At 49.4% G+C, this 57,671-nt stretch carries 50 protein-coding genes and 1 riboswitch (2 of these 51 running past the window's edge); of the genes, 34 read left to right on the top strand and 16 right to left on the bottom strand.

All coding sequences use genetic code 11. The annotated features are described in order from the left end of the window. From ACXAG2_RS06590 to ACXAG2_RS06540, 11 genes are all read left to right on the top strand, one after another. On the top strand, positions 1 to 213 hold the 3' end of the coding sequence (locus tag ACXAG2_RS06590) for a FecCD family ABC transporter permease (protein WP_474865329.1). The gene continues 798 nt to the left of window position 1, outside the view; the window shows 213 of its 1,011 coding nt (coding positions 799–1,011); the start codon falls outside the window, past its left edge; the stop codon is at positions 211 to 213. A 16-nt stretch (positions 214 to 229) separates the two neighbouring features. Then, the gene (gene cobT / locus ACXAG2_RS06585) at positions 230 to 1,303 is read left to right on the top strand and encodes a nicotinate-nucleotide--dimethylbenzimidazole phosphoribosyltransferase (protein WP_474865327.1); all 1,074 of its coding nucleotides are present in this window, start codon (positions 230 to 232) and stop codon (positions 1,301 to 1,303) included. Beyond that, on the top strand, positions 1,304 to 2,101 hold the full coding sequence (locus tag ACXAG2_RS06580) for an adenosylcobinamide-GDP ribazoletransferase (RefSeq protein ID WP_474865325.1): 798 nt from the start codon (positions 1,304 to 1,306) through the stop codon (positions 2,099 to 2,101). After that, positions 2,098 to 2,631, top strand: coding sequence for a bifunctional adenosylcobinamide kinase/adenosylcobinamide-phosphate guanylyltransferase (gene cobU / locus ACXAG2_RS06575; protein ID WP_474865322.1), 534 nt, complete (start codon positions 2,098 to 2,100; stop codon positions 2,629 to 2,631). Before ACXAG2_RS06580 ends, cobU begins: the two co-directional genes overlap by 4 nt. Then, positions 2,628 to 3,251: a histidine phosphatase family protein gene (locus tag ACXAG2_RS06570; protein ID WP_474865320.1), complete on the top strand. Its 624-nt coding sequence runs from the start codon at positions 2,628 to 2,630 to the stop codon at positions 3,249 to 3,251. Before cobU ends, ACXAG2_RS06570 begins: the two co-directional genes overlap by 4 nt. Positions 3,252 to 3,254: 3 nt before the next feature. After that, entirely contained in the window at positions 3,255 to 4,736 is a 1,482-nt protein-coding gene (locus ACXAG2_RS06565) for a cobyric acid synthase (protein ID WP_474865317.1), read from the top strand. 88 nt (positions 4,737 to 4,824) lie between these two features. Beyond that, positions 4,825 to 5,418 carry a cob(I)yrinic acid a,c-diamide adenosyltransferase gene (gene cobO / locus ACXAG2_RS06560; RefSeq protein WP_474844983.1) on the top strand — a complete coding sequence of 198 codons (594 nt, stop codon included), beginning with the start codon at positions 4,825 to 4,827 and terminating at the stop codon, positions 5,416 to 5,418. Next, entirely contained in the window at positions 5,418 to 6,275 is an 858-nt protein-coding gene (locus ACXAG2_RS06555; protein ID WP_474844985.1) for a cobalamin-binding protein, read from the top strand. Before cobO ends, ACXAG2_RS06555 begins: the two co-directional genes overlap by 1 nt. Next, on the top strand, positions 6,268 to 7,230 hold the full coding sequence (locus tag ACXAG2_RS06550; RefSeq protein ID WP_474865315.1) for a cobalamin biosynthesis protein CobD/CbiB: 963 nt from the start codon (positions 6,268 to 6,270) through the stop codon (positions 7,228 to 7,230). Before ACXAG2_RS06555 ends, ACXAG2_RS06550 begins: the two co-directional genes overlap by 8 nt. Next, the gene (gene cobD, locus ACXAG2_RS06545; protein ID WP_474865312.1) at positions 7,227 to 8,276 is read left to right on the top strand and encodes a threonine-phosphate decarboxylase CobD; all 1,050 of its coding nucleotides are present in this window, start codon (positions 7,227 to 7,229) and stop codon (positions 8,274 to 8,276) included. The genes ACXAG2_RS06550 and cobD overlap by 4 nt, the downstream gene beginning before the upstream one ends. A 53-nt stretch (positions 8,277 to 8,329) precedes the next feature. After that, positions 8,330 to 8,483, top strand: a riboswitch (cobalamin riboswitch). Between the two features lie 165 nt (positions 8,484 to 8,648). After that, complete coding sequence (locus tag ACXAG2_RS06540) at positions 8,649 to 10,487, top strand: TonB-dependent receptor plug domain-containing protein (RefSeq protein WP_474865310.1); 1,839 nt, start codon at positions 8,649 to 8,651, stop codon at positions 10,485 to 10,487. Positions 10,488 to 10,536: 49 nt separating this feature from the next. On the opposite strand, the gene ACXAG2_RS06535 is transcribed toward ACXAG2_RS06540, so the two are convergent. Beyond that, positions 10,537 to 12,534 carry a cache domain-containing protein gene (locus ACXAG2_RS06535; RefSeq protein ID WP_474865307.1) on the bottom strand — a complete coding sequence of 666 codons (1,998 nt, stop codon included), beginning with the start codon at positions 12,532 to 12,534 and terminating at the stop codon, positions 10,537 to 10,539. Positions 12,535 to 12,804: 270 nt separating this feature from the next. Between ACXAG2_RS06535 and ACXAG2_RS06530 the strand changes: the two genes are divergently transcribed. Then, entirely contained in the window at positions 12,805 to 14,493 is a 1,689-nt protein-coding gene (locus ACXAG2_RS06530; RefSeq protein ID WP_474865617.1) for a dipeptidyl-peptidase 3 family protein, read from the top strand. 67 nt (positions 14,494 to 14,560) lie between these two features. Here ACXAG2_RS06530 and ACXAG2_RS06525 read toward each other — a convergent pair whose 3' ends face one another. Genes ACXAG2_RS06525 through folB form a run of 4 tightly spaced genes read right to left on the bottom strand, consistent with a single transcriptional unit; the run spans position 14,561 to position 16,613 of the window. Next, a complete protein-coding gene (locus ACXAG2_RS06525; RefSeq protein ID WP_474865305.1) occupies positions 14,561 to 14,932 on the bottom strand; it encodes a histidine triad nucleotide-binding protein in 372 nt (123 codons plus the stop codon). A gap of 18 nt (positions 14,933 to 14,950) precedes the next feature. Next, entirely contained in the window at positions 14,951 to 15,751 is an 801-nt protein-coding gene (locus ACXAG2_RS06520) for an undecaprenyl-diphosphate phosphatase (RefSeq protein ID WP_303573745.1), read from the bottom strand. Positions 15,752 to 15,753: 2 nt separating this feature from the next. After that, positions 15,754 to 16,248 carry a 2-amino-4-hydroxy-6-hydroxymethyldihydropteridine diphosphokinase gene (gene folK, locus ACXAG2_RS06515; protein ID WP_119500105.1) on the bottom strand — a complete coding sequence of 165 codons (495 nt, stop codon included), beginning with the start codon at positions 16,246 to 16,248 and terminating at the stop codon, positions 15,754 to 15,756. After that, the gene (folB, locus tag ACXAG2_RS06510; protein WP_474845002.1) at positions 16,248 to 16,613 is read right to left on the bottom strand and encodes a dihydroneopterin aldolase; all 366 of its coding nucleotides are present in this window, start codon (positions 16,611 to 16,613) and stop codon (positions 16,248 to 16,250) included. The genes folK and folB overlap by 1 nt, the downstream gene beginning before the upstream one ends. A 144-nt stretch (positions 16,614 to 16,757) precedes the next feature. On the opposite strand from folB, the gene plsY reads away from it, so the two are divergent. Further along, complete coding sequence (plsY, locus tag ACXAG2_RS06505; RefSeq protein WP_119500103.1) at positions 16,758 to 17,357, top strand: glycerol-3-phosphate 1-O-acyltransferase PlsY; 600 nt, start codon at positions 16,758 to 16,760, stop codon at positions 17,355 to 17,357. A gap of 80 nt (positions 17,358 to 17,437) precedes the next feature. Beyond that, positions 17,438 to 18,634 (top strand): MFS transporter, encoded by a 1,197-nt coding sequence (locus tag ACXAG2_RS06500; RefSeq protein WP_474865303.1) that lies wholly within the window; start codon positions 17,438 to 17,440, stop codon positions 18,632 to 18,634. Here ACXAG2_RS06500 and ACXAG2_RS06495 read toward each other — a convergent pair. Both ACXAG2_RS06495 and tsaD read right to left on the bottom strand, forming a co-directional pair. Further along, on the bottom strand, positions 18,609 to 19,832 hold the full coding sequence (locus ACXAG2_RS06495) for an alkaline phosphatase family protein (RefSeq protein WP_474865300.1): 1,224 nt from the start codon (positions 19,830 to 19,832) through the stop codon (positions 18,609 to 18,611). The genes ACXAG2_RS06500 and ACXAG2_RS06495 overlap by 26 nt on opposite strands. Before the next feature lie 82 nt (positions 19,833 to 19,914). Next, a complete protein-coding gene (tsaD, locus tag ACXAG2_RS06490; RefSeq protein ID WP_303573749.1) occupies positions 19,915 to 20,928 on the bottom strand; it encodes a tRNA (adenosine(37)-N6)-threonylcarbamoyltransferase complex transferase subunit TsaD in 1,014 nt (337 codons plus the stop codon). Positions 20,929 to 21,180: 252 nt separating this feature from the next. Between tsaD and rpsU the strand changes: the two genes are divergently transcribed. The 10 genes from rpsU (at position 21,181) to tyrS (ending at position 32,313) form a co-directional block, all read left to right on the top strand. Next, complete coding sequence (rpsU, locus tag ACXAG2_RS06485) at positions 21,181 to 21,396, top strand: 30S ribosomal protein S21 (RefSeq protein ID WP_012517258.1); 216 nt, start codon at positions 21,181 to 21,183, stop codon at positions 21,394 to 21,396. A gap of 123 nt (positions 21,397 to 21,519) precedes the next feature. After that, positions 21,520 to 21,966, top strand: a complete 447-nt coding sequence (locus ACXAG2_RS06480) for a GatB/YqeY domain-containing protein (protein WP_119500099.1) — start codon at positions 21,520 to 21,522, stop codon at positions 21,964 to 21,966. Positions 21,967 to 22,135: 169 nt separating this feature from the next. Further along, positions 22,136 to 23,911: a DNA primase gene (gene dnaG, locus ACXAG2_RS06475; RefSeq protein ID WP_474865296.1), complete on the top strand. Its 1,776-nt coding sequence runs from the start codon at positions 22,136 to 22,138 to the stop codon at positions 23,909 to 23,911. A gap of 294 nt (positions 23,912 to 24,205) precedes the next feature. Then, entirely contained in the window at positions 24,206 to 26,047 is a 1,842-nt protein-coding gene (gene rpoD / locus ACXAG2_RS06470; protein ID WP_474865294.1) for an RNA polymerase sigma factor RpoD, read from the top strand. Between the two features lie 170 nt (positions 26,048 to 26,217). After that, entirely contained in the window at positions 26,218 to 26,943 is a 726-nt protein-coding gene (locus tag ACXAG2_RS06465; RefSeq protein ID WP_349584199.1) for an SHOCT domain-containing protein, read from the top strand. Positions 26,944 to 27,093: 150 nt separating this feature from the next. After that, positions 27,094 to 27,981, top strand: a complete 888-nt coding sequence (locus tag ACXAG2_RS06460) for a LysR family transcriptional regulator (protein ID WP_474865292.1) — start codon at positions 27,094 to 27,096, stop codon at positions 27,979 to 27,981. 114 nt (positions 27,982 to 28,095) lie between these two features. Next, on the top strand, positions 28,096 to 29,091 hold the full coding sequence (gene dgcN, locus ACXAG2_RS06455) for an N-acetyltransferase DgcN (protein WP_474865291.1): 996 nt from the start codon (positions 28,096 to 28,098) through the stop codon (positions 29,089 to 29,091). Continuing rightward, the gene (gene dgcA / locus ACXAG2_RS06450; protein WP_474865288.1) at positions 29,091 to 30,095 is read left to right on the top strand and encodes an N-acetyl-D-Glu racemase DgcA; all 1,005 of its coding nucleotides are present in this window, start codon (positions 29,091 to 29,093) and stop codon (positions 30,093 to 30,095) included. The genes dgcN and dgcA overlap by 1 nt, the downstream gene beginning before the upstream one ends. A 68-nt stretch (positions 30,096 to 30,163) precedes the next feature. After that, positions 30,164 to 30,943 (top strand): response regulator transcription factor, encoded by a 780-nt coding sequence (locus ACXAG2_RS06445; RefSeq protein WP_474865286.1) that lies wholly within the window; start codon positions 30,164 to 30,166, stop codon positions 30,941 to 30,943. A gap of 80 nt (positions 30,944 to 31,023) precedes the next feature. Further along, positions 31,024 to 32,313, top strand: coding sequence for a tyrosine--tRNA ligase (tyrS, locus tag ACXAG2_RS06440; RefSeq protein WP_474865283.1), 1,290 nt, complete (start codon positions 31,024 to 31,026; stop codon positions 32,311 to 32,313). 67 nt (positions 32,314 to 32,380) lie between these two features. Here the strand turns inward: tyrS and ACXAG2_RS06435 are convergent, their stop codons facing one another. From ACXAG2_RS06435 to ACXAG2_RS06420, 4 genes are all read right to left on the bottom strand, one after another. Next, positions 32,381 to 32,674, bottom strand: coding sequence for a putative quinol monooxygenase (locus ACXAG2_RS06435; protein WP_303573757.1), 294 nt, complete (start codon positions 32,672 to 32,674; stop codon positions 32,381 to 32,383). A gap of 21 nt (positions 32,675 to 32,695) precedes the next feature. Continuing rightward, on the bottom strand, positions 32,696 to 33,508 hold the full coding sequence (gene dkgB / locus ACXAG2_RS06430; protein WP_474865281.1) for a 2,5-didehydrogluconate reductase DkgB: 813 nt from the start codon (positions 33,506 to 33,508) through the stop codon (positions 32,696 to 32,698). 238 nt (positions 33,509 to 33,746) lie between these two features. Beyond that, positions 33,747 to 34,793 carry a succinylglutamate desuccinylase/aspartoacylase family protein gene (locus ACXAG2_RS06425; RefSeq protein ID WP_474865279.1) on the bottom strand — a complete coding sequence of 349 codons (1,047 nt, stop codon included), beginning with the start codon at positions 34,791 to 34,793 and terminating at the stop codon, positions 33,747 to 33,749. A gap of 69 nt (positions 34,794 to 34,862) precedes the next feature. Then, on the bottom strand, positions 34,863 to 36,995 hold the full coding sequence (locus ACXAG2_RS06420; protein ID WP_474865277.1) for a TonB-dependent siderophore receptor: 2,133 nt from the start codon (positions 36,993 to 36,995) through the stop codon (positions 34,863 to 34,865). Positions 36,996 to 37,221: 226 nt separating this feature from the next. On the opposite strand from ACXAG2_RS06420, the gene ACXAG2_RS06415 reads away from it, so the two are divergent. The 4 genes from ACXAG2_RS06415 to ACXAG2_RS06400 are packed head-to-tail and all read left to right on the top strand — an operon-like array spanning position 37,222 to position 41,884. Then, the gene (locus ACXAG2_RS06415; protein ID WP_474865275.1) at positions 37,222 to 38,751 is read left to right on the top strand and encodes an ABC transporter substrate-binding protein; all 1,530 of its coding nucleotides are present in this window, start codon (positions 37,222 to 37,224) and stop codon (positions 38,749 to 38,751) included. Next, positions 38,752 to 39,690, top strand: coding sequence for an ABC transporter permease (locus tag ACXAG2_RS06410; RefSeq protein ID WP_474865273.1), 939 nt, complete (start codon positions 38,752 to 38,754; stop codon positions 39,688 to 39,690). It begins immediately after the preceding gene. Beyond that, positions 39,690 to 40,481: an ABC transporter permease gene (locus ACXAG2_RS06405; RefSeq protein ID WP_474865271.1), complete on the top strand. Its 792-nt coding sequence runs from the start codon at positions 39,690 to 39,692 to the stop codon at positions 40,479 to 40,481. Before ACXAG2_RS06410 ends, ACXAG2_RS06405 begins: the two co-directional genes overlap by 1 nt. Beyond that, positions 40,478 to 41,884, top strand: coding sequence for an ABC transporter ATP-binding protein (locus tag ACXAG2_RS06400; RefSeq protein ID WP_474865269.1), 1,407 nt, complete (start codon positions 40,478 to 40,480; stop codon positions 41,882 to 41,884). Before ACXAG2_RS06405 ends, ACXAG2_RS06400 begins: the two co-directional genes overlap by 4 nt. A gap of 3 nt (positions 41,885 to 41,887) precedes the next feature. On the opposite strand, the gene ACXAG2_RS06395 is transcribed toward ACXAG2_RS06400, so the two are convergent. Beyond that, complete coding sequence (locus tag ACXAG2_RS06395) at positions 41,888 to 43,030, bottom strand: MFS transporter (RefSeq protein WP_474865267.1); 1,143 nt, start codon at positions 43,028 to 43,030, stop codon at positions 41,888 to 41,890. 239 nt (positions 43,031 to 43,269) lie between these two features. Between ACXAG2_RS06395 and ACXAG2_RS06390 the strand changes: the two genes are divergently transcribed. Continuing rightward, positions 43,270 to 43,797 carry an NADPH-dependent FMN reductase gene (locus ACXAG2_RS06390; protein WP_474865265.1) on the top strand — a complete coding sequence of 176 codons (528 nt, stop codon included), beginning with the start codon at positions 43,270 to 43,272 and terminating at the stop codon, positions 43,795 to 43,797. A 118-nt stretch (positions 43,798 to 43,915) separates the two neighbouring features. Here ACXAG2_RS06390 and ACXAG2_RS06385 read toward each other — a convergent pair whose 3' ends face one another. Together ACXAG2_RS06385 and ACXAG2_RS06380 are read right to left on the bottom strand one after the other, a co-directional pair. Further along, a complete protein-coding gene (locus tag ACXAG2_RS06385; protein ID WP_474865263.1) occupies positions 43,916 to 46,732 on the bottom strand; it encodes a TonB-dependent receptor in 2,817 nt (938 codons plus the stop codon). A gap of 504 nt (positions 46,733 to 47,236) precedes the next feature. After that, positions 47,237 to 49,000, bottom strand: a complete 1,764-nt coding sequence (locus ACXAG2_RS06380) for a glycoside hydrolase family 2 protein (RefSeq protein ID WP_474865261.1) — start codon at positions 48,998 to 49,000, stop codon at positions 47,237 to 47,239. A gap of 384 nt (positions 49,001 to 49,384) precedes the next feature. Here ACXAG2_RS06380 and ACXAG2_RS06375 point away from each other — a divergent pair, with 384 nt between their 5' ends. Together ACXAG2_RS06375 and tmpT are read left to right on the top strand one after the other, a co-directional pair. Then, on the top strand, positions 49,385 to 50,944 hold the full coding sequence (locus tag ACXAG2_RS06375; protein WP_474865259.1) for a sodium:solute symporter family transporter: 1,560 nt from the start codon (positions 49,385 to 49,387) through the stop codon (positions 50,942 to 50,944). A gap of 30 nt (positions 50,945 to 50,974) precedes the next feature. After that, on the top strand, positions 50,975 to 51,601 hold the full coding sequence (tmpT, locus tag ACXAG2_RS06370; RefSeq protein WP_474845047.1) for a thiopurine S-methyltransferase: 627 nt from the start codon (positions 50,975 to 50,977) through the stop codon (positions 51,599 to 51,601). 59 nt (positions 51,602 to 51,660) lie between these two features. On the opposite strand, the gene ACXAG2_RS06365 is transcribed toward tmpT, so the two are convergent. Both ACXAG2_RS06365 and ACXAG2_RS06360 read right to left on the bottom strand, forming a co-directional pair. Next, entirely contained in the window at positions 51,661 to 54,768 is a 3,108-nt protein-coding gene (locus ACXAG2_RS06365; protein ID WP_474865257.1) for an efflux RND transporter permease subunit, read from the bottom strand. 2 nt (positions 54,769 to 54,770) lie between these two features. Then, positions 54,771 to 55,829 carry an efflux RND transporter periplasmic adaptor subunit gene (locus tag ACXAG2_RS06360; protein WP_474845051.1) on the bottom strand — a complete coding sequence of 353 codons (1,059 nt, stop codon included), beginning with the start codon at positions 55,827 to 55,829 and terminating at the stop codon, positions 54,771 to 54,773. A gap of 335 nt (positions 55,830 to 56,164) precedes the next feature. Between ACXAG2_RS06360 and ACXAG2_RS06355 the strand changes: the two genes are divergently transcribed. From ACXAG2_RS06355 to ACXAG2_RS06345, 3 genes are all read left to right on the top strand, one after another. Further along, complete coding sequence (locus ACXAG2_RS06355) at positions 56,165 to 56,581, top strand: hypothetical protein (protein WP_474865255.1); 417 nt, start codon at positions 56,165 to 56,167, stop codon at positions 56,579 to 56,581. A gap of 120 nt (positions 56,582 to 56,701) precedes the next feature. After that, positions 56,702 to 57,469 (top strand): class II aldolase/adducin family protein, encoded by a 768-nt coding sequence (locus ACXAG2_RS06350; protein WP_474865253.1) that lies wholly within the window; start codon positions 56,702 to 56,704, stop codon positions 57,467 to 57,469. Positions 57,470 to 57,644: 175 nt separating this feature from the next. Then, positions 57,645 to 57,671 carry the 5' portion of a mandelate racemase/muconate lactonizing enzyme family protein gene (locus tag ACXAG2_RS06345; protein ID WP_474852324.1) on the top strand. Its footprint extends 1,158 nt past the window's final position, so only the first 27 of its 1,185 coding nucleotides appear in the window; its start codon is at positions 57,645 to 57,647; its stop codon lies off the right edge, out of view.

Here is a 57,671-nt window from a genome sequence, read left to right as displayed (position 1 = left end):
GGGCTGATGATCCCGCATATTGTCAGGCACTGGCTGGGCGTCACCAGCCGCACCCTGTTCATTGGTTGTGCACTGCTCGGCGGATTTTTCATGGTGTGGGTAGATGTATTCGCCCGCACAGCCTTTACCGGAAGGGAAATACCCATCGGTATTATCACGTCGGCCATCGGCAGTGTTTTCTTTCTGCTGGTCATGCGACAGCGTCAGACCTGAGGACAAGTCATAATTTATGTCGATATTTGAAAGTACATTCTGGTCAGTCCCGCCATTAAACCGCGAACCGGAGCCATTGATCCGCGGGCATATAGATGGCAAAACTAAGCCGCCGGGAGCACTGGGCCAACTTGAGTCACTGGCGTTGCAACTGGCGCTGATGCAATGGCAGGGAACGATTCAACCTGTCTACATTACTCAACCGGCCATGCTGGTGTTCGCTGCCGACCACGGTATTGCTGCCCATAATATCAGTATTGCCCCGCAGACTGTGACTCAGCAGATGGTGCTGAATTTCCTCAATGGTGGCGCAGCCATCAATGCCTTTTGTGCCACCAACGGGCTGGCTCTGAAAGTCATAGATTGCGGGATGATTAAAGCACTGCCGGTATCCCATGAAGATTACATCGTTAAACGGGTTGCTTCCGGTAGTCATGACATCTCCCGTCAACCCGCCATGTCTGACATGGAGGCCGAACTGGCCATCCTGCATGGTGCTGACGTGGCTAAATGCATTACCGGTAAAGGCTGCAATGTGGTGGGCTTTGGCGAAATGGGCATTGGCAACACCAGTGTGGCATCCGCTCTGATCAGCGCGCTCACCGGCGAACCGGTTAAAAATCTGACCGGCAAAGGCACCGGCATTAACGACGCACAGTTAACGGTGAAACAAAACTTACTGGAACAGGCAATGGCCAGAACTGAAACTGCCTGCGGGAAATTACCTGTCAGTCCTGAACAGGCACTGGTTCACACCGGCGGCTTTGAAATCGGGCAGATAGCAGGCGCAATGCTGGCAACCGCACAGGCGGGCAAGCTCATTCTGGTAGACGGATTTATTGTCTCTGCTGCGGCGTTGCTGGCGACAAAAATTGCCCCCGAAGTGCGGGATTACATGGTGTTTTGTCACTGCTCAGCGGAACGGGGGCATAAGTTTGTGCTGGAGCAACTGAATGCCACGCCCTTGCTGGATTTAGGCCTGAGGCTGGGTGAAGGCACCGGCGCGGCGTTGTCATTACCACTGTTAAAAGCTGCTGCGTCCTTCTATAACGACATGGCCTCTTTTGAAAGTGCGAAAGTGGTGCTGTAAATGAGTCATCGTATTTCCGGGTTTAACCGGCATACTGCCAGCTTTCTGCTGGCGTTAAGTTTTTTCACCCGTATCCCTGTGGGCAAATATGTAGCCTACAGCGATGAAGCCATGCACGATGCAGGTAAATACTTTGCGCTTACCGGCTGGCTTGTCGCCCTTATTCTCTATGCTTTTTACAGTGTGCTGTCGTTAGTCTTTGCCCCTGAAATCAGTGTTTTTCTGATGATTGCACTCAGCCTTATGCTCACCGGTGCCTTTCATGAAGACGGTCTTGCCGATACGGCCGATGCCTTCGGCGGCGGCCGCGACAGAGCACACAAACTGACAATCATGAAAGACAGCCTGCTGGGTACCTACGGTGTATGCGCACTCACCGGCGCACTGGTGGGCAAATGGTTACTGCTGTCGGTACTGGCTGCACAGGATGCGCTGCTCCCGGCATTACTGACCGCCTGTCCGCTTTCCCGCGCATTCGCGCTAAGCCACGTGCAGCATCTTCCCTATGCCACCGGCGATCTCAGCGGTAAAGCCAGTAAGAGCATGCCGTTTGCTGTTCCTTACAACACAGCTTCAATGGCATTTCTGTTTATTACCGGCGGTCTGATGTTGCTGTTTATTCCGTTAGCACACAGTCTGCTATTGATTGCGGCCTGCCTGCTGATGCGCAGTGTGCTGAAAAATCGTATGCAAAAACACATTCAGGGCTTTACCGGTGATACCCTCGGCGCAGCGCAACAATGCCAGGAGTTGCTGATTTATCTGTTCTTCGCAGCCGTAGCCGGAGGTAACCTGTGATCCATTTTATTACCGGCGGTGCCCGTTCAGGCAAATCCCGCTACGCACAGACTCTTACAGAACAAGCCGCACTACAGAGTGTGCAACACGTTCACTATATCGCCACAGCGACGCCCCTTGATGAAGAAATGCAGTTACGTATTGCGCGCCACCGCCAGGACCGTCCGTCACACTGGCAAACTGTTGAAGCGCCGCTGTTGCTGGCTGAGGCGCTGTCTGCACTGCCTGCAGACGATATCGTGCTTACCGATTGCCTGACACTGTGGCTCAATAACCAGTTGTATCATTATCCGGATCAGGATTTTACGGCACTGTTCAGCGCACTTACAGATGTACTCAGTACCCGTACCGGCCCTACCTTCGTGGTGGCGAATGAAGTGGGTCTTGGCGTCATTCCTGCTGATGCTGTCAGCCGCAAGTTTGTCGATCTTGCCGGCTGGCTGAATCAGGCGGTGGCTGCAGCGGCTGACAATGTGACTTTTGTGGCTGCCGGCCTGCCCATGTCACTGAAAAAAGGAACCGGACAGTGATCACCACAATCGACTTACTCAGACACGGCGAAGTAGCAGGGAAACCGGCACTTTACGGCGAAACCGATGTGCCTCTCAGTGACAACGGTTTACAGCAGATGATGTCTCAAGTGCCTCATGTCAACGGCGCAGAGCGGCTCATTTCCTCTCCTTTGCAGCGCTGCCGCAAAGGTGCAGTGGCATTAAGTGAAGCCCTGACAGCCCCGCTGTCTTTGATGTCCGGCATCGCAGAATGCCGGTTTGGTGAGGTGGACGGCCTGCCCTTGGATGACGCAGGAGATAAGTGGCCGGCGATGGAAGCATTCTGGCAACAACCGGTTGCCTGTCCGCTGCCGGGAGGAGAACCCCTTGCAGAATTCCATCAGCGTGTGATGGACGCCTGGCATACCCTGCTGCACGATGTAAAAGGGCAACATTGTCTGGTTGTCACCCATGGCGGTGTGATTCGCCAGATCATCGCCCGGTTACTGAATATCGACTGGCAACAGGCCAGCGTATATCAACACCTGACTATCGGCTACGGCAGTCTGACCCGGATAACCATTGGCGATTATGCTGATGCCCTGCCTGCCATTCAGTTCATTGGCGTACCGCCACCGGCTGTAAACGGAGCAGACTGATAAATGGGATATAAAAGTCATACCACGTTAATGGTTCAGGGCACATCTTCCGATGCCGGAAAAAGTATGCTGGTTGCCGCCCTGTGCCGTTGTCTGAAGAACAGACAATACACCGTAGCCCCTTTCAAGCCGCAAAACATGGCCTTAAACAGTGCGGTAACAGCAGAAGGTGGTGAAATTGGCCGTGCGCAGGCAGTGCAGGCACAGGCTGCAGGCATTGCACCGCACACTGATATGAACCCGATTCTGCTGAAGCCATCTTCCGACACAGGCGCACAGGTAATTGTGCATGGTAAGGCCATTGGCAACATGCAGGCTGCGCCCTATCACCAGTACAAAACCATCGCCATGGAAGCTGTCATGGCATCGCACCGCAGACTCACCGCTAAGTATGAACGGGTAATTGTTGAAGGTGCAGGCAGTCCGGCAGAGATTAACCTGCGCGATCGTGACATTGCGAATATGGGCTTTGCCGAGGTTGCGGACTGTCCGGTTATTCTGGTTGCCGATATTGACCGGGGTGGTGTGTTTGCCCAACTGGTGGGCACCCTTGCGCTGCTCTCTGACAGTGAGCGTGAAAGAATATGCGGCATGGTGATCAACAAATTTCGCGGCGATATCAGTCTGCTGGAATCCGGACTGGCATGGCTTGAGAAGGAGACCGGTAAACCGGTTTTAGGAGTACTGCCTTACCTGCACAACCTGCAACTGGCCGCTGAAGATGCGATTCAGGCCTCTCAGTATACAAACCCTGAACAGGCGATTCTGAACGTGGTTGTGCCGGTTTTCAGCCGCATCAGCAACCACACAGATTTCGATATGTTGCGCACCCATCCGCAAATCAATCTGCAGTTTGTGCCGCAGCACAGTCCCTTACCTTCCGCTGATCTCATCATTTTACCGGGCAGCAAAAATGTTCGCGGCGATCTGGCACTGTTACACCAGTGCGGCTGGCACAACGATATTAACCGGCATCTGCGCTACGGGGGAAAAGTACTGGGAATTTGTGGCGGCTATCAAATGCTGGGTACAGACATTCACGACCCGGACGGAATAGAAGATAAAGCCGGCAGCAGTCAGGGACTGGGATATCTGCCTGTCTCCACCTGTCTCGAAAAAGAAAAACAACTGACCCGTGACGAAGGTCAGCTCTGTTTGCATCAGGCGGACAGTATTCCTGTCAGCGGCTATCAAATCCATGCAGGAAGAAGCACCGTTTCCCCGGGGCTGTCGCCCTTTGCCATACTAAAAAATGGCGGACAAGATGGCTGTATAAGCAAAGATAATCAGGTAGCAGGTACTTACTTACACGGAATTTTTGATTCGCCGGAAGCGTTACAGCACATTATTGACTGGGCAGGGTTAAAAACAGATTTAGCCGTGCCTTACGAGGTTCAACAGGAGCGGGAAATCGCGCGGCTTGCCAGTATGTGTGACGAATATCTGGACTGGACGCAACTTAACGCAATCCTGAATTTAACGTAATCCATTGTCAGCCGGTAACCACGCATAGTGCGTGGCGGTCATAAGATCAGTGACAGGCACAGCCCTGAAAACGTAAAAGGTACAAAAAATGAGTGAACAGGATAAACATAAAAAGCGCATGCAGGCGCAAAAAGAGAAAGTAGACGAGCGCATTGCACAGGCCACGGAAGAACGGGGCATATTGATTGTGATCACCGGAAACGGTAAGGGCAAGTCAACGTCAGGTTTCGGCACTGTCGCGCGGGCAGCAGGTCACGGTCTGAAAGCCGCCGTGGTACAGTTTGTCAAAGGCACCTGGCCTTGCGGCGAACGGGATTTGCTGCAACAGGTTGGTGTACCCTTCCACGTGATGGGAACCGGCTTCACCTGGGAAACTCAGGACAAAGACACTGATATTAAAGCCGCCACCAAAGCCTGGGAGCAGGCGAAGATCTGGCTCAACGATCCGTCCATTGATGTGGTCCTGCTGGATGAAATCACTTACATGCTGACCTACAAGTATCTTGACCTCGATGACGTTATTGAGACCCTGCAAAACCGCCCTGTGAACCAGAGCGTGGTCGTGACCGGACGTGCCTGCCACCGCGCAGTTATCGATATCGCAGATACCGTCAGTGAAGTGCAATCCCGCAAACATGCCTTCGACGCCGGCATTAAAGCGCAAAAAGGAATCGACTGGTGATGAGATTGCGCTTTCTGCTGCCTTTTCTCTGTTTATTTCTGTCTGTCGCCGTCCGTGCTGACGATATACAGAAACAACAACTCAGGTTAATCGTCCTGGCGCCGCATCTGGTTGAGTCAATGTATGAAATCGGTGCCGGCGATCAAATCATTGCCACCACCGACCATTCCGATTACCCGCAGGCTGCCTCATCCATTCCGAGAATTGGCAACTACGCCCGCTTACAGATTGAAAAAATTCTCCAGTTACGACCGGATGTTGTGGTTGCCTGGCGAACCGGTAACCCCGCTGAAGATTTACTGCGGCTGGAGAAATACAACATTAATGTGGTGTACACCCAACCGGGCAAACTGGAAGACGTGGCAGAAGAGATCCGCTTGTTAGGGCAAATCACAGGCCGGGACTCCACCGCCAACCGCATTGCAGATGACTATCTTATGCGTCTTGAGAAGTTAAAAAACACGTATAAATCTGCCGCGCCGGTGAGCGTATTTTATGAACTGTGGGCCCGGCCCCTTCGCACAGTAGCCGGCGAAGCCTGGTTGCAGCAACAAATCGCGGTATGTGGCGGAGACAATATCTTTGCCAGTATCGATGACGATTATCCTCAGGTCAGCCTCGAGCAGGTGTTGTCAGCCAGACCACAGGTCATTATTCAGCCTTCAACCCACGGACGGGGACAGCCGGACAAAATGGACTGGCAAAAGTGGCCCGGCATTCCCTCCGTAGAAAATGCATTCATTCTCACACCGGATGCAGACAAAGTTCACCGCATGACCACCCGCATGCTCGGGGAAGTGGAAAGTATGTGTGAAGGCATAGACAAAGCTCGTCAGTTTTACGCCTCTGATGAATGAATGGGTAGTCATCCCGCTGGTGTTGTGGCTGGCCCTGCTCCTTGACAGAGTATTGGGCGAACCAGCACGCTGTCACCCGCTGGTTGGCTTCGGAACCCTTGCCGGCAAGGTTGAGCATCTTCTTAACCGTGCCCCGGCGTCATCACTCAGTGTCGTCACCGGTTCGCTGGCGTTAGTATTACTTACCGCGCCGGCCTTTTGCCTGGTACTTTATTTACAATGGACGTTGAACGGCTGGCTGTACATTGCGTTCAGCGCACTCACGCTTTATTTATGTACCGGCCTGCAGAGCTTGCGTGTTCATGCGCTACAGATTGCCGGGCCGCTGAGCAGAGACGATCTCACCACCGCCAGACACTTTACCGGTTATATGGTTTCAAGGGATACAACCAGCCTGAGCAAAGACGAGATGGCCAGCGCCACGGTTGAATCCGTGCTGGAGAACGGGAATGACGCTGTTATCTCCGGGTTGTTTTATTTCGCAGCCGGAGGACCTGCATTCGCCCTGCTCCACCGGCTGGTGAACACGCTGGATGCCATGTGGGGCTACAAAAATGCCCGTTACTTTTACTTCGGCCGGGCAGCTGCTAAAGCTGACGATCTGATGGCATTGCCCGGCGCCTGGCTTACTGCCACAGGCTACTTATTACAAAAACATCCGGGACATTTGTTTACCAACCTGGCTAAGAGCCGGAAACAATCAGCGACCTATAAAAGCGCCAATGGCGGGCTGGTTATGGCTGCCGGCGCAAATACGCTGGGCGTGACCATAGGTGGCGGGACGCCGGTTTATCACGGCGTATCTGTGCCGGTACCGCTGCTGGGCAGGGGAAGCAAACCAGAGCCGGAGCATATCCGGCAAAGTCTCACTCTGGTAAGTAAAGCTGCGGAGATATTCTGTGTCGTAGCATCTCTCTTTTCCGCCATATTCGCTGCCGGGGCACTTTCATTTTGACGTCATCACCTTTAACTCCATTATCTTCTCCGTCACCGCTTGAGCATGGTGGCCGCCTGCATACAATCGCACAGCAATATAACCGGCCGGTTGCAGACTGGCTGGACATATCCACTGGTATTGCGCCGGAAAGTTATCCGCTACCGGATTTACCGTCTTCAGCCTGGCACCGTCTGCCCGAAATTACCCCTTCGTTTCTTAAGGCAGCCTCAGACTATTATGGCTGTGAAAGCCTTTTGCCGGTTGCTGGGTCACAGAGCGTTATTCAGCACTTACCTGCCATAGTCAGCCGCGCCGGTCGCAAACCACCCCGTGTATGGGTGCCGCACCCCGGTTACAAGGAACATGAAAAAGCCTGGGCAGACATCGGCGTACCGGTTTACCGGTACCGGCATCTCCCTCATCTGACCGCACTTAAAAGCGGCGATATTGTTGTAGTGATAAACCCGAACAACCCGACAGGCATACTTGAAGAGAGAGCCACACTCGCTACCGTTCAGGAACAACTGCATGCGCTGAACGGCCTCCTCATCATTGACGAGGCGTTTATGGACTGCACACCGGAACATTCCATGTTGGAGTCTCTGCACGGGGAAAACTTAATGGTATTGCGCTCGGCAGGGAAGTTCTTTGGTCTTGCCGGCATCCGCGCCGGCTTTTTGTTTGCATCCCGTCAATGGCGGGAGCGTTGCTCAGCGGTACTGGGCCCCTGGCAGATTAACGGGCCGGCATTGCATGTGCTGGAGTCAGCATTTAACGATGTATCATGGCAATCTGCTCAGCGCCGGCAGCTCAACGAGTCTGCAATGTGGCTTGGTAAACTACTGACAACGCACTTCGGCGTTAAATGTATGGGCACGCCGCTCTTTTGCACCATGCCACATCCCCGCGCTCCGGACCTGTTTGCAGCATTCTGTGCAGAGGGGGTTTATCCCCGTCTTACCGATGAGAAAGACGCTCTGCGGTTTGGTATGGTCACTGTTTCGCAAAGACCTCGCCTGGCACAAGTTGTCGCCAGGGTGAGCGGGATCATGGAAAGGCCGTAAATTTAGTAGCAAACCGCCTGTTCACATTGACTTTAGCTTCTCCTGTTTGTAAGGTTGCGCCCGCTGTTTCAGGTGCTTACCGGTACACACCGATGTGTATTTGGGTAAGGTAAACGGGAAGTGTGGTTCTAATCCACCGCTGCCCCCGCAACGGTACAATGCAGTTAATGCATTCAGCCCGACACCGGCCTGTCAGACAGTTTTTTACGAATGAAGCGGAGGGCTTCATCGGATTGCATTGTTCGTGACTACCTTATGCATTTCATTCCTGCATGTAACACCATGCCGGATGTTCAGGCTAAACTGACTTTACGTTTCCGCACTCCCTTTCCCTCCTTCAATCGTTGACACCAATAAGATTGAGGAACACACATGAAAACCAGCAAACTGGCCCTGGCCGTTGCTATGAGCTGCGCTGCTACATCTGTGATGGCGGCAGACGCAGGCAGTACAGAAGACACTATTGAACACGTTGTCGTTTCAAGCCGTATTGCCACGCCACTGCGGCAACTGGCAACCTCCGTATCTGTTGTTACGCAGGAAGAAATCGAACTTCGCGGTTATGCCAACCTGGCAGAAGTACTGCGCATTCAGCCATCCATTCATGTGACTGACAGCGGCGGTATCGGTTCGACTTCGGCACTGCGGATCCGTGGTGAAGAAGGTTACCGTACGCTTATCCGTATTGACGGCGTGGACATCTCTGATCCTACCGGCACACAGGTTCAACCTCATGTTGGTCAGTTACAGAGCGCCAATGTGTCGCGGGTAGAGATCCTCCGTGGTACACAAGGCCTGGTATACGGCGCAGATGCCGGTGGTGTTATCAACATCCAGACCGGCCGTGTTGAACAAGGTACATTTGGCAGCGTGTCCGCCTCTGCCGGCGCGTATAACACCAATAACATTGCCGGTGAAGTGGGTGCAGGTACAGAACGGGTTGATGGGTATTTGTCAGTATCTGATTACTCAACGGATGGCTTTAACGCACGTCTGGACGACACCACCCTGCAGGATGATGACGGTTATGAAAATACCACCGTGCACGCCCGCGTGAATGTTCGTCCGGTTGAAGATTTATCTCTGGGTTTTGTTGTCCGTAATAACGACGGTGAAGGTGAGTATGACCATTGCTACAGCGATGGTTACGTAGACGACTGTCAGAGCAATTTCAAACAGACCAACTTTCGCGTAAATGCTAACTACGAAACAGATTCAGGTAACCAGCAACTGGCGTACTCGAGAAGCCTGGTAGAGCGTGAAAACCTGACTCTCGGCGAGCAAAGCTACTTCACGAAAGGGAATATCGAGCGGGTCGAATATCTGGGTAATACGCAGTTAAATGCTGAGAACAACGTAGTTTACGGTATCGACTGGGAGGAAGAGAGCATTACATCTTCCGGAGAAAGCCGTACACAGACCGGTTACTATGCCGAACTACAAAGCGAATTCACTGAAAACTTATTTACCACCGCCGGCGTTCGCTACGATGATAACGAAGATTTTGGCGAACATGTCAGCTTCCGTCTCAGTTCTGCATACATCTGGGCGCTGGAACAGGGTGATTTGAAATTACGTGGAGCATACGGAACGGGTTTCCGCGCGCCGAGCCTGTACGAAATTCAGTATAACCGTGATTTCGGTTATGCCCCTGCTTCAGACATCGATTTGAAAGAAGAAACCTCCGAAGGTTACGAGATCGGCCTGCAATTTACCCCGTCTGAAGGCACATCTGTTGAGGTGGTTTACTTCGATCAAAAAATCGAAGACGCCATTTCTTTTGATCTCGCCACTTACTCCGGCTATCTGCAGGAATCCGGCACGTCGTATTCTGACGGTGTCGAGCTGATTGGTCAGTGGGCGGTAACAGACGCCTGGTTACTGAAAGCTAACTATACCTATAACGATACCGAAGATGCCACCGGCGCTCAGCGAAGCCGCCGGCCGCGGCAACTGGGTTCACTAGGGGTTATGTATCAGTACGAAGCACTGACCGCAGAAGCTAACGTCCGTCTGGTCGCTGATGCTGTCGACAGTGGCGTCAAGCTGAAAGACTATGCACTGGTAGATGTAAGCGCACGTTACAGTGTTAATGAGCACCTGGACGTATTTGGTCGCGTTGAAAACGCGCTGGATGAAGATTACCAGGGCGCATCAGCATTCCGTTCACGTGGACGGGCAGCCCACGTAGGTCTGACTTACGCATTCTGATAGTTGTGCATTAATACAGACAAAAATGGCTGCCCCGGGCAGCCATTTTTTATTGCTGTGATTTTACCGGTTGATTTGGCTCACCGATAATAGCGATAACATCATTATGATAACCGTCTGACGTTTTATATTCCCTGTAGCCTTTTGATACAGCAAAAGCCAGAATATATTCCTCGCCGTTAATCTCATGAATACCTGCACCTTTGTGCCCGTCACCACCTTTACTGATGATATCCGGCAACGTGATTCTGTCACCGGTTCGCCAGTTTGCATTGTCAGTGGTACTGATCACATGCCCGTTCCTGTCGGTGTACAGACCAAATATACCGTCATTTTCCCCGCCGGTGACATCCTCCAGCATTTGTTTAAACTCGGGTCCGCTGTCGAAGACCAGTCCAATCCCACCATTTACCTGACCGTCTGCGGTAATCGCTGCGTTGTAAATGTAGGTTTGCTTACCCTCATAGTAATGACAGGGCACGAATTCTGATACACAAAACTGCTGCGAGCTTTTCAGGTTAAACACCTGTCCGGCCCCAGTATCAGCATGAACCGTGGTTCCTTCCAGCGCTTTCATTGCCGGACGGGAAACAGCAACGATTTTTCCATCCCGGTCATAAATATACAGGCCGGTATAAACAGTATAGAGATCGTTAATATAGCCAAGCACGCCGGCCATTGCCGCAGCATCATCAGGGGAACTCCGGCGCTTGTTAAGTACACTCTGAAACAACCCTGTGAGTGCCCACCAGCGGCAATCGTTCGCCCGCTCATAAAGATTTCTGTCCATGATATCGATGGCAAGAGCAGCCTGAAAAATCAGTCCGTCGTAATGCGTGTTCAGCGCAGTATTCATCAACTGATTTACTGAGTCGGTAAAAATTGACTGCATTTGCCGGCCAATTTGCCGGATCTCTTCCAGAATGGGAATAAACTCGTCAGCATCACTGCGGGCAGCAGCTATCCGTCCGTTAAGCACAACGAGATCCAAATCCTCAGTCACAATTTTCGCCTTGTGACGTATGTTACTCAATGCCGGTGAAAAGCCGCGCCAGCGCTGAACATCGTCACTGTTTCCTTCACTGTTCTCAGGATGTGCCGACATGCTGGCAAACGGCAGCAAAACACATCCTTGCCAGCCAAGCCCCGCATAGCCCTGATAGCCACGCGTGCGGGCTACGGTGCAGTAGTACTCATGCTTACCCAGAGTAATGATCTGATTACTGCGACTGACATTCAGCGCCGTCCCCCGTGGTAGCACAGTTTCGTCAGCCGACACCAGTGTATTTCCCTGCTTATCGAGCAATGCCATGATCGCACCGGACCCGTCATCCAGATCGGCAAACAAACTGCGCATCTCACCTTCCAGTTTGAAACTCATGCATAAAACGCCGGTAACACATTGGGTTTCAGGATCTTTCACAGGCGCAAGGAAAAGGGAGGACAGGGGAAAGGCTGGCCTCAGAGGAGAATAGCGACAAATTTCCAGATATTCATGTTCGCCGGTCAGTACTTCTGCAATCACCGGATCATCGCCGGAAATATCTGCGCCTGTATCCATCTGTGCTTTTAACTGTCCGGTCTCATCAAACAACATAATGTCATCATAGACAGAATACTTGGCAGCATATTCAGTCAGGCGTTTCACAATGGCATACGTATCCGGCCCGTGATCTGTGCTATCACTAAGGAATGCCAGTATGTCAGCATCTGTTGCCAGAAATCCAACGTCTGCAGTGCGTTCAAACAGATTTCGGACTGGTATATCAATCAGCGTTTGCGCAACAGCCTGATTTTTTACTCCGCATTGCTGCGTGTTTTCAGACAGCAGATTGTCTATGAGAATTTCCTGCAGTTCGCTGAATTCGGCTTTTGTTTCAAGCATATTGCTGAGCAAACTCTGGGGTACATTCAGAGAATTGATTTTGCCGACCAGTGCCACCTTATCCCACCAGCTGTTGAGACTGACCAGATTCGATTTATGACCGGATACTGTTGTAAAAATATCGAGGAACTGACTTTTATTATTTTTGAGTAGCGCTTCCACTGTGACACCTTATACTTTAGTATAAATTATTGTTTTTTATCAGCATTTTTAAATTACCCTAGCAGATATTAAAACGCCGGTTTGTATAAATTTTGTTAAACATGGCTTTTTTTTAAACTTTTTTATGCGTCCTGCCAGTGCAAGTTGTTAAAAGGACTTCCCCTTAACAGACGGATATTCAGCGCAAGTGACCGCAGCAGATGTTGGACATGCACAATGTTTTGTGTATCAATCGGTGGGACAAACTTGTTTGGAAAAATAACGATGATAATGAATACCCGTAAAGCCCGTTTGAGTATTGCCGTTGCTGCTGCCGTTTTTGCGCTGTCAGCCTGCTCAAAAGCACCGGAAACGACAACCCCCCATACACCTGAAGCGCAATCTGCTTCTGAAAAGTCCGGCCAGTTGCTGGTCGACCCTGCCCGACTATCTATTTATAAGCCTGTCGAATTAACGACTGATCTGTCACGTTTTTCTGATGATCAGAAGGCCATGCTTTCGCTGCTCATCGATGCCTCTGTCATCATGGACAGACTTTTCTGGAAGCAGGCGTTCAGTGGCGATAAAGATACGTTCCTGAAGTCTTTCAGTAACGAAGACGTTGCCCGTTTTGCAGATATTAATTATGGCCCCTGGGATCGCCTGAACGGTGACGCCGCTTTTCTTAAAAACACAGACAGCAAGCCTGCCGGCGCAGAATTCTATCCTCACGACATGACTAAAGAGGAGTTCGCTGCAGCAGACTTTGCAGATAAGGACGGCCTTTATTCGCTGGTAAAACGCAAGGACGACGGCTCCCTTCATAGCGTACCTTACTCAGACGCATACAAACCTGAGCTTACCGAAGCGGCGGCGCTGCTGAGAAAAGCCGCAAAACTGGCCGGCAATGAAGAATTTGCGAATTACCTGAATTTGCGGGCAGACGCCCTGTTAAGCAACGATTATTACGCGTCTGATATGGCCTGGATGGACATGAAAACCAATCCTGTTGAACTGGTGATTGGCCCCATTGAAACCTACGAAGATCAGCTTTTTGGTTACCGTGCCGCCTTTGAAGCTTATGTTCTGATAAAAGACCTGGCCTGGAGTGACAAACTGTCTAAGTACGCGCAGTTTTTGCCGGAGTTGCAAAAAGGCTTACCGGTACCGGATGCCTATAAAGCAGAAATGCCCGGCTCCGATGCTGATTTAAACGCCTATGATGTCATCTACTATGCAGGCCACTCCAATGCAGGCAGTAAAACCATAGCGATTAATCTGCCTAATGATGAACGGGTACAACTGGCGAAAGGAACACGTCGTTTGCAGCTTAAAAACGCCATGCGCGCCAAGTTCGACGAAATCCTCATGCCCATTGCAGATGAACTTATCAACCCTGAACAGCGCAATCACATCACCTTCGACGCATTTTTTGCCAATACTATGTTCCATGAAGTTGCTCATGGTCTGGGTATCAAAAACACGCTGGACGGCAGCAGCACCGTCCGTGCCGCACTGAAAGAACATGCATCAGCCCTTGAAGAAGGGAAAGCTGACATTCTCGGTTTATACATGGTGCAGAGCCTGCTGGAAAAAGGCGAGATCACAGAAGGTGTGCTTGAAGATTATTACGTAACTTTTCTTGCAGGGATTTTCCGCTCCGTGCGTTTCGGTGCCAGCTCTGCCCACGGTAAAGCCAATATGATCCGGTTTAACTTCTTTGCTCAACAAGGTGCGTTTACCAAAGATGAAGACGGCTACTACAGCGTAAACATGGAAAAAATGGGCAGCGCGGTAGAGGCATTAAGCCGGTTGATTTTAACTTATCAGGGTGACGGCGATTACGACGGTGTTGCAAAACTGGTGGACGAAATGGGGGTCATAAAACCTGAATTAGCGTCTGACCTGGCGAAGCTCGAAGCCGCTAATATTCCTGTCGATATTACCTTTAAACAAGGTAAAGACGTTCTGGGTTTGTAGAAATTAAAAAGCCCTGCATGTTATTGCAGGGCCTGGCGGGAGGTCACAATTCTCTGTGACTTCCTGCTTATTCCAGTGCAGTTTTCAGCTTTTCAGTGTACGGAGGCCAGCCCAGCGGCTTACCGGCCAGTACGTGCAGATGAATGTGATAGACCGTCTGACCACCGAACTCATTGCAGTTCATTACCGTACGATAGCCCTGCTCTGCGAAGCCCTGTTCTGCGGCTACTTTCGCAGCCACATAACTTAAGTGCCCGACCACGGCACGGTCCTCTTCTGCAATGTCGTTAATGGTTGCGATGGGCTTTTTCGGGATCACCAGAAAGTGCACCGGCGCCTGCGGATTAATGTCTTTGAATGCCAGCGCCAGATCATCTTCATAAATGATATCAGCGGGAATTTCTTTGTTGATGATTTTCGTAAAAATAGTCTCTGACATTCTAATTCTCCATGCAGGTTAAGCGAACACGAACCAAAGCAACACCGCGCCTAAAATCATGCGGTAGATAACAAACGGCAGCATGCCGATGCGGGAAATCCAGCTCAGGAACAGGAAAATACATAAATAGGCACTGATGAACGAGAATGCCGCACCGTACAGCAACGCGCTCCAGTCTACTGCTGTCGTCGCCTGAACTAAATCAAAGGTTTTCAACGTACCTGCTCCCAGAATGACCGGAATAGACAGTAAGAAAGAAAACCGTGCACAACTCTCGCGGTCCAGACCTAACATCAATCCGGCCGTCATCGTAATGCCAGAGCGTGATGTGCCCGGGATCAGCGCCATCACCTGAGCGATACCAATGATGATCGCCTGTTTCATGGTGATGTTTTCCAGCGACTGTGTGTGTGTCGCTTTAACGTCGGCATACCACAGTAAGAGTCCAAAAATAATGGTTGTGGCCGCTATCACCAGCGCTGTTCTGGCATTCATTTCAATCCAGTCATCCAGTGCCAGGCCCACAAGCACTGCGGGAATGGTCGCCAGAATGACATACCAGGCAAGCTTGCTGTCGGTATTCTGGTTCTTTGTGAATCCCCGGGTCAGCCAGGCCACTGTCATTTGCGCGATCTCCTGACGGAAGTACAGCATAACAGCCAGTAAACTGCCCACGTGAACAGCCACATCAAAGGCCAGCCCCTGACTGTCCCAGCCAAGCAGTTCCGCCGGCAACAACAAATGTCCCGAACTGCTGATTGGCAAAAATTCAGTTATTCCCTGGATCAGGGCAAGAATAATAATTTCAAAAAGCGTCATCCCTAAGAATCACTCCATGTAAAATCGATTGGCCATAGCCGTTGGGAAGTTTGATCGTATTCCTGCCACAACTGCCGGTAGGTTTTTCCTGTTACGGGGTGCACGTGGTCAGGCAACAGTTCTGCAAGGGGTTGCAGTACAAATGCATTGTGCAAAATTTCTGCCCTCGGCAACGCAACAGGGTGCGTTGTCACTACGTTGTCGTAGGTTAATAGATCTAAATCCAGAGTGCGAGCACAATACTTTTTTTCACTGTGAGTCCGGCCATTTTCACGCTCAATCGCTTTCAGCGTGGCATTCACATCACCGGGACTTAAAGTCGTTTCAGCACTGATCACACAGTTATAAAACGGTGAACCATCAAAGCCAACCGCTTCACTTTCAAACATTCTGGAACACGTTACCGCAGAAAAGTGACGTTTTAAATAAACGTACCCTTGTCTGGCGTACCAGGTACGCTGAACATTTGTGCCCAGACTGATGGTAATAAGGTGCATCAGTCACCACGACTCTGTTCAAAGACAACTGTCACTGTATTTACATCCGGCAGAATATCCGGCTTGGTTATCGCCAGCTTAATGTGCGCTACAGGAAAGCCTTTCAAGACAGCGTTAATCACGTGGCCGCCCAGGGCTTCAAGCAACTCAAAGGTCTGATCGGCGGCGGCATCCTGAATGGCTTTTGCCAGCAATGCATAATCAATGGTGTCTTTTACATCATCGCTTTGCATTGCCGCAGACAGATCGGCCTGCACGGTCACGTCAAACAGTAGTGTGGTTTTGCGGGTCCGCTCCCAGTCATACACCCCGATCAGGGTATCAACTTTAAGACCGGACAGAATAATGTGTTGCGTTTGTGGCATAGGTTACAGCGCCTGCGGCTCGCCTTACAGTGGTGGCCGCCACTTTACCACAACTGCCCCTGCGGTCACTAAACCTTGCTGGTATTTTACCTGCGATTCCTGTTAGTCTGCGTGCATGTAACGTATTGATAGTGTCTGCAACAAATGATCGCCCTGGTAATTCTTATGGTCTGTATCGCTTACCTGATGGGTTCGCTTTCCAGCGCCGTTGTGGTTTGCCGGTTATACCAGCTTCCTGATCCCCGTGCCGCCGGTTCAAATAACCCCGGGGCCACCAATGTATTCAGACTCGGCGGCCGCGTTCCGGCAGCGCTGGTATTGTTCATGGACGTGTTTAAAGGCACGGTGCCGGTGTATTGCAGCTACTGGATGGGCATTGAACCTGTTGCTCTGGGTTTTATTGGCGTTGCGGCCTGTCTGGGACACATTTTTCCGCTGTACTTCGGCTTCAAAGGTGGCAAAGCAGTGGCTACCGCTTTTGGTGTTCTGTTACCACTGGGCCCGGAACTGGCAGGCTTGCTGATCCTGACCTGGCTGCTGGTCATGTTTGTCTGGGGCTATGCCTCTCTGGCAGCCATTATTGCGGTAAGTCTGGCGCCTTTATTTACCTGGTTTATCAAACCTATGTACACCGTTCCAGTGATCATGTTGTCGGTGCTCATTATCTTTCGGCACAAAGACAATATTCAACGCCTGCTCAAAGGTGAAGAAAGTAAAGTGTGGGATAAAGTACGTTTAAAATAAAACCGCACACTGCCAGAATAACGGATGTGACCGGTTTACCGGCAAACTCTTCATTTCTTTCTGTAATCTGAGAAAACATCATGCATTTTCAGGCGCAAACCCGCTTGCAGTTCATCATTTTCATGCTGGTCTGTGCCGCGTTTACCAACATCTATATTACTCAACCGGTACTTCCTGTACTCCGTCAGGAGTTTAATACTGACCTGGTCATGGTGTCTTTCACGGTATCGGCAGTGGTGTTGGGCATAGCGCTGGCAAACCTGCCTTTCGGATTAATATCAGATAAATTTCCGGTTCGCCCCGTCATCGCAACAGGCGGAACCGCCATTGTTCTGTGCGGACTGATTTGTGCGGCCACAGACAACCTGAATGTACTGATTGCCGCAAGATTCGTACAGGGTATCTTCGTTCCGTCACTGACAACCTGTATCGTTGCCTGGCTTTCCCGCTCACTGCCCCCTGAAAAATTGAATGTTGTGATGGGTGCTTACGTGTCAGCCACCGTTGCCGGCGGTCTAGGCGGCCGGTTACTGGGTGGTTGGGCGTTTTCTCCGGAGCACTGGCGTTATGCATTTGTTGCAACCAGTCTGTTCACGCTCATTGCCTTTTCGCTGGCTCTGTACGGTCTTCCACGTGATAAGCGCGAAAAGTCTGACCCGAAAGCGCCCGCAGTCCGTTACATTCAACTTGTCAGGCAGTGGCCGCTTTTACGACTGTACCTGTGTGCGCTGAGCGGATTCGGCATCTTCTCATCAGTATTTAATTTTCTGCCTTTTCACCTTACTCAGCCGCCTTTTGCATTCACCACTGAAGACACCACCCTGCTTTATCTGGTGTATCTTACCGGCGTGATGATTGGTCCGGTGACAGGCAAGCTCAGTAACCGCATTGGCAGCGGCAACACCTTACTGACAGGTGCTGCTGTGCTGTGTGTTTCCCTGTTGATGTTGTTGCTTCCCTCGGTGCTGGCTGTCACTGCCGGGCTGATTTTACTGTGCGCAGGTTTTTTCACCATTCATGCCGCTGCTGTAGGTGCACTGAACAGTAAACTTACCGGCGGACAAGGCCGTGCTAATGCTCTGTACACACTATTTTACTATGTAGGAGGCTGGGCCGGTATCACCCTGTCCAGCCTTTTGTACAAGCATTTCGGATGGAATACGCTAGTAGGTGTACTGCTGGTTCTTCTGATCATTCCGGTAACCGCTGGGTGCTTCGAGCGACGCTTCAGCCCCCGCGGTGCGGGTCAGATTACTGCTCAGCCAGACCAAGATTAAAGGTGTCGCTGCCACTGTCTGTTTCAGGCACATATTCCAGCTTCATCAGCTTTGCCAGACCAGGATAAATTTCCAGGTTTTTCATCGGCGGTATGGTCGCCCCCTGTCTGAAATCAGGGCCTGCAGCAATAAAGGTGGCAGCCATGTCTTCCAGTGATGCATCAAAACCGTGAGCGCCTTTACCGTCGTGGGTGCTGTCGCTGACAAAGTAGCCCGGAGGCCGGATTTCCAGCATGATGTCGCCGGTACGCTGATCCCGTTCCATATGAACGCTGGCTCTGCGTGAATCGGACATCACCGAATAACGCCCTTTAGCAGCATCTTCTAAAGACGCCTTCAGCGTACTGATTTCCTGCTCCGTTGTGCCTTTTTTACCATAGATAAGTACCTGTGAACCGCGGGTCTCAACAGCAAACTTGTCGCTGATCCCAAGCTCAGCCTCTACCACCTTGCTTTCCTGGCGGATAGCCGTCATACCGTGATCAGACACCAGCACCAGGTTAACCGGGATATCCAGCTGTTTGATTCTGCCATAAAGCTGGCCAATCAGACCGTCTATGAGCTGAACAGCGTCGTAGGTTTCTTTAGCATCAGGCCCGAAATCGTGCCCTTGCGTATCCACCAGTGAAAAGTAGCCCGCAATGAAATGCGGACGCGATACTTCAGGTAAAGACAACCATTCGGTTATCTGATCAATTCTTCCCTGATAATCCGCATATTTAGAGTAGTGATAGTGATAAGACGGCAGATTGCCGTTAATTCTGGCATCAGATTCCGGCCAGAAATACGTAGCCGCCTTCAAACCGTTAAACTCCACCAGATTCCAGAAAGGCATACCAGATAACCAGGTCGAATCGCCGTGACCTTTTCCCATAGAATATCGGGCATAACTGTCTTTTACAGGGCGGGATTTGTCGTAAAAAGCGTTATTTACGATACCGTGGTGAACGGGCAATAAACCGGTGATTATAGAAATATGATTGGGAAATGTGCTGGACGGGTACACCGGAATCATCTTCTCTGCCCGTACCCCGTCTTTCGCAATTTGTGCAATATTGGCCGCGTTGTGTTTTTCCACATAATCGTGGCGAAAACCATCTATGGATATCATCACCACATAAGGCGTGTCATCCTTCGCCTGCACGCCGGTTGTCAGTACAGCCAGCAAAAGTGTTGCCCACAGTCCTTTTCGTTTCATTGTTTTTTCCGTCTTTTAATACTTGGCACAGTATAAAAGTGGACTATGACAACAACAATTCACTGACCGCAAAGTTCGCGACTTACACCGCGGGCAGAGAATCCAGTGGCCAGCGGGGTTTGGCGGCGGCGGATAAATCACAGAATTGTCCGGCCTTTAAGCGCTGCATGCCGGCATAGGCAATCATGGCGCCGTTATCGGTGCAAAAAGCAAGTCCCGGATAGAACACCTCGCCACGGAGTTCTTTCATCAGCGATTCCATGGACTCACGCAAATACGTATTGGCACTGACACCACCGGCAATGACCAGCCGCTTCAGACCGGTTTGTTTAAGCGCGCGCTTGCACTTAATGATAAGGGTATCAACAACAGCTTCCTGAAAGGCGAACGCAATATTCGCTTTGGTTTGTTCCGAGCCGTCGGCATCGCGGATGGTGTTAGCGGCAAAGGTTTTTAATCCGCTGAAGCTGAAATCCAGACCGGGGCGATCTGTCATCGGACGGGGAAATTTATAGTGTCCACCCTCACCTTTTTCTGCCAGCTTTGCCAGCAGCGGACCGCCAGGGTAATCCAGACCCAGTAACTTGGCGGTTTTATCGAAAGCTTCACCTGCAGCATCGTCGATGGACTCACCCAGCACTTCGTACTGACCAATCCCCTGCACATTCACCAGCATCGAGTGACCACCTGATACCAGCAGCGCTACAAAAGGAAACGCGGGAGCATTTTCTTCCAGCATAGGAGCCAGCAAATGCCCTTCCATGTGGTGTACACCCACGGCCGGTATATTCCATGCATAAGACAGTGCGCGACCTACGGATGAGCCTACTAATAATGCACCAACAAGGCCCGGTCCCTGAGTAAATGCGATGCCGTCCAGGTCTTCACCTTCAGTAGCCGCGTCTTTCAATGCTTTGCGGATCAGTGGTATGATCTTACGCACATGATCGCGGGATGCCAGTTCGGGAACCACACCACCATAGTCGGCGTGCAGTTTAACCTGACTGTATAATTCGTGGGACAACAATCCTTTTTCGTCATCATAAACCGCGATGCCCGTTTCGTCGCAGGATGTTTCGATACCCAGAATACGCATTGATAAACCTCTTTATGGTGGTGCAGGGCGGGCAAGTTTACCGTTATTCGTTCACCCTGAAAACGGTAAATGCGAGGATCGCGAATCAGATTCAGCTAAAAATCTGCGATCGCTGGTTAATTTATTAACACTACCGGCTTTACTTTCCCTTCAGAAAAGAATAGAATTTCGCACCATTTTTAACCCGGGTGTCGATTTATCGCACACTTTCACGCCCGGCTACAGTCTTGAAAATTTTGAGGTGAGAATTTAATGCCTATCGTTAAAGTTAGAGAAAACGAGCCGTTTGATGTCGCTCTTCGTCGTTTTAAACGCTCTTGTGAAAAAGCAGGTGTTTTGTCAGAAGTTCGTCGTCGTGAGTTCTTCGAAAAGCCTACTTGGGAACGTAAGCGTAAAAAAGCGGCTGCTAAAAAGCGTCATCTGAAAAAGCTGGCTCGCGAAAACGCACGTCGCGTAAAACTCTACTAAGATAGTGTTGGCTTAACAAAGGTGCCTTAAGGCACCTTTGCTGTCTCAGGACCACTGAAAAAGTGATTCCCGTCCTGCCCGCCCTGTCCTTCTGATAAGCCCGACATCAGGAAAGAAAATACTATGGCTTTAATTGACGATTTAAAAAACGCACAAAAAGATGCCATGCGCGCTAAGGAAAAATTGAAACTTGGCACAATTCGTATGGCACTGGCCGCCATCAAGCAAAAAGAAATTGATGAGCAAATCACTGTAGATGATACCGCCATTCTGGCTATCTTAACCAAAATGGTTAAGCAGCGTGCCGACGCGGCCGCCCAGTATGATCAGGCAAATCGTGATGATCTGGCCAGCACAGAACGTGCGGAAATCGTAATTTTAGAATCTTTCCTGCCACAACCGCTTACTGATGAAGAAGTGGCTGCTCTGATTGACGAAGCTATGGCTGCAACCGGTGCCACCGGCATGCAGGATATGGGTAAAGTCATGGGTGCATTGAAGCCAAAAGTTCAGGGTCGTACAGACATGGGCGCACTGAGTGGAAAAATCAAAGCGCGTCTGAACGCGTAACCCCCTGAGTCAGTTCAGATAGCCGTTTAAAAAGATCAGGCGCAATACGAAAAGGTTGCGCCTTCTTCTCTCCCTGATAAAGTAACCCACGTTTGCTGACCCTTCTGACGCTCAGGCACTGATCAGCTGTTACTGTTTCTGTTATATACCCGTAGGTTACATATACTGCATGTCCGGAAGAATTCCCCGCGATTTTATTGATGATCTGTTAGCCCGTACCGATGTTGTCGACATTGTGGACAGCCGTGTGAAACTGAAAAAAGCGGGTAAGAATTATCAGGCCTGTTGTCCGTTTCATAATGAAAAAACCCCGTCTTTTACCGTCAGTCAGGACAAGCAGTTCTATCACTGTTTTGGCTGTGGCGCTCACGGCAATGCAATCTCCTTTATCATGGAATTTGACCGGCTGGAGTTTGTAGAGGCGATTGAAGAGCTGGCACGGCTACACGGGTTAGAGATCCCGCGGGAACAGAGCAGCCGGCCTGCAATGACAGAAGAGAAGCGTCAGCAGCAACAGGATGACTATGCGCTGATGGAATCTGTCACCCGCTATTTTCAGCAGCAGTTAAGACAGCATGCCAACAGCCCCAAAGCAATTGACTACCTGAAAGGTCGCGGCTTATCCGGTGATATTGTGAAGCACTGGGAAATCGGCTACGCCCCGTCAGAATGGGATGGCGTACTGAAAACCTTCGGCACAGATCCCCAACGGGTTCAGCAGTTGCTGGATCTGAAACTGGTAAACAAAAATGATCGCGGCAAGACGTATGATTTCTTCCGTGACCGGATCATGTTTCCTATCCGCGATCGCCGTGGCAGAGTGATCGGCTTTGGCGGCCGGGTGCTGGATGACGGCGGCCCGAAATACCTTAACTCTCCGGAAACACGGATTTTCCACAAAGGCTACGAATTGTTTGGTTTTTATCAGGCGAAACAAAGCCAGCGCCATCTTGATAAAGTGGTGATAGTGGAAGGCTACATGGATGTGGTAGCGCTGAGCCAGTTCGATATCCATATTGCCACGGCAGCACTGGGCACGGCGACAACGCCGGAGCACCTCAGTATGCTGATGCGCACCACTTCCCACATTGTGTGCTGTTACGACGGTGACCGTGCCGGGCGTGAAGCTGCCTGGCGGGCACTTGAAAATGCATTACCCGCATTAAAAGATGGAGTGAAACTGACATTCCTTTTTCTTCCCGACGGTGAAGATCCGGATACCATGGTTCGCCAGACGGGCAAAGATACTTTTATGACATTACTCGATGACGCCATGCCCTTATCGCGGTTCTTCTTTGAGTCACTACTGAAACAACATGAAGTCGGCACGCCGGAAGGAAAAGTGGCGTTGAAAGCCGCTGCGCAGCCTTTGATAGACCAGGTACTGGGTGACAGTCAGAAAGCCATGTTGCAGGAAGAGCTGGCGAAACATGTGGGTGAATATGACCGCTTTCGTTTGCAGCAGGATATGCAACAGGCAAAGCAAAAGTCGTCAAAACCAAAGGACTCCCACTACACCCAACAAAAGACCCAAATATCGCCGGTCCGCACGATGGTGCGGTTACTGCTGGATAACCCGGCACTGGCTGCCAGACACACCCACTGCTCGCCGCAGGTACTGGCACAAAGTGGTGTTGCCGGTATCCACGTACTCATCGACATTCACGGGTATTGTTTAAATAATCCACAATCCACCACCGCCCAGGTCCTTGAAAACTTCCGTGACCATCCCCATTCTTCTGTCATCGCGAAGTTGCTGTTACAGGAACACCTGATTAAGGAAGATGACGCAGATACCGTGTATTGCGACAGTTTTGCAAAGCTGCTCGACTGGCATTTCGACAGCAGAATTGAGACGCTGATTTCACGGTCGCGTATGCAGCCGCTTTCTCAGGAAGAGAAAACAGAATTGACCTTATTGATGAAAGAACGTCAGAAGTCGTAGCTTACGAGGCCGCCGGATAAAGTTCTGGCGAAAAATCATGCTGAACGTCTGGTCAAAAATGGTGTCTTTCTGTTATACTGACTAATTCGCTGCAAGCAGACTTTATAGAAAACATCGGGCTTACCTTGATGCAATCTTGAGACGTATAAGATGCATAATTCAGGCCGAAATTACAATAGCCGATGTTCTGACAGGTGCGGTAACAAACGATAGCAAGCATGGACAAGACGGGATTTTTCCGGCTCTTGAACGTGCTTTTTTGCTTATTAATTCAATGTGAGAAGTGTAGGTTATATGGCTCAAAGCAAGCAGTCTCAGATTAAACTCCTGATTGCAAAAGGTAAAGAACAAGGTTACTTAACTTTTGCAGAAGTAAACGACCACCTGCCACAAGATATCGTCGATTCAGATCAGATCGAAGACATCATTAGTATGATCAACGATATGGGTATTCAGGTTTCAGAGTCCGCACCGGATTCCGATGAATTACTCATGCAAGAAACCACCGCTGATGAAGATGCCGCTGAAGCTGCAGCTCAGGCGCTGGCAACCGTAGAAAGTGAAATTGGCCGTACAACCGACCCTGTCCGCATGTACATGCGTGAAATGGGTACCGTTGAACTGTTGACCCGTGAAGGCGAAATCGAAATCGCCAAGCGTATCGAAGACGGTATCAACCAGGTACAGTGTTCTGTTGCAGAATACCCTGAAGCCATCACTTACCTGCTGGAACAGTGGGATTTATTTGAAGCGGAAGAAATTCGTCTTGGCGATATTATTTCCGGTTTCGTTGATCCTAACGAAGAGCAGGATCTTGCACCTACCGCTACCCACATCGGTTCTGAATTGTCAGCTGAAGAGTTAGACGACGAAGATGATGACGATGATGACGACGATGATGATGACAGCGACGAGGACGATAGCGGCGTTGATCCGGAAGTTGCCCGTGAAAAGTTCGGCAAGCTTCGTGAACAATACCTGAAAACCCGTGCTGTTATTGAAAAGCATGGCCGTTCAGACAAGAAATCCCGCGAAGAAATTGCCGTACTCAGCGAAGTGTTCAAAGAATTCCGCTTAGTACCTAAGCAGTTCGACCGCATGGTTAAAAACATGCGCGACATGATGGACAAAGTACGTATCCAGGAACGCCTGGTCATGAAGTACTGCGTTGTAAATGCAAAGATGCCTAAGAAAGATTTCATTAAGGCATTTGCTGGCAACGAAACCACTACAGACTGGTTAGAAGCTACGTTATCTTCAGGCGCGCCTTACACCGGCATGCTGCAAAACTACAAAGAAGATATCGAGCGTTCTGTCTCCAAGATGAACAGCGTAGAACAGGAAACTGGTCTGGTTATCGCTGACATTAAAGACATCAACCGTCGCATGTCTATCGGTGAAGCGAAAGCCCGCCGTGCGAAGAAAGAAATGGTTGAGGCGAACTTACGTCTGGTTATTTCAATCGCGAAGAAGTATACCAACCGTGGCCTTCAATTCCTGGATCTGATTCAGGAAGGTAACATCGGTCTGATGAAAGCGGTTGATAAGTTCGAATACCGTCGTGGTTATAAGTTCTCAACCTATGCAACATGGTGGATTCGTCAGGCGATCACCCGTTCAATCGCTGACCAGGCACGGACTATCCGTATTCCGGTTCACATGATTGAAACCATTAACAAACTGAACCGTATCTCCCGTCAGATGCTGCAGGAAATGGGTCGTGAGCCAACGCCGGAAGAATTGTCAGAACGTATGGCAATGCCGGAAGACAAAATCCGTAAAGTGCTTAAGATTGCGAAAGAGCCCATCTCCATGGAAACCCCCATCGGTGATGATGAAGATTCGCATCTGGGTGACTTTATCGAGGACAGCACAATTATTCAGCCCCTCGATTCAGCGACCGGCGGCAGCCTGAAAGACGCGACCCAGGAAGTACTGGCCGGTCTGACAGCCCGTGAAGCAAAAGTGCTGCGTATGCGTTTCGGTATCGACATGAACACTGACCACACGCTGGAAGAAGTAGGTAAGCAGTTCGATGTTACCCGTGAGCGTATCCGTCAGATTGAAGCGAAAGCATTGCGTAAACTTCGCCACCCAAGCCGTTCAGAGCAGCTGCGCAGCTTCCTGGACGAGTAAGACTTGCTGATAAGTTATCGTTAAAACAGCCACCTTCGGGTGGCTGTTTTGTTTCCGGCTTACTATACCCGGGTATGAAAGAACGTTAGCAAGTTCCCGCCCGCTTCCTTGTCAGTTTTGTATACTTGTTCCATATTTAATCAATTGTATTACTGAATAAGGAAGTGTCCGTGAACAAATTTTTATCGGCCTGTCTGGTCCTTGCAGGTTTATCTCTGGGGGGTTGCGCCACGTGGAATCCGCCCTCGCCTATGCTGGAAACAGAGGTATTTAAGAAGCTCGTCAGTATAAAGCCTGTGGAGCCGCAGGAAAAAATTTACCGGCAGTACGTGAGTGACGGTATTTACCTCCAATTCGAGCGCATGGACGAAAATAATATTATTTACGGCTGGTATACCTGTACCAACTGTAACTGGACCCGTTCTAAATTTCTCGCGCTGTATGACGGCAGCTACCTGTATATGACATACGGGCATCATGAGGAGTTTTTCCTCGAATCTCCTAAAGATGTCCGCCACCATCCGGAAAATTCACACTGGTCATGGAGTGTGATTGAAAAGTATCAGCTTGAAGGCCGGAACCTGATAAAGCTGGGTCAAATTCGTAAATGTGCGTCTGACAGCCCTCAGATCAAAGAATGGTCTAACGTGCCATGGGCCTACGATGGTGAAACAGATTGTCAGTTTGAAGCGAACGGCAGATACAGCAAAATTTTTGTCGCAACTATCGATGAAACCTTAACGGGTAAACGCAGTTCTATCGTGGGTGAGGCAGCAGACACGATTTCAACCGAAGTTCGTGCCAAACTCGCTACACTTAAAGAGCTTTTCGAAGAAGGGCTTATCAGTGACGCGGATTACGAAGAGAAACGTAAGGCACTTTTAGACCAGCTTTGAGTCATCCCTTATACTAACCTGCCGCACAATAGCACTTCCTTGCTGTTGCGCGGCCTCCCCTCCTGAGTTTTTTGTCTTCGTGACCTTGTCATCCCGCTGCGAATTTCATTAAATGGTTTGTCAGGCCTTTGCTGAACCAGGGAAAGTGATATGCGTTTGCGCCATATTGAAGTATTTCATGCCATTTATACCACCGGCTCCATTACCGGCGCTGCTAACTTACTGTATGTGTCTCAGCCATCGGTGTCTAAAGTACTGGCCCATGCAGAGCAACAGCTTGGCTTCGACCTTTTTCACCGCAACAAAGGCAAGTTAACGCCCACAGCGGAAGCAGAAATGATGTTTCCGGAAATCAGCAAAATTTATAAGCAACTGAATACGGTTAAGCAGCTTGCCAATAATATTCAACGGGGACGCAGTGGCATCATCAATATTGCTGTTACTCCTGCGCTGGGTTTCGACGTGCTTCCCCAAACCATGGCAATGTTCCGCCGGCAACATCCGGATGTTGCCCTGAATATTAAAACCGTACACAACCAGGAAGCGCTGCAAACCCTGCTGGCGCACAAATGTGATGCCGCCGTACTGTTTTCATCTCCCGAATTGCCCGGTGTGGCAGAACGTCAGCTATGTGAACAGGAAATGGTAGTGATGTATCCCAGACAAGCTTTCAACGAAGCGCCGGAAACACTGACCATCAGTGATTTACAAAACCTGGACATTATCGGGATCTGGGAAAGCGGACCGTTAGGAGAAATGGCCTGGCGTCACATAGAACAGTCCGGCCTGGATATTAAAACGCAAATCCAGGTGGATACCTATTACATCGCCGCGCGGCTGGTTGATGCAGGTCTGGGATGCTGTATTGTTGACAGACTGACCGCTGAGGGTAATCAGACAGAAAAAACCGGTATTGCCCGGTTCGCCCCTTCATTAACGTTCACCGTAAAAGCGCTTTCTCTGGACAGCCGTCCGGTATCCAAACTGTGTGAAAGTTTCCTCGGTACACTGTCCGACACTATCGTGCGGATAACCTGACGTTATACCCTTGCCAAAAGTTACTACTTATCACCGGCTCTCCGGCCTTTTACACTGCCTGAAATAACACACTGACCTTACAGTGATTTCTTCTCAGAATTTTCAGGATGCACTATGGTACTTACTCCTCCTTATTTGCTTTTCATTGGCAACGCCACCGATCCGCTCAGTATAAAAATGGCAAAGAGCGTGGCAGACTGGAATCCTGAAGCCTGCATCGGTGAATACCGCTTGCCGGGTTGCGAGGTCACCACCGGCTGCCCGTCAATGACTATTGATGAGGCGGTCGATGCCGGCGCCAACACTTTTGTGCTGGGCTTTGCAAACAGCGGCGGTTTTATTGATGAAGCGTGGGTTCCTACAATCGTAGAAGCCATTGAAGCCGGCATGCATGTTGTCAGCGGCCTGCACGATAAACTTACCAGTATCCCCGCCGTGGTGGAAGCCGCGCAGCGTTGTGACCGCCAGCTCATTGATATCCGTCATCCCACAGCCCGCTTCAAGACAGGCAAAGGTATCAAACGTACAGGTAAGCGTCTGCTTACAGTTGGTACCGACTGCTCTGTGGGCAAAATGTACACTTCACTGTGTCTGACCAGAGCGCTGGAAAAAGCCGGTCAGAAAGCGACTTTCCGTGCTACCGGGCAAAGCGGCATTCTGGTTGCCGGTGAAGGCGTCGCTATCGACTGTGTGGTAGCAGATTTCATATCCGGTGCTGTGGAAACACTCAGCCCTGACAACGACGAAGACCACTGGGATATTATCGAGGGACAAGGCTCCCTGTCCCATCCGGCCTTTGCCGGTGTCAGTTTAGGGTTGTTGCACGGCTCCCAACCTGATGCACTGGTGATCTGCCATGCGCTGAACCGTTCACACATGCGGGGGTTACCTCACTATCCCCAACCAACGCTGGAAGCCGTCATTGAAATGACTGTAAATGCTGCCAGATTAACGAATCCTGACGTGAAAGTTGTTGGCATTGCAGTGAACACATCCAGTGTCAGTGCAGCTGAAGCAAAGGCGTACTGTGAAGAAACGGCTTCAAAACTCGGCTTACCGTGTACCGACCCGGTACGTTTTGGTGTCAGTGATATTATCGGGAACCTCTGATGGCATTAACTATTACAATTCAACACGAACGTTTTCCGCTGGCGCAGGTGTTTCGCATTTCCCGGGGAGCCAAAACAGCAGCCGATGTGATACACGTGTCAGTGAGTGACGGCGAGCATACCGGATTTGGCGAATCCGTGCCCTATGGCAGGTATGGCGAGTCCATCGAATCGGTTACGGCCCAGTTAGAACAGGTCAGGGCCAGCATTGACAGCCTTGAAGATCATGCAGCACTACCGGAATTGCTGCCAGCCGGCTCTGCCCGCAATGCGCTGGATTGTGCCCTGTGGGACTTAACCGCAAAAGTAACCGGCAAACCGGTGTCGGAACTACTTGATTTACCCGTTACGCCACATTGCTTTACCGCACAAACTATCAGTGTGGATACTGTCGAAAATATGCAGGCGTCTGCGCGTAAACTCAAAGGCGCGCCAATAATCAAAGTGAAGCTGGACCCCGATGCCGTTGTTGACAAGATCCGCGCTATTCACGAAGTCACGCCGGAAAGCCGGCTGATTGTAGATGCTAACGAAGGCTGGACCATCGAAGACTTGAAAGCCGTGGCTGAGCCGCTGAAAGCCTGCAATGTTGTACTCATTGAGCAACCCATACCGGCAGAGAACGATGACGTGCTTGAGTATTATGAATGCCCAATTCCACTTTGCGCCGACGAGTCCTGCCATACGTCAGCCGGGCTGGACGTATTGCGCAAACGCTATCAGAGCATCAACATCAAGTTAGATAAAACCGGCGGTCTCACCGAAGCTGCCGCTCTGTACAAAGCCGCAAGAGCAATGGATTTCTCTGTCATGGTAGGTTGTATGGTAGGCACGTCGCTGGCAATGGCGCCGGCTTATTTGCTGTGTGACGGCGCTGACTTTGTCGATCTCGACGGCCCTATCCTCATTGCACAGGACAGAGAAAACGGCTTCTGTTTCGACAACGGCAAAATGTGGCAACCCGATACGTTTTTGTGGGGCGGAGTGAATAGTCAGGAAGCCTAGCAAACGTTGCGAAAAATCTCCTGTAGTCATACACTTCCGGCATGCGGGATTTATCATTTAACTCACTAATGGCAGAGACAATCTCTGCCATTCATTCAGTCAACTTCGCTGCAACGTTAACAACGTTGCTTGACGCAATGCTGGAATTCGACTCTGTTGTGATTCTGGGCTGCCGGAACGACAAACACCCGGTTTATCTTCACGACTCCCTTAAAGATAACCGCGACCTTCTGTTCGAACTTTATCTCAAATCCTCTTTCAATAAAGACCCGTTTTTCAGGTACTTCAGCAAGCGGAAAAAAAGTGGCGTTTTTATGCTTAGCGATTTGAATATAGATCGCACGGACTACAACTCTTATTGCAGACATTTTTATCATCAGACTGGCTGGAAGGATGAGCTTGGCATGATGATTAATGTTTCTGACAGTAAGTCAGTTCTGTTTTGTTTTGGCTCAATCAGGAAGGCTACCCGTTTTACCCGTCAGAACACAGAGTTACTTACACGACACTTCACCGTTATCGAGGCTATTTGTCAGAAGCACTGGGGACAAACAGAGTTCATTTTTTCAGAAAGCGTCTATAACCCGACTCAACAAACGGACAATATGCGTCAGTTAATCTCATCCGCGCTGGCAACTTTCGGACAGTCAATACTCACTCCCAGGGAACAGGAAATCTCCATGTTGATTGCAAAAGGTTGTGATTCTAAGGAAATCGCTGTTGCTACCGGTATTTCTGAGGGAACAGTAAAAAATCACCGGAAACGAATCTATAAGCAGTTAAACGTCAAATCTCTGAGTGAGTTTTTCCAGCTGTTTCTTAATCACCTCATTACGCACGCTAAATAACGTTCTGTCCCTTTAGGGATATTCTGTAGATAAGTCCATTCCAGTACGCTCGCCTTATTAAATTGAAAGGCAGGTTATCAATGATGAATATCTTCAATGATCTAAATGACAGAGGATTGATATCCCAGACAAGCGATGTTGCAGAACTGCAAAACCTATTCGAGTCGCCGCAGACGATTTACTGTGGTTTTGACCCTACTGCAGGCAGTTTACACATAGGTCATCTGGTACCGCTTATTATGCTCAAACGTTTGCAGAAAGCTGGTCATAAAGTGATAGCGCTGATCGGCGGAGCCACAGGAATGATAGGCGACCCGAGCTTTAAAGACAGTGAGCGTACTTTAAATTCTGCAGAGCAAGTCGGTGAATGGGTTGAAAGGCTTGGTATTCAGATTAAAGAACTGGTGGGGGAGCCTATCCTGATTGAAAACAATGCTGAGTGGTTTAGATCAATCAATATCATTGACTTCTTTCGGGACACTGGCAAGCACTTTTCGGTTAACGCTATGCTGAAACGTGACTCAGTAAAAAAGCGTTTACAACGTGCTGAACAAGGAATATCGTTCACAGAGTTCAGCTATGCGTTGTTACAAGCGCATGACTTTGCAGAACTAAACCGTCGCCACCAGTGCAAGCTGCAGATTGGTGGAAACGATCAGTGGGGAAATATTTTAGACGGTATTGATCTGACCCGCAGGCTCAATCAATGCAGAGTTTCCGGAATGACACTGCCTCTGATCACAAAAGCTGACGGCACGAAGTTCGGTAAAACGGAATCTGGCACGATTTGGCTTGACCCGGACAAAACCTCTGCTTACCGCTTCTTCCAGTTTTGGCTCTCAGTAGATGACAAAGACGTTTATAACCTGCTTCGCTATTACACATTTCTGAGCACAGAGGATATTGCAGCCATTGAGCTCGCAGACAAAACGCGAGGCAATAAACCTGAAGCACAGCAAATTCTGGCGAAAGAAGTGACAGCATTAGTACACGGCCAGGCGTCTCTTGAAAGCGCTATAAGAATTACTTCAGCTTTGTTTTCCGGAGAGGTAAATAAGCTGTCACTATCAGAAATCAGACAGCTGGAAATGGACGGCCTGCCACTCGTGAAAACTCTGCAGCAAGAGCTTGTACTATTACTCACCCTGACCGGACTTGCGTCTTCCCGGCGTGAGGCCAGGGAACTTATTGCCTGCAATGCCGTTAGTGTGAACGGGAAAAAAGCGTCATCTGATACCAGCTCTGTTGGTCAGCCACTCTTCAACACATACTGGATTTTACAAAAAGGTAAAAAGCAATTTTGTTTAATCAAAAGAGAGAGCGAGGACAGCACAGAAAGAATGATGCGTGTCGCCAGCCCCGCACAATAAACAGAGCGTCACTACTGACGAAACTCCGGATATAAAGGCCTGTCTAGCAAGCCAGGCCTTCAAAGTTTTATGAATGCAGCGTATATACGTGCATAGTGACGTCTTTAATAAGGCCTTCCGACACTTCCTGAAACGCAGTGAAATGAGGCAATGTCATATGGTCATCAAGTGCCGCCTGAGACGTCCACTGCTCCATCACCAGCACTTCCACTTCTTCGTCAACTTCACGTAACCCAAGATCATACTGAATACAGCCTTCTTCCTTTCGTGAGTGTTCCTGCAACGTTTCAAACAACGCGGTCACTTTCGCTGCATCACTCAGCGATGTCCTTGCGGTGGCAATTACACATACAGTCATCATCAGTTCCTTTTTTGTCAGGGATTAATCCCACTCAGGTGAAAAGTCCGGCGTCGCTTCACGTTCATTGCGGTTTAATTTGTCGATGGCATCCATGTCTTCGATAGCAAGAGTCAGCGATGCCCCTTTAAGGTTTGTCGCCAGATTTTCCCGCTTAGTCGATGACGGGATGGTCGCCAGACCGTGCCCCAGTTCCCATGCAATCACTACTTCGGCGGGTGACACTTCATACTTCTCAGCAATTTGTATCACCGTTTCGTCTTTCAACACTTTGCCCACAGCAAACGGCATATATCCTGTGATATGAATATCATTTACCGTACAGTATGCACGCAGCTTGTCGTTAGTTAAATGCGGGTGTACCTCTACCTGATTGGTAAAAATTTCCCCTTTTCCTAAAATCTGCTGCGCTTCTTCCAGGTGGGCAATCGTAAAGTTAGATACCCCGATATGTCTGGTCAGGCCCTGCGCTTTCGCTTTCGCCAGTTCACCCAGATACTCCTCCATGGACTCGCCGTTCTCAGGGGAAGGCCAGTGGATCAGCAGCAGATCAACATAACTAAGCTGTAATTTCTCCAGACTTTTCTTCACACTGGGCAGAAAGTCCTTGCTGTTCAGCTTGTTATTCCACACTTTGGTAGTGACAAATAATTCGTCTCTGTTAATACCACTGTCTTTCAACGCACGGCCTACCGCTTCTTCATTTTCATAAATTTGCGCGGTGTCGATATGACGATAACCGACCTCCAGTGCATCTTTCACACTGTTGTATGCCACGTCGTCTTTTAACCGGAAAGTACCCGCGCCTAACTGAGGCATGGATGAATGGGATTCCATAAATTGCTCCTTCATGTGCTATGAAATGAGTATTGGGATGAAAATACTCAATCTTTACGATTTACGACTGAATTCAGATTAAGCAGGTTCAGTCGCAGAAAAATGAAGCGCAGTGTGGGGGATATTTTAATTAACAAAAAGAGTAATAGTGACAAAATACCTTTGTCTGAAATGATAGAGATATCATACCTGCTACTGTTTCTGTTACTGTCATTTTTGTCAGGAAAGGGTTTGTCTCTTATTGCAGAATACCAATCGTCACGGCTGATTGCCCCTCTTTGATAGCCGGCATCTCATTAATCATCATCACGGTACCCGATACTGGCGAGGAAATGGTTTCTACCACATTTCCGAAGTAGTCCGTGACCTTGCCCAACGACGTGCCTTTTTCAACCTTTGCACCAATTTTTACGCCAGGCAGAAAGAAGCCGGTATGATGACTTTTCGCCGAAGTCAGTGTTTCATAAATTACAGGCTCTGCATGCGGACCCGGCTCCCCCGGTAACATCTCTAAGAAATACAGCGCATTCCGTGATACCTGAACAGCATACCCGACCGATTCTTCCGTGTACTGACCCAAGTGTCCGATTTCAGTGGTAAGTCCGGGCACGCCTCTTGTCATTGCCGTATTGGGAAATGAAATAGAATTGTCAGGGTCGCGGGGTCTGTCGCCATACATCACGATGTGTTGCATACCGGTGGCTTTAGCAAATTCAAAAGTTAGATCATCAAGTACTTTGTTACCCACAAATGGCGAATAGACATGATCCAGTAATTGTTGATTAGCGCTGCCTGAATGCATATCAATGAAGTAGTCCGCTTTTACAACAAATTCTTTGGTTAAGAAGTCTGCGATTTGCTCAGTCGGCGTGCCACCGGCGCTACCCGGAAATTCACGATTGAGGTTTTTATTGTCCTTAGGGTTTAAGGCTATGCGATTGGCATGAAAGCCATCAATGTTCGAAAGATGAAGCAGAACCAACGTACCGGAAAGCTCACCGGGCCTGACCTCTTCACGTAATTTTTGCAACGCAAACATAGACGGAAATTCATCACCATGCGTGCCGGCGGCCAGAAGTAATACAGGCCCCTCTTTCTTACCGTTAATGACTGTGACCGGCAGAGCGATATCTTCCCTTGTCGCCATGAAGGACTTTTTTTCACCGGCCTGAGTTGTTATTCCGGCAAGTTCAAAACCGTCTTTAGCCAGAACGCCAGCGCTAATGAAATAAGAAAAAAAGAATAACACTGTCGCAATGCCAGTACGCAATGTAGTTAAGTGCATGAAAATACTCTGAAGTAGTTGAATAACAGAAAAAGGGGCATCAGCCCCTTTTAAAACGAATAGTAATGGTCAGAATTGATAGCGGGCACTTACATTAACCGTTCGCGGTGTGCCTGGCTGAGTCCATAAAGCAGAATATGAATTATCGAAATACACTTCATCCAACAAGTTGTCGACAAACACCTTCACCTGCAAGGATTCGTTAATGTCTACATGCCCGGCAATACTCACCAGAGTATAGGACGGCAATACATATGACTGGTTAATCAGCTCTCCGGGACGCTCACCAACGTATTGGAATGACCCCAGCACCGCTGCGTCTTTACCGGAAACGGTAAACTCCCGTTGCGCGGTAAGCACAAACCGGTTCTCAGGAATGTTCAGCAACCTGGTCCCTGCCGGGATCTCAACACCCCAGTCGGAATTCGTTACTGTATTAGAAGTCGCTGCGTCCGTATAAGCATAAGACAAGCTCAGAGAGGTTTGCTCAGAAATATACGCTTTTACATCCAGTTCAAGCCCTTTACTTTCCGCTTCACCCAGCGCGGCTGTGAACCCGGAATTCACCGGGTCAGAAGCCAGTATATTCGACTTTTCGGCATTAAATAACGCCAGTGTACCGGTGATCCCGTCACCTTCAGTAGAGAATTTAACCCCCAGCTCGTAAGACTCACTTTCTTCAGGTTCAAAAGAATTACCATCTACGTCGGCTCCGCTATTCGGACGGAACCCTTCAGAATAACTGGTGTAAAAGGTGAAATTACTATTCGCCTCAAACACAAAACCCACCCGCGGGCTGGTTGCCGTGCGATCCTGACTGGTCACCGATCCGTTCATGAAATTCTCAATATCCTGGGAAAAGTCATCGAAGCGGAAACCAACTAACAGCTTAAACTGCTCCGACAAATCGACCTGATCCTGAATGTAGATACCTTGCGCACTTTGATTTTCTTCACGGTCCGTGAGTGGCGCAACCTCCGGCTGAACCTGGCCATATTCCGGATTTATTTTACTCACTGAATAAGTAGTATCGCCGGCTCCCCACGCCGTTCTCCAGCGCTGCATTTCCTGTTCAAAGGTGTAATCATATGCATCCACCCCGAGCAAAATGTGATGAGTCATTTCACCGGTTTGTACCCGGCCACTCAGTTCTGCCCGCGCAGAAAGGTCCTTAGTATCGTAGTCTCTGTAACGACGCTGACGTGAGACAACAGGATTATCTTCGCTCAGCAGCTGGCGACCGGAAGACAACTCAACCTCTGTTGAGTAACCTTCGAATGAAGAATCACGGTAACTTAGACCGGCATTTACGTCCCAGTTTTCGTTCAAAGATGTTTGTAGTGACAATTGATGTCCTACAGCTTCAATATTCATGTCGCCGTCGGCCGGTTCGCCATAGAAGGTTTCACGGGGTACGCCGGTAAAGTTGTCACCCACAACCACAATGCCTCTGTCGAATGGGGCCTGCTGGTCGATTATCTCCAGTTCGTAAACCAGGTTTGTAGTGTCATTGAGCCGGTAAACCACTGAAGGGGTGAAAATGAGCTTATTGCTTTCAACAGTGTCACGGAAACTACCCGCGTCTTCATAAGCACCATTAACCCGGAATGCCAGATCCGACGTGACTGCGTTGGTGTAATCACCTTCCAGACGATATAAATCGTAACTACCTGCCGTTGCTTCAATGTAGCCTTCCTGATCAAACTCAGGCTTTTTGGTAATAATATTGATGGTGCCGCCGGGTTCACCACGACCATACAGCGCTGATCCCGGACCTTTGAGAATTTCTATCGCTTCAATATTTGAGGCATCACGACGGCCACTGAATCCACGGCCAACGTTAAAGCCGTTGACCAGATAACCCGAAGGTGAATTCTCATCACCTGCAAATCCCCGCACTGCAAAGCTGTCCCAGAGGCCACCAAAGTTATTCTGGCTGGCAACACTTCCTGAAAGGGACAAGGCTGTTTGCAAATCGGTAACCCCAAAGGAATCCAGGGTTTCATCTGACAAGACTGTCACCGCTTGCGGTAAGGACTTTAGTGGCACATTGCCGCGATAAGCCTGGCGCAGGGAGGTCACTTCAACGATTTCTATACTGTCGTCTTCTGCTTCAATATTTTGTGAAAAAGATTGAAAACTGGTACCGATAAGTATGGCGAGAGAGGTGAGCCTGGTCACCCGGGTTACTGAGAGTTTCACTGTGCAAGTTCCATTCTAAAAGATAATGATAATTATTAGACCAATTTAATTTGATACATTATCACATATCATTGCAGTTTACTCTACTAAACTAATAATCAGAGCGTTCCGCTAAACGCCTTTTGGATGTCAACTAACGTAAAAAAAAGCCACTTTTTTACGCGAGATAAGTATACTTAGCGGGTAACCATTCCATCCGCTAAATATCAATTTGATAAGGTATGTCGTGATCTCCCGCGTTTTTTTTCTTTGCTTGCTCACATTCTTCATGCAATCCTGCTCGCCTGCGCCGAAAGACACGACTTTACATATCAGCGGCCCCTTTGAGCCGGTCAACCTGGACCCGGCTTCCGCAGGTTATATGTTTACCCGGATGCAAATTATAGAAACACTGGTAGACGTGGATAATGATGGAAATCTGATACCGGGCCTGGCAACTTCCTGGAAAAGCAATGCAGATTTGACCCGCTGGACATTTAATCTCAGACCCGGCGTAACATTCCACGACGGCACATTGATGGACGCAGAGTCAGTGCGAAAGAGCCTTGCCGTAGCGCTCGGAAAACCGGCTCCCTTTCCGGTCGATATCGTCACCAACATTGAAATCGTTGACCCGCTGACGGTCAGTTTTACACTCAAAGCGCCTTACCGGCCATTTCCGTCCCTGCTTTCCAACTACACGACAGCAATCTTATCGCCCGCATCATTTGGTAAATTTAACCGGATGAAGGCACTGATTGGTACGGGTCCTTATGAAATTACTGAATTCATACCGCCCCATAACATTAAAGCTAAGCGTTTTGAAAAGTACCGCAATGGCCCTGCTACCATTGAATCCGTTGATTATGTAACCGGACACCGGTCAGAAACCCGTGCACTCATGGTAAGAACGGGCCAAGCAGATATTGTTTTTAATCTCGATCCGCCGGCAACAGAGATGCTGAAGCAGGATCCGGATGTAAATGTGCACACCCGTTATATCCCCAGAACAACTCTGGTCAAGCTTAACAGTGGGAACGAAAAACTCAGCGATGTGCGGGTAAGGCAGGCGCTGAGTCTGGCCATTGACCGTCAGGCCATCGCAGAAGGTATTCTTCATGTTAAAGGTGCTGAAGCTAATCAGCTGTTCGGGCCATCTATGGGCACCTGGCACGATGCTTCTTTACCACCACTTGCTACAAATATTGAAAAAGCAAAAACGTTGCTTGATGAAGCAGGCTGGAAACTTCGTGATGACGGTATCCGCTACCGTGACGGTAAGCCGCTGTCCTTATCAATGATTACCTACGCAAACCGGCCGGAACTTATCACTATTGCCACGGCGATTCAGGCTCAGTGGCGGGAAGCTGGTGTTGAGCTTGCAGTGCATATGGAGAATGCCAGCGCCATACCTTCAGGTCACAGCGACGGCACACTGGAAACGGCTTTGCTGGCGCGCAACTTTGCCAACATTCCGGACCCTCTGGGCATCTTACTGGCAGATTTCACCTCGGTTGAAGGCGGAGAATGGGGCCCTATGAACTGGAGCAATGACCGGGTATTTTCCATCGTTAGTCAGTTGGCGTCCGGTAAGCCGGATGACAACTACTATGTGTTGCAAAAAGAACTTATCAGCACGCTGAACGAAGATATGCCGCTTATTCCGGTGGCATTTTATGTTCAGCAATCAGCCACATCTTCTCAGGTCAGAAATTTCAGTTTCGACCCCTATGAGCGTTCGTTCAGAATCGACCAGATGCGCTTTCAGAGTAAATAAATGCTGAAAATACTACTCTCCAGACTTGGTCAGTGCTTTTTGATGGCGTGGAGCGTGGGCACACTGACGTTCATCCTTACCCGCCTGCTGCCGGGGGATATGGCCTATAAAATTGCAACCGGACGCTATGGCGATGATGCAGTCAGCACCGCTGCAGCCAATGCGGTGAACGCCGAACTAGGACTTGACCGGCCTGCTTTTCAGCAATATCTGGTGTGGCTGGGAGATTTGATTACCGGAGACCTGGGTACAAGCCTGGTGACCGGCGCGCCGGTTGTCCATGAGTTGCAAAACCAGATGAGCTTTACTCTGGTGCTGGCGTTTTGGGCTATTCTTGCAGCAGCGCTCATTGCCTTTCCTGTGGGGCTGTTGTGTGGTGCAAAAGCCGAAACAGTGCCAGACAAGGCTTCACTCATCACATCAACATTTATCCGCTCCCAGCCGGTATTTTGTCTGGGGCTGTTACTCATTTTTATTTTTGCCATGGAGCTGAACTGGTTCCCTGTGGCCGGATTAGGCAGCGCTGAGTACGCTGTACTTCCGGTACTTACTTTAGCACTCAGTCTGGCAGCAGTATCTAACCGGGTAGTCCGCAACAGTACCCGCCAGGCCGTTAACAGTGCTTACTTTCATTTTGCCCGCACCAAGGGACTGAGCTATGCACAAGCCTTCACCCGCCATGTAATACCAAACGTCATAGTACCCGGCCTGGCTTTTATGGGTATTCAGCTCATCGGCCTGATTGAAGGGGTTATCATGGTGGAAAGTCTGTTTGCATGGCCGGGTATAGGCCATGGTTTGTCGCACGCTGTTTTTGCCAGAGACATACCCATGTTACAAGGTACAGCGCTGGTCATGGGTATGTTGTTTGTGGCGATTAACACCCTTGTGGATATCAGCCAGCACTACCTTGACCCAAGAACGAGGCTGGAAAATTGATGTCTATTTTTCACAGGCTGACCATGCAGCAACGGGCTGGCATGATAATCATGTTATGCCTCGCTGTATTTGCCTTTTGTGCACCGCTTGCCGGCACCGATCCTGATACTCAGGATTTGCGTCATGCTTTCGCCGCGCCGGGCGCAGAGCACCTGCTTGGTACTGATCATTTTGGCCGCGACATGCTTGCCCGTCTGTCCGGGGGAATGCGGATTTCATTTGCGCTGGCGATAATCTGCGTATTCAGCGCAGCAGTAAGCGGTGTAGCCTGCGGTCTGGCCGCTGCCTGGTACCGGCGCTGGCTGGATACAGGTCTGAATTTTCTGGCCAACACGATTCTGGCACTGCCCGGGCTGGTTCTGATCCTCGTTTTTGCTGCAATTGTGCCAGGTTCATTTTTGATGATCTACATCGCCATATCGCTGGTGCTGTGGGTAGAGTTTTTCAGGCTCGTCAGAGCCATTACCCTGCCGGTTGTACAGGGAGAAGAACTGGAGTCTTCAGCATTGCACGGCTTCGGAAAGTGGTATCTGTTCAAACGTCATATCTGGCCTGCCATTGCACCCGATGTGTATTCTCTTTCCGCCTTCGGTGCAGCGACAACGGTCATTGCTATGTCATCAACAGGATTTGTGTACGTCGGCCTCAAGCCTCCCACGCCGGAACTCGGCCTGATGATTGTGGAACTATTTCCGTATTACTATAAAGCGCCCTGGCTGTTACTCGAGCCCATTGCAGCACTGTTTTTAATGGTCTTTGCTTTCCAGCTTCTGGCGGGTAAACAGTCATGAATTCTGTGCTTCAAATAGAAAATCTGACCATCGTTTCTTCAGAAGGCACACTGGTAGACAACCTGAGTTTCACCGTCAGCCTCGGCGAGCCGGTAACGGTTATCGGAGAAACCGGCTCAGGAAAAAGTTTGCTGGCTCACACCATCATGGGAGACTTACCCAGGAATCTTCAGGCCACCGGTAAAGTGCTCACCGCCGGACATGACATGTTGCAGGCGCATGCGACGCAGTCACCGTCTTCACTGTGGGGACGAACCATTGTCATGTTGCCACAGGAACCGGTGAAAGCCTTGAGCCCCCTGATGAAACTCCGGCAGCAGGTTGGCGAAGTATTCAGATTTATCAGAAATCTCAGCGGCGACAATGCTCAGACATCGGTTGATGGTGCACTCGGGCGCACCGGACTGACTCAGGCTGCAGATAAAATACCGTCGCAACTATCAGGCGGTATGGCGCAGCGGGCCGCTTATACCTGTGTTGCGGCAACGTCTGCCGGAATCATGATTGCCGATGAGCCGACGAAAGGACTGGATAGTCATCACAAAGCAGTTCTCGGGGAAGAGCTTCGTCAGTTCGCTAAAACGGGTACCCTGCTCACAATCACCCATGATATGAGCCTTGCAAAGCTGCTTGGCGGTAAAGTCATCATAATGCAGAAAGGTAAGGTTTTGGAAACCGGTGCAGCGGGCCGCGTGCTGAATACTCCGCGCTCCCCATACGGGCAAGCCCTGCTTAACGCCTTACCTGAAAACTGGACTCCACAGAGCACTAAGAAAAGGAGTTTTGCTCCACTGATCACGTTGCAGGACTGCGCAATAAGACGTGGCACCGACGTTATATTTGACAATATCAGTCTGGCATTAGGGAAAGGAGAAGTTGTCGGCTTGACCGGTGACAGTGGTAGCGGAAAATCCACCTTGGGGAATGTACTTCTGGGATTACTTCCGGCAGACGGTAAGCGACACATTGCAGAGCCACTGGCCCGTCACAAAATGCTAAAAATCTATCAGGACCCGCCCAATGCTTTCGCTAAAAACGTGCCTGTTATTCAGCTTCTGGACGATGTCATCCGCCTTCATCAGCTGGACGACAGTGAACTAGACCCGCTGATCAATGAACTCGGGCTTTCCCGCCAGTTACTGCAACGGCACGCAGGCATGATCAGCGGAGGCGAATTACAGCGGGTCGCCCTTTTGCGGGCGCTGCTATTGAAACCGGCTTTCCTGGTCGCCGATGAACCCGCTTCCCGGTTGGACCCCATAACCAGTGAAGTGGTCTCACGGTTACTGGTATCAAGCTGCCGTGAGCGGCAGTGTACACTGCTCTTTATCAGCCACGACAGGCAACAACTGGAAAAGCTTTGTGACCGGGTGATCGATACAAACAGCCTCAGGCAGCAGTAACACCTATACCCTGACTCTTCCGGCCAAGGCAGTAGCGACACAAAGTAACACAGCAATCACACCCAATGCCGCAGGCAGGCTGTAAACCTGTGCCCCGAAGCCGACCAGTGCAGGCCCGGCCAGAACACCCACATAGCCCAGTGTTGATACGGCTGTTACCGCAGACGCTTCGCTCATAATTTTTTGCTTACCCGTGGCCGAAAACATGATGGGCACAATATTGGAACACCCGAGACCAATCAGGACATATCCGGTAAGCGCTGCCACAGGAAGCGGCACCAGAAGTGATAATGCAAAACCTGTAATTGCAATGCCGCCGCCTCCCAGTACCATCATTTTTGGTCCCAGTATGCTGGTGATCTTATCCCCGGCCAGACGTCCTAACGTCATGGCAACAGAAAAACAGGCGACACCCAACCCGGCGTTCTCAGGATTAACGTCACGGTATTCAGTCAGATAAATGCCGCTCCAGTCTAGCACAGTACCTTCGGCCAGAAACACAATGGAACACACGATACCAATCAGTACTACCACACCTTTTGGCAGGGCAAAAAATGCCGCCGGCTCCTGTGACTTGCCGGTTCTAAATCCGTTTATGCCAGTCAGCAAAAAGGCCACTGACATTACCGCACCGGCTGCACTGGCCAACTCCACCGGTACACCGGAAGATAAAATCGCTGTCATTAAAATTGCGCCACTCATGCCTCCCAGACTGTAAAAGCCATGAAACCCCGACATCAGCGGCTTATCCGCTTCTTTTTCTACTGCAACGCCCTGAATATTCATCGCACAATCGGTGGTTCCAACGCACAAGCCGAAGAGCACCAGAAAAACAGCCAGCAGGGTAACAGAGTCCAGCCAGATCAATGCCGGATAAAGCAGTGAGAAGCATGCCATAGAAGCCACCAGCACAGGTTTGCAGCCAAGCTGAGATGAGAATTTACCGGCGAGAGGCATGCCAACCAGCGCTCCGGCGCCGAGACATAACAACATCAGCCCCATGGTACCGTCACCAATGGCGAGGTTTATCTTAATAAATGGAATGATGGCCGCCCAGGCTGCAGTAATGAATCCTGCGCTGAAAAAAGCAATCCGGGTGGCACGTTTTTGCGCAGGTATTAGAGGACCTGCTGGCACTGAAGACATTCACTATCCTACATGTAGTTGACGACGCTGGTAATATTCAGACTCTGCTGGCAGCGCACTCAGCATCATACAATATCCGGACTGAATTTAAATTCCGTTGGCACAATATGCAACAAGCTATTTCAGCTAAACACGTTCATTTCATAAAATCGAACGAACCATTTTGTATTTAGCACTTATCCATTTACGATAAAAAACGTACTGTATTGATAACGAAAAACTCAAAAAGGATTCAATTCATGAAAGTTGTTGCATTTGGTGCAAGTACGAGCAAAAACTCAATTAATAAGGCGTTAGCAACCTACACGGCAAAGCAGGTAGAAGGTGCTGATGTTACCGTTCTGGACATCAACGATTATGATGTTCCTATGTTCAGTGAAGATAAAGAAAAAGAGATTGGTCAGGCTGAAGGCGCTCAGAAGTTTTTAGATGACATCGCCGGCGCTGACGCCCTGGTTATCTCATTTGCTGAGCACAATGGTCACTACCCGGCGGCGTTTAAAAACCTGTTCGACTGGGCAACCCGTATCAACCGCGCGGTATATGGCGACAAACCAGCCGTTTACCTTTCATCTTCACCTGGTCCCGGCGGCGCAAAGTCTGTACTGGCAGCGGCAACCGGTTCTGCAGGTTTCTTCGGCGGAAACGTAAAAGCATCGGTTTCTGTGGCTAACTTCTACGATGTTTTCGACATGGAAGCTGGTGAAATAAAAGACGATACTGTCGCGACTGAATTAAAAGCGGCAGCGGCTAAGCTGACGGCTTAAGAGATAAATAGCAGGTCATTCTTGTTTATATTAATGCCAGTGAGGTCATACTCACTGGCATTCTTCTTTTGCAGACTGAGAAAATGCTCAGACTCCGTTCAAATGAAGTTATCCTTTATCAATATGAGCCTCGAATACCGATAAGCAAATTCCTGCCACTGTAATACGCTGCGTTCTTGCGGGATTTTCCGTCGCCATATAATCCTGCCGGATTCGGATAGTATTGATACTCAAGCGTATCCAGCAAATTAGCACCTTCAAGGCGAATCTCAAAATTATCAGTTAATTGATATCCGATACTGGCGTCAAGAAACCCAATCCCTGCCTGAACCCGGTTGAGATCATTGCCGCGGTTGAGTGGATCCGTGTATTTTTCACTTTTGTAGGCATAGGAAACCCGTGCGGCAACCGGACCGTTTTCATAAAAAGCAGACACGGTGTAACCATATTCAGGTACTGTCGGAATGTTATAAACATCGCCATTATTAGCCACCCAGTTGGCAGATTTTGTATCCACATTGGTATAGCTCGCAGTCATCCCCAAATGATTAAAAGGTTCCGGCAGGAAAGTGAAGTTCTGCTGATAAGAGACCTCCAGACCACTTAACTCCTGCGACGCTCCGTTAACATAACTGCTCAGGTTAATTTCAAGTTCATCCGGTACATTGCCAGATTCATCATAATAGATAGCACCTAACGAAGTGTCGGGTAGTTCCAGTGATGAAAAACGGACAAACGAACTGACGGCTACAGGCTGGTCGCTGATATCTTTCCAGAATGCCCCCACAGAAAGTAACCCTCCCTCATTGAAATACCACTCCAGGGCAATGTCTTTTGAACTCGATTTTTCCGGCTCAAGGTTCGGGTTCCCGGCTGAAGCTTCCAGCTTAAACGGGTCTGCAATAATGACATTACCGGCTATTAAATTCAGTCCGGACCGGGTAATCGTTTTTCCCATCGACGCCCGAAAGAGCAGCTCCTCAGTCAATTCATAAGAAAGATTGAAAGATGACAGCGTTGTGCTGTACTCCCCCTCGTTCACATTGGGTACGTAGGCACCATCCGTAAGCGTGTAGTTGTCAGCTGTCACGTTTGTCCGCGAGTACCGGACACCACCGTTGATGCGTAGTAAACGGTCCAGTACATAACCTTCGATGTCCGTTTGAATGTAGACCGAACGCACTTTCTCTTCTGCTTCAAAACTCGCGTTATAGTCTATTTCAGATGCGTCAAAGGCAGAGTAAGGCATAAAATAGTTTAAAATGGTGTCCCGTGAATACGTCGACCAGTTTTTGGGAAAATCATCCCCGGCTCCCTTCGCATAAGGCGAAATGGGCATAGATGTGTCCATTAATGCGAGAATTTCAGACGCCGGCATCTCCTCAAAAGATTGTCCGCCGGGTAAAGTCTGTGATTTCCCCCGCGCTATAGCATTTTTCCTGCTGCTGGTTTTTGTGGAAACATTCTGAGCTATGCCTAGCTTGACGTTTCCATACCACTCAGAGACGTCGTAGTTATATTTAACCTCCACAAGCAACATCTGATCCTCATCAACTTCCCTGTTCTGCGCAAAAGATAAATCGGCACCCAGATTCCAACTCTGCGGATTTGTAAAATCGCGATCATAAGTCAGCGTCGGATATACCGTACTTTTACTTGCGTCTATTACCGAGGTCACCCCATCTACCTGAGTATAGATATTGGAGCCTGAGAATACCGCTTCACTTTTTGAACTGGTCAGTTGCCCTCTGAGTGTAAAGTCATCATTCAGGTAATATTTGGCTCTCAGGTTAATGCTGTGAAAGTCGGTTTCAGTATCATAGAGATAGTTAGTGTTGAAGTAAGAGGTATTTCCAAACTCACCGAACAGATTGTTATTATCGTCAACATAAACATCTATAGGTACGATACCTTGCATACCATTGGTACCTGAATTACGAATTGCGATACCAAATGTATATTCATCCCTCTCGTCCTGTAAGTTAGCAATCAGGCCGTCCAGGCTAACATCAAGGTCGTCGGTTTTATACTGGAGAGAAACAACCGAGCTTAGGCGCTCGCGGTCGTTTGCAGATGCATAGGCGCGATGGAATCGCGGCAAGAAAGCATTGTCCACTTCTTCCCTGGTAAACGAACCCGTATTTGCCCTTGGATCCTCATAGTCCATGATGAACCGGAAAGGCCCCTGGCCATTCATCCCGAATGCGTGCGAATTATATTGCCCGGTTGTCTCATATCCCGAGCGGACGATTTCAGAACCGGCATAAGCCAGACCGGCAAGCACTCCCCAGTTTCCCCATGTATTCCCGTACATGAATGAACCTTTGGGGTTAGTCGACTCCGAAGCATCGTTATAGCTGCCATTCAAGGTGTAGCGGACAAACTCTTCCCCGCCACCATCAAAAGGTCTCGGAGTCTGAAGATCCACGGTGCCGCCGATGCCTCCTTCAGTTAATTCTGCGCGGGCGCTCTTATAGACATTTACCTGCCCGAAAAGCTCAGAAGGAAATACATCATAATTAAAGTCACGGGTCGCAGTACCAATATTCATTCCCGATGTCGTATGCACCGGAGCACCGTTTATGGTGGTCACCGCGTAAGACGAATCCAGTCCCCGGATCGTGATACGGTTTCCTTCGTTACTGCCATTTCCTCTTTCCAGATAAACGCCGGGAATTCGTTGCAATGATTCGGCTATGTTTGCATCAGGAAATTTACCGATATCTTCAGCCACCACTGCATCCACCATGCCGGCACTCTCGCGTTTTATTGATATAGATTTAGCAAGACTTTTCCGGATCCCTCTGACAGCAATAACTTCAACATTGTCCTCACTGTCAAGTGCAGCATTGTCTTCATCCTGTGCATACAGAGGATGGCTTATACCGGCATTGATTGCTGCTATGACAGATAAATGTATAAAACATTTTTTCATTTTAGTTCCTCAGGTTTCATACTTTTGCTCTTATCCAATTGAGATGTCATCGGCACGGGCAGATTTACACCTGAAACTGGTAAGGCAGATTTAACGTAAACTGAAGATCTTAAAAATCACATTAAATGTAAAGATTATTGGTAAGGCCAAAAAATCTTTTAACAAAAGATTTAAAATATAAAACTTTTAGTTGGCGAACTGTCAGAAAGATAAACTTTCCGGAGTAGTTAAATTCCGTTCAAAAACCATATAAACATCCGATTTTGAAAGAGAAAAATAGTTTTAGCAAAAAAGGGAGCGACATAGGAATTTTCTGGCTACGACTTTTACTCGTACTTATCTTGCATCAGGTGGATAGGAATAGGCAGGTTATTTCGAAGAAAGATGCAACTAAACCGGACATACCAGATTACCAATCAACAATGAATAATATCCTGATAAAAAATAAGTCACGTCGTCACTTTGAAAAGAAAAAGGGGCAACAGTGATGCCCCTTACAAATCGTTAGTTTGCTTTTTCTGCATACCACTCTTTCATTAAATACCAGACGTCCTTTTTGATTCCTTGCTCGCTCATCAGACCTTTTCTGTTCCAGTAATCCTGTACGCCGGAAAGCGGCCTTCTGGGCGATCTGAAGTCTTTGAGTAACCAGGGAGAAACGCCCCGCAAGTTATCCATATTTTCCAGCATTATCAGATTATTCCGGAATACTCTGGATTGATATTCCTCGGTAAAAAATTCACTGTCACTACCATGATTTCCCTGTAAAGCACCGGCTCCGAATTCACTGACGATTATGGGTTTATCAAACTTAGATTCCCAGGTGAATTCTGCACACTCTTCGGGAGTATCATCTTCGTACCAGCCGCAATAAGTGTTAATACCAATCACATCGACAACATTCGCAAAATCTTCATCGATTTTTCTTCCTTCACCGGTGACGCTTTGCGTATTTATTGCTGCGGTGATCAGACGGGTCGGGTCCGTAGTACGTACACTGTCGGCTAACTTTGTCAGAAACCGTGTTCGCACTGGCGTATTGGGGGTCTCATTGGCAATAGACCAGAGAATGACGGAAGCGCGATTCTTATCCCGATCCAGCATTTCGCTGAATTGCCGGATCGCTTTATTTAACACAACATCATTTTCAAACTGAATATCCCAATAGACAGGAATTTCCGCCCAGACAAGCAGCCCCAACTCATCCGCTACCCGCAGCATGTTTTCATTGTGGGGATAGTGAGCCAGCCGGACATAGTTAGTCCCCAGCTCCTTAGCCCAGCCTAATAAAACACGGGCTTCTTCCTCACTCCACGCACGTCCGTCTCCGCCTGGCTTCTCCTCATGAATTGCAATTCCCCGTAAAAATACAGGTTTGCCATTGAGCAGGATATCGTTGCCGTCTACAGAAATAGTTCTGAATCCGACTTTGTCTTCAATATCAGTACCATTGAGCGAAATCTTCACCTTATATAAATACGGAGACTCCGGCGTCCAGAGTGACGGCTCAGCAGAAAAAGCTGCTTTTATTTTTCCGTCATTTCCAGCTCGAAAAGTTTTATTTATATTCAGCTCAGGAATACTAAGTTTCACACTGGCATCAGCTTTGTCTGGCCCGTCAACTTCAACGCTTACATCTATTTCTCCACCCTTCCACGTGAGCGCATAATCTTTTACATACGTCTTTTCTAATTCGAGTAAACGTACCGGGCGGGTTATACCTCCATAATTCCACCAGTCAGTGCTCATTGTAGGTATGTAGTCTGGCTCCCTGCGATTATTCACTTTTACCACCACAGAATTTTTTCCTTGCTGCAGAAACCCGGTTACGTCGAATTCAAACGGTGTAAATCCGCCTTCGTGCACTCCGGCTTTTTTACCATTTACATATACATGTGAGAGGTAATTAACAGCATCAAAATGAAGAATGTAACGTTTACTTTTGTCGATATCGAGGGACAGAAACTTTTGATACCAGACACTTCCTTCATAAAAAAACAATTCCTCAGCCTGTGTATTCCAGTCGCCGGGAACCTGTAATTTCATAGCAGCATCGAAATCAAATTCGGAGAGTTTAGTTTTACTCACCGGTTCCTGATATGCCTGAAATTTTCTTTTATCACCCACATCATATGGATCGACAATAACATTCCATTGCCCGTTAAGAGATATCTGATTACGTGATGAGACGTTTTGGATCAGATCGCTGGCTAAAGCCAGCTGTGTTGTAAACGCAATTACAAAAAAAATTGAAAGTGACTTACCCATAAATACAAATAGCCATTAATTAAACCGGTAAGACCATACTAACCACACAAAATATTGCCCCAAAGCGGTATTACCAAATTAATTCAAATCTGAAATAAATAGCCAGTAAAGGCGCATTAATGTTAACAGGAGGATAACAATCAAAAAGCCACCTTACCAATTAACCATTTTAGAAGTACCCGCGATCGTAGGCGGCGCGTTGATAACGCCTCTACTTCATTCCCGACCGTCTGAACGTTTCCTTTCTCTTATCTGTATATATTCTGCACTTAACTCTTTCTGACAGTGTGATATGGTTGAATTATCATCAACACTCTGCCCCCTTTATATTCAACGTGTTACCTCATTACGCGCAGGCAGCGGAAGCAAATTCAGGAGAAAGGAATGACGTGGCTGGACTATTCCATTGTAGGTATTTATTTACTGGGATTATTGTTTTTAGGACTCAGGTTCAGGCATCAGCATTCCGGACAGGAATACTTTCTCGGCGGGCGCTCACTGGCCTGGCCCGCACTGACACTCTCTGTCATGGCAACCCAGCTTTCCGCTATCAGCTTCATTTCCGCACCGGCATTTGTGGGACTCCGTGAAGGTGGCGGTCTCATCTGGCTGAGCTACGAACTGGCTTTGCCGCTGGCAGTAATTATTATGCTCTGGCGTTTGCTGCCCACCTTACATAACGCCGGTGTGGTAAGTGTCTATGACTATCTTGAGCAGCGTTTCTCCCGCTCTACCCGCTTGCTGATCAGCTTCGTCTTTCAGATAAGCCGATCTTTCGCCACTGCCATTATGATTTACGCTATCAGCCTGATATTACAGGGCACCATGGGACTGAACCAGTTCCACGCTATTTTGGTTATCGGGGTGATCACACTGATTTACTCAGCAATGGGCGGTATGAAAGCGGTGGTTTACGGTGATGCTATTCAGATGATCCTCATCGTTGCCGGCGCAGCTTTATGTCTGTGGGCAGGTCTGGACGCTGCCGGTGGCTGGGACAAAGTATTTGAAATCATTCCGCCGGAACGTCTGCAGGCCGCCAATACCAGCACAGCCGGATTAAATGGCAGCGATTTCGGTTTACTGCCCATGCTGTTTGGCGGTCTTGTGCTGTATGCCTCGTATTACGGGTGCGATCAGTCTGAAGCCCAGCGGGCGCTGTCCAGCCACAGCATAAAAGACTTAAAGAAAATGATGCTGACCGTAGCTTTTCTGCGTTTTCCTGTCACTTTACTGTATTGTGCTGCGGGCCTGGTGATCGGGGCCCTTGTGATAGCAACGCCGGAATTGCAGGCGCAAATCCCGGAAGGCGAACCCGACTGGATGATGCCCGTCTTTATTATTAACTATCTTCCTGCAGGCATTGTCGGCATTCTGGTAGTCGCCATTCTGGCTGCGGCCATGTCGTCGCTCAGTTCTGCCATTAACAGTCTGGCTGCGGTGACCACCGAAGACATTTGCCGTATCACCGGTGCCAAACCCGATGATGAGACCTATCTGAAACGGGCTCGCCTTGCCGGTATAGTGTGGGGACTGATTACTCTGGTGCTGTCGTTGTATGCCGGCAACATTGCTCCCACGGTGATTGAGGCTATTAATAAAATCGGTTCAGTTTTTTACGGTCCGGTGCTGGCCACATTCCTGGCGGGTATTCACAGCCGCAAAGTGTCCCCTGCTGCCGCTAATGCGGGATTGCTGGCCGGTGTAGCGGTAAACGTGTTTTTATGGCTGAGCGGTAACCCGTTATTCTGGTTCTGGTGGAACCTGATTGGTTTTGTTATCACCTTGTCTTCAGCCTTTGTTTTATCCCGCTTTTTACCTAACGATGCGGCACATAAGCTGCCTTCGGTGCGGGGTATCAGTTATCGCGCTGCCGCCATCCTGGCCGCCTGGTCAGGTATTTTAGTACTGACTGTGATTTACCTGCCGGACTGGTTAGGATAATCTGCTTTTTTATCTTCTTTAGGGGAATGTATGGATCCGCAATTCTGGATGTTAAAGTGGCAAAACAATGAAACCGGATTTCATGAGCCTGAAGCGAACCCGAACCTGACTGCCAATATTGACCAGCTATCGCTGGCTCCGGGCAGTCGTATCTTTGTGCCTTTATGCGGCAAAACACTGGATATTCCCTGGCTCTTGTCGAAGGGTTATGAGGTGGTAGCAGCAGAATTAAGCCATCTGGCGATCATTCAGTTATTCGATCAGTTAAACATTATTCCTGATTCAGAAAAGCTGAATGGCGTAACCCGCTACGACGTTCCCAATTTCACCCTTTTCGGCGGCGACATTTTTGATCTTACCGCTGACATGCTAGGCAAAGTAGACGCCATCTACGACCGTGCCGCACTGGTAGCCTTACCATTTGAAATGCGTGTCCGCTATGCTGCACATCTTCGTGAAATTACCAGGACGGCTCCCCAGTTACTGGTGACCTTTGACTATGACCAGCAAAAGCTTGATGGCCCGCCGTTCTCAGTGATCAGCAACGAAGTAGAACAACATTACATCGACCACTACAGCTTAACCTTGCTGCAGGGTAAAGAAATCAACCTGAAAGGCAAAGTGCCGGCACAGGAAAATGTCTGGTTGCTGAAATAGTCTCCTGCGGTTAAAAAAATGGCCTGCGTCAGGCAGGCCATTTGTCGTTTACTCACCGGTTATTCCAACTCGCCTTTGCGGTATGGTATTGCCGCATCCTGCTCTGTCAGTGCTTTTTCCCGGGCTTCCGGTGACCCGGTATTGCGGGCAAATGCAGCATAGGCTGTGGGCACGATGAACAGGGTCATAAAGGCCGATACGATTACGCCGGCAAATATCACCATACCAATCACCATCCGGCTTTCAGATCCCGGGCCTGTTGCCAGTACCAGCGGCAGCGAACTGAATACAGTAGTGAAGCCCGTCATCACAATCGGGCGCAAGCGCTGGGCCGCAGCACGTTTCAGTGCCTCTTCAAATTCAACACCGGCATCACGTAACTGATTAGCAAACTCAACAATAAGAATACCGTTCTTCGCCGCAAGACCAATCAACATCACCAGCCCGATCTGGCTGTAGATATTCATGGTCATGCCTGCCACATACAAGCCGATAAACGCCCCGACCAGTGCCAGAGGAACGGTAAGCATGATAACCAGCGGATGCACCCAGCTTTCAAACTGGGCTGCAAGAATGAGGTAGGTCACCGCCAGTGCCAGAATGAAGACGAAGATAAATGAGTTACCGGCTTCATGATAAAGCTGAGACTCACCTTTATAGTCAATGGACACAGCATCAGGCAGTTCTGTCGCAACGATGTTTTCCAGATACGCCAGTGCTTCCCCGAGGGTATAACCTTCTGCCAGGTTCGCTTCAATAGTAATAGCACGCATGCGGTTGTAACGGTTCAGCAGTGCCGAAGTCGCCTGCTCATCCACTTTCAGCAGGTTATCCATGGGAATAAGCTGACCAGTGCGTTGTGAACGGACATACAGATTATCAATGCTGCTGGGGCTGCGGTAATCCGATTCTATCCCTTCCATGATGACGTAGTATTCTTCGCCTCTGTCCAGGTAAGTAGATACACGGCGTTGTCCCAGCATCACTTCCAGAGTGCGGCCGATATCAGAAATCGACACCCCTAAATCGGCTGCGCGGTCGCGGTCGATATTCACCAGTAACTGCGGAGAGGTATCTTTGTAATCGGAATCCAGGCGTACCAGTCCCGGATTGTCTCTGGCTTTATCCATGACGATGTCACGCCAGGCCACCAGGTTTTCGTAGGTGTCGCCCTGCAACACAAACTGGACCGGACGCCCTGTGCCGCCACTGATGCCGCTTCGCATTACGCCAAACGCAGTAACATCCGGAATCACTTCCAGCTTTTTAGTCACCTCTTCCATCAACTCAAAAGACGTGAATTCGCGCTGATCCCATGGGATCACGCCTACCACAGCCAGCCCGGCCATGGTGCCCCGGCCCGGCGCACGTACCAGCAGGCGATCGAAGGTTCCTTCTTCACGGTAAGGCATCAGAATCGATTCCACTTTTCTCATACTTTCCGCTGTATTTTCAAAAGATGCACCTTCCTGACCTTTTACCATTATATAAAAAGTCCCCCGGTCTTCTTTCGGGGTGAACTCACCGGGGATTTTCCCGAACAGCTGCCAGATGAGAACAAGTGTAATGATGAACAGCACGGCCATCAGCCACGGCTGGTGAATGGTGGTACCCAGACTGCTTTCGTAACGGTTCTCGATAGCCTTGAAGCGCTTATCCAGCCAGCTGCCGAAGCCTTTATCCCGCGACTGCTTTTTCAGTAATTTCGAGCACATCATGGGAGACAGCGACAAGGCCGTAAAACTGGAGAAAGCCACAGCGGCAGCCATGGCCAAAGCAAATTCTGTAAACAGCCGTCCGATATTTCCTTCCAGGAAGATTAGCGGTACAAATACAGAAATCAGCACCAGCGTGGTAGCGATAACAGCAAAGCCTACTTCTTTTGCCCCGCGGTAAGACGCCAGTAAAGGCGGCTCTCCCATTTCGATACGACGGTAAATATTCTCAAGCACTACGATGGCATCATCGACCACCAGCCCGATGCCAAGCACCATTGCCAGCAGCGTCAGCAAGTTGATAGAAAAGCCCAGCATATACATCACAATGAACGCGCCGATCATTGACACCGGCACGGTGACAGCAGGAATAAGTGTTGCCCGTACATTCCCGAGGAACAGGTAAATCACTACCACCACCAGAATCATGGCGATAATCAGGGTGTTGTATACTTCGTTGATTGATTCCTCGATAAATACCGAAGAGTCGTAACTGGGTACAATGAAGATGTTATCCGGCAGCGTTTCTTCAATTTTAGCAATCTGCTCTTTGGCAGAACGCACCACATCGAGGGTATTGGCTTTCGATTGCTTAATGATCCCCAGGCCAATCATGTTTACACCGTCACCGCGGAATTCACTTTCGTCATCCTCCGGTGCCAGCTCCACATTGGCAATTTCACCCAGTCGTACCAGATAACCGTCATTACCTACCGCGACAGTCAACTGGGCAAAATCATCCGGCGTTAAGAATGAGCGCGCTACCCGCACCTCAAAATCCCGGTCATTGGACTCGACCTCACCAGCCGGCAACTCTACGTTTTCTGACTGAATCACATCTTCCACGTCGGTAACGGTGATACCACGTGCCGCCATGGCGTTACGGTCAAGAAACACCTTCATGGCATAGGTCCGGCCGCCGCCCAGCTGAACCCTGGCCACACCATCAGCAATAGACAAGCGGTCTACCAGGAAGCGCTCGGCATAATCGGTAAGCTCCATGGTATCCAGGTTAGTACTGCGCAGGTTAAACCACACCACAACATCTTCGTCTGAACTTTCTTTTGATACCTCGGGAGGATCAGCCTGTTCAGGCAGGTTGTTCAGCGCACGGCTCACCCGTTCCCGCACATCATTGGCAGCGGCATCGATATCACGGGTCAGCTTAAACTCAATTGAAATAGACGAACGTCCATTGCGGCTGGTTGAGGTGATATTTTTTATCCCTTCAATTCCGCTGATCCGGTCCTCCAGCAACTGAGTGATACGGGTTTCAACAATGTTGGCAGAAGCCCCGTCGTAGTTGGTGTTGATTGATACGATTGGCGGGTCGATATCCGGATATTCCCGCAGCGACAGCATAGTGATCGCCACGATGCCGAAGATCACCACCAGCAAATTAATCACCGATGCGAACACCGGCCTTTTTACGGAAGCATCAGATAACCACATGGTTACACTCCCTCAGCATTCAGTACACGAACGGCAGAGCCTTCCTGCACACGTAACGTGCCTTCGGTAATAATACGTTCACCGCTGACCAGGCCGTCGACAACCTGCACGATACCGGGTTTACGCTCACCGATAATGACTTCGCGTTGCTCGACCACATCGTTATTCACAACAAATACGTACTGCTTATCCTGAATGGGCACCAGCGCTTTTTCAGGAATAACCAGTGTTTCCAGTACCTGCTTTTCCAGTGTGATTTGAAGCAGCATACCGGGACGGATTTTCACCGGTTCGTTTTTAATGTGTGCTCTTACCAGAACAGAGCGGGAGACCGGATCGATACGGGAACCGATAGTGGCAATGGTGCCTTCAAAATCTTCTCCCGGATACGCTACGGACTGTGCGATAACCCGCTGACCGGGAGACAGGCTGGCCAGCTGCCCTTCTGCCACACTGAAATCTACCTTGATAATGCTGATATCGTCCAGCGTGGTAATGGCATCACCCGGTTGTACCAGTGAGCCTTTGCTGATGTTGCGGATCCCGAGCAGACCGGCAAAGGGTGCACGGATTTGCAGCTCATCCAGTTGAGACTTCGCAACATCCAGTTGCGCTTCAAGTCCTTTCAGTTTGGCTTGCTGTTCGCCAAGTATTTGTTGCGATGCCGCGCGGGTTTTCGCCAGGTTCACTACCCGCTCATACTGACTTTTCGCTTCCACAATGTTCGCTTCAAGTTCAACAATGCGGGCCAGCTCTTCGTCATTATTCAACTGAACCAGCAATTGCCCGGTTTTTACCGTATCACCGTCATCAAACTTTACGTCCGTAACGCGGTCGGTCTGCTGCGCCGTGATCGTGACCGATTCGTTGGCATTGGCCGTACCCAGCGCCTCAATGGTCACCGGAAAGGTTTGCTCGGCTACTACAGTCACGCGAACGGGAGAAGGTAAACGGCCTCCGCCTGCGGAAGACTCTTCAGCAGGCAGATTGATATAAATTAAGAACGCACCTAACGCGACAACGCCCACCAGTAACGGGGACAAAAAGGACTTTTTCGACATCTCTGATTCCTATCAACGTTTCTCAACTGCACAGCCAGGGCGATGCTGACACTGTGTATGCATTTCTATTCTATGCACTGAGAAATTAAAACAAGCCTTGGTACGTGGCTGTTGTTATTGTTGTTATACTGCCGGACAACTCTTGATGAAATCAGGCCGCCGGTCTGTTTGTTTATAATTATTTAAATTTTATTTTACCTGGTTGTATGCTTTTTAGGATTCGCTCATCAGTCGTTTTGTTACTTCTGCCGCTTTTTGGCTGCTCTGAGGTTCCCGCGCCCCCGGTTTGCCGTTCAGTTGAATCCACCGAACCCGCTCATGACGCTCTCGCCTGTGTGATCAAAACAGATAAATACGCATTACTGCTGGAAAACGCCGGAGGTCTTCTGACCATGCCGCTGGCCAGCATCAATGAAGAGCAAAGTGAACAGTGCGCTCTGCATGAACAGGTCTGGCAACAAACCGGTGTAAACGTGGAAGTGGGTAAACTTGTGCTGACCACCAGCCAGAATATGGCCGTGTACGAATGCACCCAGCAAGCCGGCCTGGACAGCATCACTGGCGACTTCCCCTCGCCCGGCTGGACCGGCGAATCACTCAGCTGGGTAAAACGTGATGTTTTTTCAATCAATATCAAAGACATGGAAAACCGCGATCATTTGATCCCGCTGCGTGACAGCGTCACAATACTGCATCAGAATACGCAACCAGCCGGTGGTAACACCACCACAGCGAACCAGTCCGGAGAGTAAATCTCAACGTCTCTGCTTTTTTCCTCCGGATGATAAATAATAAGTCAGACGATACTGGCATTGTTGACTGTCAGTCCGTCTGCTACTTTGTATCAACAGGACATAAAAGGAGTGATACCCGTGTTTGAGCTTGAACATTTCAGTTTGAAAGACAAGGTGTCGCCGGAAGAATGGCAAACCCGCGTCGATCTCGCCGCCTGCTACAGGCTGGTAGATAACATGCGCTGGGGCGATCTTATCTATACTCACATTTCCGCTAAAGTACCGGGTACACAGCATTATCTGGTTAACCCTTTTGGTCTGGCATTTGATGAAGTGCGCGCGTCGAATCTGGTGAAAGTTGATCTCGACGGCAATATTCTCGATGGCTCCCCCTACCAGATTAATCCGGCCGGTTTCACCATTCACAGCGCCATTCACGAAGTCCGTGAAGATGCGAAATGTGTTATTCACCTGCACACAAAAGCCACTATTGCCGTGGCGTCAGTTAAAGGTGGTTTGAAACCCTGGAGCCAGTATTCTCTGTTTTCCCTGCCCTCGCTGAGCTATCACAGCTACGAAGGTCTGGCGGTTGATGATAATGAAAGAAAGCAGTTACAGGATGATTTGGGCGATACCAACCATATGTTATTGCCAAATCACGGCGGCTTGACGTTAGGCCCTACGGTAGGCGACGCATTTATGCGCTTTTATGATCTGGAACGCGCCTGTGATATACAAATGTCACTGATGCAATCCGGTCAGGAAGTGATTGAAATACCAGAGCCCATTGTAAAGGGCATTTTTGATCAGGCAAAAATTGTACACTCAGGCGAAACCGGCGGCCAGAAAGCCTGGCCAGCGATGCTGAGAAAAGCCTGGAAACTCGACCCGACATTCTGCGAATAAGCGAAATGCTATCGCGGTGGCGCTGCGGGATAAGGGTTTTGTCATTCATAACCGTCTGCCGCAGGGAAGCGGCAGTCGGGGCCCCGTGGATGGGTTTACGCCGTGTTATGAATGACAATCCCGTTCCCGCAACAGCGTGACGCGGTAGTCTGAGCAACTACATTCAGGACAAAAGATGAAAATTACCAAAGTTGAAATATTT

This window comes from Alteromonas sp. ABH4_456 (genome assembly GCF_056160645.1).
The sequence above is the reverse complement of the archived record's forward strand: the minus strand, read 5'-3'. Positions and strand labels throughout refer to the sequence as shown.

Bases quoted from the DNA above. Each gene is read 5' to 3' on its own strand.
- cobT (WP_474865327.1), top strand. From the start codon at position 230: ATGTCGATATTTGAAAGTACATTCTGGTCAGTCCCGCCATTAAACCGC.
- ACXAG2_RS06580 (WP_474865325.1), top strand. From the start codon at position 1,304: ATGAGTCATCGTATTTCCGGGTTTAACCGGCATACTGCCAGCTTTCTG.
- ACXAG2_RS06565 (WP_474865317.1), top strand. From the start codon at position 3,255: ATGGGATATAAAAGTCATACCACGTTAATGGTTCAGGGCACATCTTCC.
- cobO (WP_474844983.1), top strand. From the start codon at position 4,825: ATGAGTGAACAGGATAAACATAAAAAGCGCATGCAGGCGCAAAAAGAG.
- ACXAG2_RS06555 (WP_474844985.1), top strand. From the start codon at position 5,418: ATGAGATTGCGCTTTCTGCTGCCTTTTCTCTGTTTATTTCTGTCTGTC.
- ACXAG2_RS06550 (WP_474865315.1), top strand. From the start codon at position 6,268: ATGAATGAATGGGTAGTCATCCCGCTGGTGTTGTGGCTGGCCCTGCTC.
- ACXAG2_RS06540 (WP_474865310.1), top strand. From the start codon at position 8,649: ATGAAAACCAGCAAACTGGCCCTGGCCGTTGCTATGAGCTGCGCTGCT.
- ACXAG2_RS06530 (WP_474865617.1), top strand. From the start codon at position 12,805: ATGAATACCCGTAAAGCCCGTTTGAGTATTGCCGTTGCTGCTGCCGTT.
- ACXAG2_RS06525 (WP_474865305.1), bottom strand. From the start codon at position 14,932: ATGTCAGAGACTATTTTTACGAAAATCATCAACAAAGAAATTCCCGCT.
- ACXAG2_RS06520 (WP_303573745.1), bottom strand. From the start codon at position 15,751: ATGACGCTTTTTGAAATTATTATTCTTGCCCTGATCCAGGGAATAACT.
- folK (WP_119500105.1), bottom strand. From the start codon at position 16,248: ATGCACCTTATTACCATCAGTCTGGGCACAAATGTTCAGCGTACCTGG.
- folB (WP_474845002.1), bottom strand. From the start codon at position 16,613: ATGCCACAAACGCAACACATTATTCTGTCCGGTCTTAAAGTTGATACC.
- plsY (WP_119500103.1), top strand. From the start codon at position 16,758: ATGATCGCCCTGGTAATTCTTATGGTCTGTATCGCTTACCTGATGGGT.
- ACXAG2_RS06500 (WP_474865303.1), top strand. From the start codon at position 17,438: ATGCATTTTCAGGCGCAAACCCGCTTGCAGTTCATCATTTTCATGCTG.
- ACXAG2_RS06495 (WP_474865300.1), bottom strand. From the start codon at position 19,832: ATGAAACGAAAAGGACTGTGGGCAACACTTTTGCTGGCTGTACTGACA.
- tsaD (WP_303573749.1), bottom strand. From the start codon at position 20,928: ATGCGTATTCTGGGTATCGAAACATCCTGCGACGAAACGGGCATCGCG.
- rpsU (WP_012517258.1), top strand. From the start codon at position 21,181: ATGCCTATCGTTAAAGTTAGAGAAAACGAGCCGTTTGATGTCGCTCTT.
- ACXAG2_RS06480 (WP_119500099.1), top strand. From the start codon at position 21,520: ATGGCTTTAATTGACGATTTAAAAAACGCACAAAAAGATGCCATGCGC.
- dnaG (WP_474865296.1), top strand. From the start codon at position 22,136: ATGTCCGGAAGAATTCCCCGCGATTTTATTGATGATCTGTTAGCCCGT.
- rpoD (WP_474865294.1), top strand. From the start codon at position 24,206: ATGGCTCAAAGCAAGCAGTCTCAGATTAAACTCCTGATTGCAAAAGGT.
- ACXAG2_RS06460 (WP_474865292.1), top strand. From the start codon at position 27,094: ATGCGTTTGCGCCATATTGAAGTATTTCATGCCATTTATACCACCGGC.
- dgcN (WP_474865291.1), top strand. From the start codon at position 28,096: ATGGTACTTACTCCTCCTTATTTGCTTTTCATTGGCAACGCCACCGAT.
- dgcA (WP_474865288.1), top strand. From the start codon at position 29,091: ATGGCATTAACTATTACAATTCAACACGAACGTTTTCCGCTGGCGCAG.
- ACXAG2_RS06445 (WP_474865286.1), top strand. From the start codon at position 30,164: ATGGCAGAGACAATCTCTGCCATTCATTCAGTCAACTTCGCTGCAACG.
- tyrS (WP_474865283.1), top strand. From the start codon at position 31,024: ATGATGAATATCTTCAATGATCTAAATGACAGAGGATTGATATCCCAG.
- ACXAG2_RS06435 (WP_303573757.1), bottom strand. From the start codon at position 32,674: ATGATGACTGTATGTGTAATTGCCACCGCAAGGACATCGCTGAGTGAT.
- dkgB (WP_474865281.1), bottom strand. From the start codon at position 33,508: ATGGAATCCCATTCATCCATGCCTCAGTTAGGCGCGGGTACTTTCCGG.
- ACXAG2_RS06425 (WP_474865279.1), bottom strand. From the start codon at position 34,793: ATGCACTTAACTACATTGCGTACTGGCATTGCGACAGTGTTATTCTTT.
- ACXAG2_RS06410 (WP_474865273.1), top strand. From the start codon at position 38,752: ATGCTGAAAATACTACTCTCCAGACTTGGTCAGTGCTTTTTGATGGCG.
- ACXAG2_RS06405 (WP_474865271.1), top strand. From the start codon at position 39,690: ATGTCTATTTTTCACAGGCTGACCATGCAGCAACGGGCTGGCATGATA.
- ACXAG2_RS06400 (WP_474865269.1), top strand. From the start codon at position 40,478: ATGAATTCTGTGCTTCAAATAGAAAATCTGACCATCGTTTCTTCAGAA.
- ACXAG2_RS06395 (WP_474865267.1), bottom strand. From the start codon at position 43,030: ATGTCTTCAGTGCCAGCAGGTCCTCTAATACCTGCGCAAAAACGTGCC.
- ACXAG2_RS06390 (WP_474865265.1), top strand. From the start codon at position 43,270: ATGAAAGTTGTTGCATTTGGTGCAAGTACGAGCAAAAACTCAATTAAT.
- ACXAG2_RS06385 (WP_474865263.1), bottom strand. From the start codon at position 46,732: ATGAAAAAATGTTTTATACATTTATCTGTCATAGCAGCAATCAATGCC.
- ACXAG2_RS06380 (WP_474865261.1), bottom strand. From the start codon at position 49,000: ATGGGTAAGTCACTTTCAATTTTTTTTGTAATTGCGTTTACAACACAG.
- ACXAG2_RS06375 (WP_474865259.1), top strand. From the start codon at position 49,385: ATGACGTGGCTGGACTATTCCATTGTAGGTATTTATTTACTGGGATTA.
- tmpT (WP_474845047.1), top strand. From the start codon at position 50,975: ATGGATCCGCAATTCTGGATGTTAAAGTGGCAAAACAATGAAACCGGA.
- ACXAG2_RS06365 (WP_474865257.1), bottom strand. From the start codon at position 54,768: ATGTGGTTATCTGATGCTTCCGTAAAAAGGCCGGTGTTCGCATCGGTG.
- ACXAG2_RS06360 (WP_474845051.1), bottom strand. From the start codon at position 55,829: ATGTCGAAAAAGTCCTTTTTGTCCCCGTTACTGGTGGGCGTTGTCGCG.